Annotated in this window: 51 protein-coding genes (2 of these 51 only partly in view); 29 read left to right on the top strand and 22 right to left on the bottom strand. The window is 66.9% G+C overall.

All coding sequences use genetic code 11. From position 1 onward, the window contains the following. Positions 1-101: the 5' portion of an FAD-dependent monooxygenase gene (locus GWK18_RS08940; protein WP_348535909.1), read on the bottom strand. Its footprint begins 868 nt before the window's first position; only the first 101 of its 969 coding nucleotides appear in the window; its start codon is at positions 99-101; the stop codon falls past the left edge of the window. Beyond that, positions 1-256 carry the 5' portion of an NAD(P)-binding protein gene (locus tag GWK18_RS13465; RefSeq protein WP_348535908.1) on the bottom strand. The gene continues 11 nt to the left of window position 1, outside the view, so only the first 256 of its 267 coding nucleotides appear in the window; it begins with the start codon at positions 254-256; the stop codon falls past the left edge of the window. The genes GWK18_RS08940 and GWK18_RS13465 overlap by 112 nt, the downstream gene beginning before the upstream one ends. A gap of 37 nt (positions 257-293) precedes the next feature. Then, positions 294-1,265: a cyclase family protein gene (locus tag GWK18_RS08935; RefSeq protein WP_166834709.1), complete on the bottom strand. Its 972-nt coding sequence runs from the start codon at positions 1,263-1,265 to the stop codon at positions 294-296. A 387-nt stretch (positions 1,266-1,652) separates the two neighbouring features. Between GWK18_RS08935 and GWK18_RS08930 the strand changes: the two genes are divergently transcribed. Further along, entirely contained in the window at positions 1,653-2,759 is a 1,107-nt protein-coding gene (locus tag GWK18_RS08930) for an MFS transporter (RefSeq protein WP_233568654.1), read from the top strand. A 4-nt stretch (positions 2,760-2,763) separates the two neighbouring features. Here the strand turns inward: GWK18_RS08930 and GWK18_RS08925 are convergent, their stop codons facing one another. Together GWK18_RS08925 and GWK18_RS08920 are read right to left on the bottom strand one after the other, a co-directional pair. Further along, positions 2,764-3,156, bottom strand: coding sequence for a VOC family protein (locus GWK18_RS08925; protein WP_166834707.1), 393 nt, complete (start codon positions 3,154-3,156; stop codon positions 2,764-2,766). Between the two features lie 13 nt (positions 3,157-3,169). Beyond that, a complete protein-coding gene (locus GWK18_RS08920) occupies positions 3,170-3,967 on the bottom strand; it encodes an AraC family transcriptional regulator (RefSeq protein WP_123824435.1) in 798 nt (265 codons plus the stop codon). Between the two features lie 79 nt (positions 3,968-4,046). Here GWK18_RS08920 and GWK18_RS08915 point away from each other — a divergent pair, with 79 nt between their 5' ends. The 3 genes from GWK18_RS08915 (at position 4,047) to GWK18_RS08905 (ending at position 7,152) form a co-directional block, all read left to right on the top strand. Next, positions 4,047-4,679 (top strand): class I SAM-dependent methyltransferase, encoded by a 633-nt coding sequence (locus tag GWK18_RS08915; RefSeq protein ID WP_166834705.1) that lies wholly within the window; start codon positions 4,047-4,049, stop codon positions 4,677-4,679. 142 nt (positions 4,680-4,821) lie between these two features. Then, on the top strand, positions 4,822-5,916 hold the full coding sequence (locus tag GWK18_RS08910) for a type I restriction enzyme HsdR N-terminal domain-containing protein (protein WP_166834703.1): 1,095 nt from the start codon (positions 4,822-4,824) through the stop codon (positions 5,914-5,916). Between the two features lie 135 nt (positions 5,917-6,051). Next, positions 6,052-7,152 carry an alkene reductase gene (locus GWK18_RS08905; protein WP_166834701.1) on the top strand — a complete coding sequence of 367 codons (1,101 nt, stop codon included), beginning with the start codon at positions 6,052-6,054 and terminating at the stop codon, positions 7,150-7,152. A 13-nt stretch (positions 7,153-7,165) separates the two neighbouring features. Here GWK18_RS08905 and GWK18_RS08900 read toward each other — a convergent pair whose 3' ends face one another. The 3 genes from GWK18_RS08900 to GWK18_RS08890 form a co-directional block, all read right to left on the bottom strand. Further along, complete coding sequence (locus GWK18_RS08900; protein ID WP_166834699.1) at positions 7,166-9,127, bottom strand: penicillin-binding transpeptidase domain-containing protein; 1,962 nt, start codon at positions 9,125-9,127, stop codon at positions 7,166-7,168. Between the two features lie 119 nt (positions 9,128-9,246). Then, on the bottom strand, positions 9,247-11,217 hold the full coding sequence (locus GWK18_RS08895; RefSeq protein ID WP_166834697.1) for a VWA domain-containing protein: 1,971 nt from the start codon (positions 11,215-11,217) through the stop codon (positions 9,247-9,249). A gap of 56 nt (positions 11,218-11,273) precedes the next feature. Further along, positions 11,274-12,692, bottom strand: a complete 1,419-nt coding sequence (locus GWK18_RS08890; RefSeq protein ID WP_166834695.1) for a sigma 54-interacting transcriptional regulator — start codon at positions 12,690-12,692, stop codon at positions 11,274-11,276. Between the two features lie 218 nt (positions 12,693-12,910). On the opposite strand from GWK18_RS08890, the gene GWK18_RS08885 reads away from it, so the two are divergent. The 6 genes from GWK18_RS08885 to GWK18_RS08860 all read left to right on the top strand — a co-directional run bounded on the left by GWK18_RS08885 (position 12,911) and on the right by GWK18_RS08860 (position 19,877). Continuing rightward, positions 12,911-13,519: an MSMEG_4193 family putative phosphomutase gene (locus GWK18_RS08885; RefSeq protein WP_166834736.1), complete on the top strand. Its 609-nt coding sequence runs from the start codon at positions 12,911-12,913 to the stop codon at positions 13,517-13,519. Further along, positions 13,516-14,223 (top strand): SCO1664 family protein, encoded by a 708-nt coding sequence (locus GWK18_RS08880; RefSeq protein ID WP_166834693.1) that lies wholly within the window; start codon positions 13,516-13,518, stop codon positions 14,221-14,223. Before GWK18_RS08885 ends, GWK18_RS08880 begins: the two co-directional genes overlap by 4 nt. Positions 14,224-14,476: 253 nt before the next feature. Next, positions 14,477-16,510: a beta-glucoside-specific PTS transporter subunit IIABC gene (locus GWK18_RS08875; RefSeq protein WP_233568655.1), complete on the top strand. Its 2,034-nt coding sequence runs from the start codon at positions 14,477-14,479 to the stop codon at positions 16,508-16,510. Positions 16,511-16,574: 64 nt separating this feature from the next. Next, positions 16,575-17,984 carry a glycoside hydrolase family 1 protein gene (locus GWK18_RS08870; protein WP_166834691.1) on the top strand — a complete coding sequence of 470 codons (1,410 nt, stop codon included), beginning with the start codon at positions 16,575-16,577 and terminating at the stop codon, positions 17,982-17,984. Between the two features lie 100 nt (positions 17,985-18,084). After that, positions 18,085-18,933 (top strand): PRD domain-containing protein, encoded by an 849-nt coding sequence (locus tag GWK18_RS08865; protein ID WP_348535907.1) that lies wholly within the window; start codon positions 18,085-18,087, stop codon positions 18,931-18,933. Positions 18,934-19,058: 125 nt separating this feature from the next. After that, on the top strand, positions 19,059-19,877 hold the full coding sequence (locus GWK18_RS08860) for an HAD family hydrolase (protein WP_166834689.1): 819 nt from the start codon (positions 19,059-19,061) through the stop codon (positions 19,875-19,877). A 79-nt stretch (positions 19,878-19,956) separates the two neighbouring features. On the opposite strand, the gene GWK18_RS08855 is transcribed toward GWK18_RS08860, so the two are convergent. Genes GWK18_RS08855 through GWK18_RS08845 form a run of 3 tightly spaced genes read right to left on the bottom strand, consistent with a single transcriptional unit; the run spans position 19,957 to position 22,788 of the window. After that, positions 19,957-20,778 (bottom strand): AAA family ATPase, encoded by an 822-nt coding sequence (locus GWK18_RS08855; RefSeq protein ID WP_166834687.1) that lies wholly within the window; start codon positions 20,776-20,778, stop codon positions 19,957-19,959. Next, positions 20,775-22,175, bottom strand: a complete 1,401-nt coding sequence (locus tag GWK18_RS08850) for a Mu transposase C-terminal domain-containing protein (RefSeq protein WP_123824445.1) — start codon at positions 22,173-22,175, stop codon at positions 20,775-20,777. Before GWK18_RS08850 ends, GWK18_RS08855 begins: the two co-directional genes overlap by 4 nt. A gap of 1 nt (position 22,176) precedes the next feature. Beyond that, the gene (locus GWK18_RS08845; protein ID WP_199732530.1) at positions 22,177-22,788 is read right to left on the bottom strand and encodes a recombinase family protein; all 612 of its coding nucleotides are present in this window, start codon (positions 22,786-22,788) and stop codon (positions 22,177-22,179) included. 265 nt (positions 22,789-23,053) lie between these two features. On the opposite strand from GWK18_RS08845, the gene GWK18_RS08840 reads away from it, so the two are divergent. The 4 genes from GWK18_RS08840 (at position 23,054) to GWK18_RS08825 (ending at position 26,741) form a co-directional block, all read left to right on the top strand. Continuing rightward, entirely contained in the window at positions 23,054-23,413 is a 360-nt protein-coding gene (locus tag GWK18_RS08840) for a metalloregulator ArsR/SmtB family transcription factor (protein WP_123824446.1), read from the top strand. Then, positions 23,410-24,012, top strand: coding sequence for a cadmium resistance transporter (locus GWK18_RS08835; RefSeq protein WP_053547801.1), 603 nt, complete (start codon positions 23,410-23,412; stop codon positions 24,010-24,012). The genes GWK18_RS08840 and GWK18_RS08835 overlap by 4 nt, the downstream gene beginning before the upstream one ends. 249 nt (positions 24,013-24,261) lie before the next feature. Next, positions 24,262-25,617 (top strand): CoA transferase, encoded by a 1,356-nt coding sequence (locus GWK18_RS08830; RefSeq protein WP_166834685.1) that lies wholly within the window; start codon positions 24,262-24,264, stop codon positions 25,615-25,617. 95 nt (positions 25,618-25,712) lie between these two features. Further along, positions 25,713-26,741, top strand: a complete 1,029-nt coding sequence (locus tag GWK18_RS08825; RefSeq protein ID WP_123824447.1) for a beta-propeller fold lactonase family protein — start codon at positions 25,713-25,715, stop codon at positions 26,739-26,741. 20 nt (positions 26,742-26,761) lie between these two features. Here the strand turns inward: GWK18_RS08825 and GWK18_RS08820 are convergent, their stop codons facing one another. The 3 genes from GWK18_RS08820 to GWK18_RS08810 form a co-directional block, all read right to left on the bottom strand. Then, on the bottom strand, positions 26,762-28,804 hold the full coding sequence (locus GWK18_RS08820) for an NADPH-dependent 2,4-dienoyl-CoA reductase (protein ID WP_166834683.1): 2,043 nt from the start codon (positions 28,802-28,804) through the stop codon (positions 26,762-26,764). A 118-nt stretch (positions 28,805-28,922) separates the two neighbouring features. After that, positions 28,923-30,389 carry a NupC/NupG family nucleoside CNT transporter gene (locus GWK18_RS08815; RefSeq protein WP_166834681.1) on the bottom strand — a complete coding sequence of 489 codons (1,467 nt, stop codon included), beginning with the start codon at positions 30,387-30,389 and terminating at the stop codon, positions 28,923-28,925. A gap of 148 nt (positions 30,390-30,537) precedes the next feature. Then, positions 30,538-32,196, bottom strand: a complete 1,659-nt coding sequence (locus GWK18_RS08810) for a DASS family sodium-coupled anion symporter (protein WP_245193108.1) — start codon at positions 32,194-32,196, stop codon at positions 30,538-30,540. Between the two features lie 219 nt (positions 32,197-32,415). On the opposite strand from GWK18_RS08810, the gene GWK18_RS08805 reads away from it, so the two are divergent. The 5 genes from GWK18_RS08805 to GWK18_RS08785 all read left to right on the top strand — a co-directional run bounded on the left by GWK18_RS08805 (position 32,416) and on the right by GWK18_RS08785 (position 38,492). After that, complete coding sequence (locus tag GWK18_RS08805) at positions 32,416-34,230, top strand: AMP-dependent synthetase/ligase (RefSeq protein ID WP_166834679.1); 1,815 nt, start codon at positions 32,416-32,418, stop codon at positions 34,228-34,230. A 131-nt stretch (positions 34,231-34,361) separates the two neighbouring features. Beyond that, positions 34,362-35,342 carry an LLM class flavin-dependent oxidoreductase gene (locus GWK18_RS08800; protein WP_166834677.1) on the top strand — a complete coding sequence of 327 codons (981 nt, stop codon included), beginning with the start codon at positions 34,362-34,364 and terminating at the stop codon, positions 35,340-35,342. 31 nt (positions 35,343-35,373) lie between these two features. Then, positions 35,374-36,279 (top strand): SDR family NAD(P)-dependent oxidoreductase, encoded by a 906-nt coding sequence (locus tag GWK18_RS08795; protein WP_166834675.1) that lies wholly within the window; start codon positions 35,374-35,376, stop codon positions 36,277-36,279. Between the two features lie 138 nt (positions 36,280-36,417). Continuing rightward, positions 36,418-37,719 (top strand): histidine kinase, encoded by a 1,302-nt coding sequence (locus tag GWK18_RS08790; RefSeq protein WP_166834673.1) that lies wholly within the window; start codon positions 36,418-36,420, stop codon positions 37,717-37,719. Beyond that, entirely contained in the window at positions 37,707-38,492 is a 786-nt protein-coding gene (locus GWK18_RS08785) for a response regulator transcription factor (protein ID WP_123824455.1), read from the top strand. Before GWK18_RS08790 ends, GWK18_RS08785 begins: the two co-directional genes overlap by 13 nt. Positions 38,493-38,555: 63 nt before the next feature. Here GWK18_RS08785 and GWK18_RS08780 read toward each other — a convergent pair whose 3' ends face one another. Continuing rightward, the gene (locus GWK18_RS08780; RefSeq protein ID WP_123824456.1) at positions 38,556-39,662 is read right to left on the bottom strand and encodes a cytochrome P450; all 1,107 of its coding nucleotides are present in this window, start codon (positions 39,660-39,662) and stop codon (positions 38,556-38,558) included. 202 nt (positions 39,663-39,864) lie between these two features. Between GWK18_RS08780 and GWK18_RS08775 the strand changes: the two genes are divergently transcribed. The 3 genes from GWK18_RS08775 (at position 39,865) to GWK18_RS08765 (ending at position 43,046) form a co-directional block, all read left to right on the top strand. Further along, a complete protein-coding gene (locus GWK18_RS08775; RefSeq protein ID WP_166834671.1) occupies positions 39,865-40,527 on the top strand; it encodes a LysM domain-containing protein in 663 nt (220 codons plus the stop codon). Positions 40,528-40,870: 343 nt separating this feature from the next. Beyond that, on the top strand, positions 40,871-42,634 hold the full coding sequence (locus tag GWK18_RS08770) for a glycoside hydrolase family 13 protein (RefSeq protein ID WP_166834669.1): 1,764 nt from the start codon (positions 40,871-40,873) through the stop codon (positions 42,632-42,634). A 25-nt stretch (positions 42,635-42,659) separates the two neighbouring features. Continuing rightward, positions 42,660-43,046: a hypothetical protein gene (locus tag GWK18_RS08765; protein ID WP_123824459.1), complete on the top strand. Its 387-nt coding sequence runs from the start codon at positions 42,660-42,662 to the stop codon at positions 43,044-43,046. On the opposite strand, the gene GWK18_RS08760 is transcribed toward GWK18_RS08765, so the two are convergent. The 3 genes from GWK18_RS08760 to GWK18_RS08750 form a co-directional block, all read right to left on the bottom strand. After that, on the bottom strand, positions 43,047-43,604 hold the full coding sequence (locus GWK18_RS08760) for a hypothetical protein (protein ID WP_166834667.1): 558 nt from the start codon (positions 43,602-43,604) through the stop codon (positions 43,047-43,049). Continuing rightward, entirely contained in the window at positions 43,601-44,167 is a 567-nt protein-coding gene (locus tag GWK18_RS08755; protein ID WP_166834665.1) for an SRPBCC domain-containing protein, read from the bottom strand. Before GWK18_RS08755 ends, GWK18_RS08760 begins: the two co-directional genes overlap by 4 nt. 62 nt (positions 44,168-44,229) lie before the next feature. Next, complete coding sequence (locus GWK18_RS08750; protein WP_166834663.1) at positions 44,230-45,597, bottom strand: MFS transporter; 1,368 nt, start codon at positions 45,595-45,597, stop codon at positions 44,230-44,232. A 235-nt stretch (positions 45,598-45,832) separates the two neighbouring features. Between GWK18_RS08750 and GWK18_RS08745 the strand changes: the two genes are divergently transcribed. Together GWK18_RS08745 and GWK18_RS08740 are read left to right on the top strand one after the other, a co-directional pair. Beyond that, positions 45,833-46,588, top strand: coding sequence for an IclR family transcriptional regulator (locus GWK18_RS08745; RefSeq protein WP_348535906.1), 756 nt, complete (start codon positions 45,833-45,835; stop codon positions 46,586-46,588). Between the two features lie 236 nt (positions 46,589-46,824). Then, the gene (locus GWK18_RS08740; protein ID WP_166834659.1) at positions 46,825-47,868 is read left to right on the top strand and encodes a PRC and DUF2382 domain-containing protein; all 1,044 of its coding nucleotides are present in this window, start codon (positions 46,825-46,827) and stop codon (positions 47,866-47,868) included. Between the two features lie 189 nt (positions 47,869-48,057). Here GWK18_RS08740 and GWK18_RS08735 read toward each other — a convergent pair whose 3' ends face one another. The 3 genes from GWK18_RS08735 to GWK18_RS08725 all read right to left on the bottom strand — a co-directional run bounded on the left by GWK18_RS08735 (position 48,058) and on the right by GWK18_RS08725 (position 51,635). Then, a complete protein-coding gene (locus GWK18_RS08735) occupies positions 48,058-49,401 on the bottom strand; it encodes an ATP-binding cassette domain-containing protein (protein ID WP_348535905.1) in 1,344 nt (447 codons plus the stop codon). A 294-nt stretch (positions 49,402-49,695) separates the two neighbouring features. Next, positions 49,696-50,118, bottom strand: coding sequence for a YccF domain-containing protein (locus tag GWK18_RS08730; RefSeq protein ID WP_166834657.1), 423 nt, complete (start codon positions 50,116-50,118; stop codon positions 49,696-49,698). A 62-nt stretch (positions 50,119-50,180) separates the two neighbouring features. Continuing rightward, positions 50,181-51,635 (bottom strand): amino acid permease, encoded by a 1,455-nt coding sequence (locus GWK18_RS08725; protein WP_209280917.1) that lies wholly within the window; start codon positions 51,633-51,635, stop codon positions 50,181-50,183. Between the two features lie 106 nt (positions 51,636-51,741). Between GWK18_RS08725 and GWK18_RS12915 the strand changes: the two genes are divergently transcribed. Then, complete coding sequence (locus GWK18_RS12915; protein WP_209280916.1) at positions 51,742-52,530, top strand: FAD-dependent monooxygenase; 789 nt, start codon at positions 51,742-51,744, stop codon at positions 52,528-52,530. Beyond that, entirely contained in the window at positions 52,461-52,952 is a 492-nt protein-coding gene (locus GWK18_RS12910; protein WP_348535904.1) for an FAD-dependent monooxygenase, read from the top strand. The genes GWK18_RS12915 and GWK18_RS12910 overlap by 70 nt, the downstream gene beginning before the upstream one ends. A gap of 9 nt (positions 52,953-52,961) precedes the next feature. Here GWK18_RS12910 and GWK18_RS08715 read toward each other — a convergent pair whose 3' ends face one another. Next, a complete protein-coding gene (locus GWK18_RS08715) occupies positions 52,962-53,459 on the bottom strand; it encodes a DUF4442 domain-containing protein (RefSeq protein ID WP_233568662.1) in 498 nt (165 codons plus the stop codon). A gap of 61 nt (positions 53,460-53,520) precedes the next feature. Here GWK18_RS08715 and GWK18_RS08710 point away from each other — a divergent pair, with 61 nt between their 5' ends. The 3 genes from GWK18_RS08710 (at position 53,521) to GWK18_RS08700 (ending at position 57,530) form a co-directional block, all read left to right on the top strand. Continuing rightward, on the top strand, positions 53,521-54,228 hold the full coding sequence (locus GWK18_RS08710) for a helix-turn-helix domain-containing protein (protein ID WP_166834655.1): 708 nt from the start codon (positions 53,521-53,523) through the stop codon (positions 54,226-54,228). Between the two features lie 94 nt (positions 54,229-54,322). Further along, entirely contained in the window at positions 54,323-56,785 is a 2,463-nt protein-coding gene (locus GWK18_RS08705) for an MMPL family transporter (RefSeq protein WP_166834653.1), read from the top strand. 121 nt (positions 56,786-56,906) lie between these two features. Continuing rightward, complete coding sequence (locus tag GWK18_RS08700; RefSeq protein ID WP_123824468.1) at positions 56,907-57,530, top strand: DNA starvation/stationary phase protection protein; 624 nt, start codon at positions 56,907-56,909, stop codon at positions 57,528-57,530. Positions 57,531-57,671 lie beyond the last annotated feature (141 nt).

The raw sequence follows: 57,671 nt of genomic DNA, 5'->3' as shown, positions 1-57,671 counted from the left end.
ACCGTCGCGTCCGGCCCCGGTGCCCGCAGCGCGAGATCGTTGAACGCGTAGCCGTGTTCCAGCAGTTCGTCGAGCACATCGAGTTCGCGCAGCACGCGCACGGCATTGCCCGGAGGGTCAACCCGGAACCGAGTGCGGAGGGCCCTGAGGCCTGTTCCAGAATGTCGACGGCGATCCCGGCCCTGGCCAACATGGTGGCCAGGGTCAGGCCGCCCATGCCGGTTCCGACGATGCCAATTCGCTGAGCTGCTGGCATGGTGATCTCCTTGAGAATGTGACGAGTGAGTGCGTGGTCAGAGGATGGCCACGGGGTTGACGGGGGATCCCACGGCGCCGGTCACGGGCAGGGGAGGGGCGCTGAGCAGGAAGTCGTAGCGGTTGAGTTCCGCGCACCGCTGTCCGAGCGCCTCGAGGTTCCACATCTCTCCGATGTAGAGCCCCATGTTGGGAATGACGATCTGGTGCAGGGGCTGGAAGGCGTCGGCGAACTCGTTCGGGCGGACCTCGAAACCCCACGTGTCGGTGGCGACGGCGGCGATGTCGCGCTCGTGCAGCCACGGCGCGGTGGTGAAGGACAATCCGGGGGCGGGCCCGCCTGCGTAGTCCCCCCATCCGTCCCGGCGGGTGCGCCCGTACTGGCCGGTGCGCACCAGCAGTATGTCTCCGTCGCGGACCTCCACACCCTGGGCGGCAGCGACGGCGTCGAGGTGTTCGGGGGTGATGGCGAACCCGTCCGGCAACTCAGGGTGCTCCGCCCCGAGCTCGGGCTGGAAGTGACGGTCGACGTCTAGCAGGACCCCGCGGCCCACGATCTGGTCGGCAGCGGTCTCGATTCCCGTGACCTGGTCGCCCTCGCTGGTCACCACGGATCCGGCGCGCCGTCCGTTCCACGCGCGGCCGTGGTCGAAGATGTGCCCCAACCCGTCCCACTGGGTCGAGCACTGCAAGGGCATGGCAATGACGTCGTCGGCGCCGCCGAACCCGTGCGGGAAGCCCTGGTCACCGAACTCCGCCTCCGTGCCCGTGTCCGTCATGGTGTGCACGGGATTGGTGCGGCGCCGCCACCCGTTCTGTGGGCCGTTGGTGTCGAAGGCCTGGGCCAGGGAGATCACCTCGCCGGTGCTCACCAGCCCGGCCGCCTGGACGCGGTGGCCGGCGGTGATGAGGTTCAGCGTGCCGAGCACGTCGTCCTCGCCCCATCGGCCCCAGTTGCTGCATCGTGCGGCCATGTCCTTGATGCTGCCCAGGGCATCCGTGCGATCCATGTGGCCTCCTTGGTCATGACTGTGACTGCAGTCACTCTTCCGCCGTCGGTGGGGAATCGGAAGCGATGGCTGCGAATGACAGCTATCGGTCCCGTGAATAGTCCCTACGGGGAGGGGTCTCCGGTGGCCCGCTCGTGGGGGCATCAGCCCGGGCTATGGGAGGTATTCGGTCTAGTTGTTTCCCAGGCTGCACCGATGGCCTTCACTGTGAACCACATCACTCCAGCGCGGGGCTGTCCTCAAGCCCGCGTACGGACCCGGACCATCCGAGGGGATCCCATGGTGAACGCAGCACCTCAGACCAGCAGTTCCAGACCAACCGACCCGTCGGCGGGAGAGGCCGACGCCGGAAAACTCCCTGTGGTTCTCCTTCTGGCTGGAAGTTGCATGCCCGTCATGGGATCGGTGCTCCTGGCCCCGGTCCTGCCCACCATGTCGAAGGCCTTTGCAAGCACACCGGGCTCCGAGATCCTGGTGCCGGTGGTGCTGACCGCTCCGGCCCTGGTCATTGCGCTGCTCGCCCCGCTTGCGGGCGAGATCGCCGACCGGGTGGGACGGAAGACGCTCCTGGTGGTGAGCATGGTCCTGTACTCGATCTTCGGGACCGCGCCGTTGTGGCTGGACTCCCTGCACGCCATCGTGGCGTCACGCGTGGGTGTGGGCATCGCGGAGGCGGCGATCATGACCGTGTGCACCACGCTGATCACCGACTACTACTCGGGGAAGAAACGGGATCAATACCTGGGGATGCAGGTCATGATGGCCACCTTTGCGGCCACTGCGTTCTTTGCCCTGGGCGGGGCGCTCGGTGCACAGAGTTGGCGAGCCCCGTTCTGGTTGTACGTTTCCGCGGTGATCATCGCGGTCCCCATGGCGTTCGTCCTGTGGGAGCCGCAGAAGAACACTGACAAGGCCAAGGCGGTGGCCGTCCCGTGGGCGCAGATTCTGGTCCCGGCTTCCGTCACGTTGTTCGCCGGCGTGGTGTTCTACGCCCTGATCGTGCAACTGCCGTACGTTCTCACGGGACTGGGAGTCACCAGCGTGGGCATCGTGGGAGCGGGCTCCGCTCTCGCATCGTTGGCGACGGCGGTCGGCGCGGTCTCCTTCCGGTTCACCGCACACCATGGTCCCGGCAAGCTCCTGCCCGTGGCGTTCGGGCTCTCAGGCGTGGGGTTGGTTCTGATCTGGTTCTCGTCCTCGATCGTGATGGCCATGGTGGGGGCCGTGATCACCAGTGCCGGTACCGGCCTGCTGCTTCCCACGTTGCTGACTTGGGCGGTCTCCGGTCTGAAGCTGGAGCAGCGCGGACGCGGCACCGGGATCTGGACGGGGTGCCTCTACGTGGGACAGTTCCTCTCGCCGATTCTGCTCACCATCGGTGCAGGCGTCCTCGGTGGTCTGCCGGTGGCCTTGGGGGTCCTGGGTTGCCTGTCCCTGGTGGCCGCGGGCTTCACAGCACTGACGCGCCCGGACAAGCACTCCCCGCTGCACTGACGGTTCAGACGCCTGGATAGGAGTCCAGGTGCCAGAGGTTCCCGTCGAAGTCGACCACGGCCACACTTCGGCCGCCGTGATCCGGGGTGCGGATCGGTCCGTCCTGGGTGGCTCCGGCCGCAAGGGCTCGGGCCAGAACGGCATCGACGTCGTCGTCGCTCGGAAGCACCAGGTTGGTGGTGGCGTGGCCGTGGCCGACCGAATCGTCGTCGGGTCGTACGGACCCGAACATGATCCCGCCGTTGTCGCGCCACTGGAACTGGGCATGGACCACGCCGTCGGGGTCCTGGTCGTCACGAACCAGCAGGCGTTCCTGGAACCCGATGGCCGAGAAGAACGCAATCGCGCGGTTCGCGTCGGTGAAGCGGAGGCATTGGAAGAGCTGTGGAGTAGTCATGACGCCAGCATGGTCACTGTCCGGGTAAAGGTTCTTGAACATTTGGGAACTCCGCCAGTGACACCTTGGGAGGGACATCGGCGAATCCGGACCATTCGCGGGTCAGATGGGCCTGATCGGCGTAGCCCGCGGTGTGGGCCACCGTGGCCAGTGGAAGGCCGGATTCAGCCAGCCGGCGGGCCTCCTGGAACCGCGCCAGGCGCCGGAGCTCGGAAGGGGTCAGGCCGTATTCGGACCGGAACCGATTGAGCAGATGGCGCCGCGACCAACCGGTCTCACGGGCTGCCTGGTCAACGGTGGCCGACGAACCGTGGGTGAGCAGGTGCCACGCCCGTTGTAGTTCCGGGCTAGCCGGGGCGTCAATTGTGTGGCTGAGGCGCCCCATGAAGTACTCGGTCAGGAACCTGAACCGGGAGGGCCAGTCCAGGTCTGACATCCGCTCGTGAGTTTCGCGGAGGCACTGCCCAGCCTGCGCACCGGACACAATCTCCCCGGAAAGCGCACCGATGGGCATCTCCAGGAAGGCCCGTGATCCCAGCGGCGTCAGGCTCACCTGGATGCCGTGCTGCGATCCGTGGGTGGGTATCAGGGCCGGGCGGGTGTGCAAACCGGCCACCAGCACCCACATCTGGGTGGTTGCCGCCAGATCCCACCCCGCATCCACCGGGTGGTCGAACTGGAAGATCAAGGTCATGTTCGTGGACGGCAGGCCGTGGTGAATCAGCTGGTCGGGAAGGGTGTAGTCGTATCCCTCCCAGCGGGAGATGTACTGCCGTAACGGCCCCGGGACCTGCGGTCGGTAGGAGGGCATGTGACGATCATCGCCGCGCAGGGGCGATCCGCCAAGGGCTCATGGTTGAGCCGTCGGAGCGTTGCGCAATAGTGAGTCCATGGACCTCACCCCGGTACGCACCGTGTACGACGCCGCCGCCCCCACCTACGACGTACTTCTTCCCGATCTGCGCATCGAGCAGCCGGTGGACCGGACCATGATTCGAGCCTTCTGCGACGAGGTGTTGGACACGTCCGATCACACGGTCCTGGACGCGGGCTGCGGTGCGGGGCGGATGATTCCCGAGCTGAAGGATCGTGGCCTGCGGCCTCGGGGCGTGGACCTGTCGAGCGGAATGATCGAACGGGCACGTCGTCGGGAACCGGAGGTGGACTTCCGGGTGGCCGACCTCCGGGCGCTGCCGTACGCGGACGACTCCTTCGGCGGGGTGATCGCCTGGTACTCGCTGATCCACTTCGACTACCCGGCGCTCGCGGAGGCTCTGACCGAGCTGGCCCGGGTCACCAAGCCCGGCGGCGTACTGTTGACGGGCTTCCAGGTGGGGTCCGGACTTCGAGAGATCTCCAACGCCTACGGAACCCGGAGCGAGATGACCGCCTGGCTCTACTCGCCTGAGGAGATCGGCTCCGTGGCCACGGCCGCAGGGTGGACGACGACGGCGACCGCCCGCCGCGAACCTGTCATGGAACCCCACCCGCAGGGTTTCGTGCTGGCGCGCAAGGGTGAGTGACCGGGGGTTCCCGTCGCATTGCAGTTCATCTGGCGGAGCGACTGCTCGCGTTTGTCACATGAATTTCACTGAATCAGCATCCTGAACACTAGTGTTATGCACATCACACAAGGTGCGAATGCTCTGAGAACAGGAGACCCCTATGGAGGTTGCGGAGAGGCTGGCGGCTCTGGCCAAGAAGGTTGAGAGTCAGAGATCCACCATTGAGACCGAAGAAGCCACCAAGAACGCCTTCATCATGCCGTTCATTGCGACGGTGTTGGGGTACGACGTCTTCAATCCTCACGAAGTGACTCCCGAATTCACGGCCGACGTCGGCGTGAAGAAGGGCGAAAAGATCGACTACGCGATCATGCACGGTGGTGCCGTGCAGATGTTGATCGAGTGCAAGCACATCGGCGCTCCGCTCAAGCTCGAACATGCGTCGCAGCTGTTTCGATACTTCGCGGTCACCAACGCGAGAATCGCTGTCTTGACCAATGGCCAGATCTACGAGTTCTACACGGACCTGGATCAACCCAACCGGATGGATGAGAAGCCGTTCCTGGTCCTCGATGTGCTGGATGTTGACAGCGTGCTCATCCCCGAGCTGGAGAAGCTCACCAAGGACGTCTTCGACCTGGACTCCATCATCAATGCGGCTGGAGAACTGAAGTACATCGGCCAGCTCAAGCGCCTCATCGCAGCGGAGTTCAAGGAACCGAGTGTGGAGTACGTGCGCTATTTCGCCACAAAGGTGTACGACGGACAGTTCAATCAGAAGGCCCGCGAACAGTTCATTCCACTGGTGAAGAAGGCAGGCCGCCAGTTCCTCACCGATCAGGTCAACGCAAGGTTGAGCACCGCGCTCGGCGCGGGTTCCAGTGAAGACGTCACGGAGGCCAATCAGGCAGAACTGACCAGCCAGGCAGCTGCGGAGAACGAACTCAGCGATACCGCAGGTGAGGACATCGTCACCACAATGGAGGAGGTCGAGGGCTTCCAGATCGTGCGGGCCATCGTGTGTGAGCACCTGGCTCCGGTGCGGGTCGTGTACCGCGATGCAAAGTCCTATTGCGCCATCCTGGTGGACGACAACAACCGGAAGCCCCTGGCGCGTCTCCACTTCAATCGGAAGCAGAAATACATCGGTTTGTTCGACGAGAACAAGAAGGAAACCAGGGAGCCCATCGAGAATCTCGTCGACATCTACAACTATGCGGAGAGCCTGCGAGCCCTGGCGCGAAGCTATGTGTGAGCCGGGTGGGACGCCTCGTCGCCACGTTGACTCGTGAGTCACACGGGGAGAGGGCGCGGAATAGGGACCCGACCGGCGGTCGTTGGTGCCAGTGAACGCCACCGACCGAGTGCTTTTCACCTGGAGGTTCTGACCTTGCCCACCCTGTTCGATCCCCTGACTGTCGGAGACTTGGAACTGCGCAACCGCGTGGCCATGGCGCCGTTGACCCGTTCCCGTGCGGAAGAGGACGGCGTGCCCACGGATCTGCACGTCAAGTACTACGCACAACGCGCGGGGGCCGGTCTGGTCGTGACCGAAGGAGTCTTCCCGGCCTTCACCAACCGTGCGTTCGTGGGTCAGCCGGGCATCGTGACCGACGAGCAGCAAGCCGGTTGGAAGCGGGTCGCGGACGCAGTGCACCAGCACGGCGGAACCATCGTCATGCAGATCATGCACGCAGGCCACGTGACCCACCCGGGTCTGACCCGCGGTGCTCAGCCGGAAGCACCCGGTGCCACCAAGCCCCACAACGGGCAGATCCGCACCTACGACGGCAAGCAGGACGCCGTCGAGGCGCGAGCCCTGACCGGTGAGGACCTGGCCCGCGTCAAGGACGAGTTCGTCACCGCAGCCCGACGCGCCGTGGACGCCGGGATGGACGGCGTGGAACTGCACAACGCCAACGGGTACCTGCTGCACGAGTTCTTGAGCCCGGTCACCAATCAGCGCACCGACGAGTACGGAGGATCGCCTGAGGCCCGCGCGAAATTCGGCATCGAACTCGTGCACGCGGTGGCCGCGGAAATCGGGGCCGGACGCACGGCCCTGCGGATCTCGCCCGAGCACAACATCCAGGGTGTCCCGGAGACTGATCGGGCTGACGTGCTGGCCACCTACGGTGCGTTGATCGAGGGCATAAAGGACCTTGGCCTGGCGTACCTGTCCGTGCTCTACGCCGACATCGACGGCGACCTGGTCGCAGAGCTGCGTAACCGCTTCGGCGGCGCCTTCTTCCTCAACAGCGGGTTCGGCGTCACCACGGGACGTGCCGAGGCCGAGCACGTCGTGGAAGACGGGGTGGCCGACGCCGTCGTCGTGGGCCGTGCGCTGATTGCCAACCCGGACCTGGTCACGCGCTGGCGCGACGGTCTGCCGGAGAACGAACCCAACCCGAAGACCTTCTACACGCCCGGCCCCAGGGGCTACACGGACTACCCCTTTGCCACTGAGCCTGCGGAGGTGGCCTCCGTCTGAGGCGCGGAGACCCCTACTTCTGCGCCTTCTGCAGGAACTCGAGGGCCAGCGGACCGCCCGTGACGGCCCCGAGCTCGCCCTCCTCCACGAAGACGGAGATCGCCAGGTCTTCGTGCGCTGCGATGATCCAGGCGTGGGTCTTGGGCGGGTCGTCGTTGCCGTACTCGGCGGTGCCGGTCTTGCCGATGGCCGTGTCCGGTTCCAAGGCCTGCAGGTTGTCCATGTAGCCGGTGGCCACCACCTCGCGCATGCCCGTGCGTAGTTCCTTCGCTTCCTCCTCGGTCAGTGGCTCCGACGGGGAGGCGGTCGAGGACGGGTCGTCGTCGGTCACCAGGATCGGGGCCACGGTGTGCCCGGCCACCACGGAGGCCATGATCGTGGCCAGGGACAAGGGGGAGACAAGGGTGCGGCCTTGGCCGAACAACGCGGCCGCGTGCGCCGCACCGGTTTCCTCGTCCGGGATGGAGCCGCTGAAGGCATCGATCCCCAGGTTGTACTCCTGACCCAGCCCCAGCGAGTGTGCGGCGGTGGCCAAAGCGCCCTGATCCACGCGGTCGTGCTGGGAGATGAACGCCGTGTTGCACGAATGGGCCAGTGCGTCCTTGATGGGGATGTCCCCGATGAAGTCGGTCGAATACCCCGGGGCGTTGCCGAACTGGGCACCGTCCACCGTGATCGTGGTGCTGCAGTTGACATTGCTGTCCATCGTGTCGCCCAGGCGCACCATGGCAAGCGAGGTGACCACCTTGAACGTGGACCCGGGCGCGTACTGACCTTGGGCCGCGGTGGGATAGCCCTGGGACCCGCTGCCGTCCGCCAACGCCAGGATGTGCCCGTCGGAGGGCCTGATGGCCACGATGGCCGACGGCGATTCCACGTCCTCCAGGATCTTCTCCGCCGCTTCCTGCAGGTCGGGGTCCAACGTGATGTGCAGGTCTTCCCCGTTGGTGGGGTCGGACTCGAACACGGTGCGTGCCGTCGCACCCTTCGGGGTGCCGTCCGTGTTGAGCGGGGTGATGTTGATGTTCATCCCGTTGCGACCGGACATCTTGTCGTTGAAGGAAGCCTGCAGACCACCCTGGCCGATCTGGTCGCCCGCCGTGAGCTTCCCGTCCGACTTCTCGATGTCCTCCGCCGTGACATCCGCGACCCGGCCGAGCGTGCTGACGGCGAACGTGCTGGTGGGCGCCAACGCCATGGTGTCCGGGGCGGCCGTGAACCCCGGAATGGACTGCGTGGCGGAGGAGTCCAGCTCCCGGTAGGCGTCCTCCCGCAGCGTGATCGCCGGAACGGTCTGGTTCTCACCCGCACCGTTGACGGTGTCCACGTACGTGTCCACGTCGATGTCCACGACGGCGGCCAACTCCCGCGCCGCGGATTCCTTCTGGTCCTCGGGGATCTGGCTCAGATCCAGTCCCACCCGGTACACGGGGCGTTGGGCAACGATCACCTTGTCCTCGGCGCCGACAATGCTGCCGCGTTCCGCAGGGGTCCTGGTCAGGGCCAGGCCCTCGCCGTCTTCGAGCGACGGCTCGATGATCGTGGGGGACCAGACGGGCTGCCAGTTCTCGTCCCCGTCGGAGTGCATGGTCACCGTGGTGTCGTAGCTCCAGGTGTCTTCGACGTCGGGCAGCGTCCAGGTCCAGGTGAACGTGGCCTCGCGGTTGCCGTCGTCGGTTATCTCGCCCATCTCCCCGACCTCGACCGTCCACGTGGCATCGGGCACGTTGGCGACGATCCGATCGAAAGCCTCCTGCGCGTCCGATCCGGTGGCGCCGTCGAATTCGATCCCGGACACGTCCCGGTCGGTGAGTGCCTGGGCCAGCGCCTGAGCTTCGTCACTGCCGCGACCCCCGTTGACCAGGCCGCAACCGGCCGTCAGGAGCATGAAGGCTCCGGCCCCGACCCCACCCAGCAGCGTGCGACGGTTCAGGATTCCGAAGGTCACGGGACTCTGGGGGCGGGGGGAAGTCATCTGCGGCCTTCCTGTTCGACGGCGATGGGCGTTGACCGGCTGATGTGAATAGATGCTAGGTCAACCGGCTGGATTCACCCCGTGCCGTCCGCCGCCGTCGACTGTGAGTCATCCGCCCCTCACGGCCGGTGAGACAGGTACTCGCCCAGCACCGCCGACCCCAGGTCGTCGACCGCCGGTGCCACCACCCGTCCGTCTACGCGGCGGGCCATCGCGCCCAGGAACCGCTCCAGGCCCGAGTCATCGCCCAGCCGGAAGAACGTGGTCTGGGCGCCGAACCGGGCCACCTTGTCCAACTGCGCGACCGTCAGATTCAACGTGTGCTGACCCGTGGGCCAGTCGAAGTACGCGTCCCCGTCGGGCAGCAGGTGGGCGGTGGGCTCCCCGTCCGTCACAACCAACAGGACCGGTTGCATGGACGGGTGACGGCGGAAGAACTTGTCCGCCAGCAGTAGCCCGTGATGCAGGTTGGTGCCTTGCTCGTGGACCGGGGGCAGGGCGGTCAGTTCCTCGGCGTCCAGACTGTGCGCCCACCGCCCGAAGGAGATCAGCTCCAGCGCATCACCCCTGAACCGGGTGGACACCAGGTGGTGCAGCGCCAGGGCGGTCTGTTTCATGGGCAGCCAGCGGCCTTCGGCGGCCATCGAGAACGACGTGTCCACCAGCAGCGCCACGGCCGCCTGGGTGCGGGCCTCGGTCTCCTGGACCTCCACGTCGTCCACCCGCAACCTGAGGCCGTTGCCCGTGGAGCCCTCTTCGGCCACCGTCCGCTGGACGGCGTTGGTGATCGTGCGGGTGACGTCCCAGGGTTCGACGTCGCCGAACTCCCACTGCCGCGTGGCGCCCGTGGGCTCACCCGCGGCGCCCGCCATCCGGGTGTCTCGCGCCCCGGTGCGGCCGCTGAGTTGCCGTGCGGCGTCCTGCATCAGGGACTTCCCGAGCCGCCGAACTGCCTTGGGGGAGAGCTTGAGGGAACCGTCTGAGGCCCGCTGCAGCAGGCCCGAGTCCCGCAAGGCGCGTTCGAGTTCCGCGAGCGTTCGGGCATCCACCGCGGCGTCGTCACCGAGCTGGCGGGCCAGGGTCTCGACGTCGATGTCGTCCAGTCCCGCGCCCTGGTGGTTCTGGGCCAGCTGTTCGGCCAATGCGTCCAGATCGGCGATGTCCTGCAGCAGGCCCGTGCCGTCGCCGAGCCCCATGCCCTCCTGCCCGCCGAACTCCTCCGAACCGGACCAGTCCTCACCCGGGCGCAACGCCTGAAGATTGGCGTCCAGTTGGCCGAGCTGCGCCATGAGTTCGGGCGAGCCGAAGGCCTGGGCGGAGAGCTGCATCAGTTCCTGCCGCTGCTCCGCGGTCATGGAGTTCATCATGCGCTGGGCTGCCGCCGAGCGCTGTGCCATGGCGTCGATCAGCTCGTCCACGGACTGGGGATCCTCCGGGAAGAACTCCCCGTGCTTGTCCATGAAGTCCCGGAAGTCCTGGTCTGTGTCCTCACCCCGGGCGTGCTTGGCCAGCAGCTCGTTGAGGTCGGTGAGCATCTCCCCGATGCGCTCGCGGTCCTGGTCCGTGGCGTTCTCCAGGGCCTCTTTCATCCCGGCGAAGCGCTGGTCAAGGACCTCACGCCCCAGCAGGTCCTTGATCTGTTCGTAGGATTCCTTGGCGCTCTGGGAGGCCCAGTCGTAGTCGGCCAGTTCACTCACGGCCGCCGCCGTCGACGACGGCAACCCGTCCAACCGCATCTCCCGGAACTGCCGGTCCGTGGGATCCATCCGCGCGTCACGCAGGAACTGTTCGCGTTCCAGGCGCAGCGCGTTGTCCAGGAGCTTCTTGACCTCGTCCAACGTGCCGCCCAACTTGTGGCGGTTGAGCAGGTCCTGCCGACGTTGATTCACCCGCCGCGAGAGGTCGTCCAGCCCGCGCTGGTTCCGGCCCCCGCGGCGGAGGAACTCGCGCAGCGCCTCCCGCGGGGAGTAGCCCTCCATGACGTCGCGCCCGATCGCATCCAGCGCCTCCGTCAGGTCGACGGGTGGCGCCAACGGATCCGGGCCGCCCGTGTAGCGGCCGTACCGGCTGTAGTGGCGGTGCTTGGCCATGGCGACCCTTCTTCCTGGCTGGTGTACCTGGTGCTCTCCCGCGGGACAGGGGCAGGTCAGCCGTAAATCGTGCCGTCCGTGTCGGCGTCCTTGGAGATCTTCTGGGACAGGAACAGGGCTTCCAGGGCGAGTTCGATCGCGTTGGCCCGTTCACCGACCGAGATGGCGTTGACCGCCGCGGCCAGGTGGTCGTACAGGTCGCCGTCGTTACCTTCTTGCGTGCCGTCGTACTCGGGGTCCAGCGGCGGCAGCCCGTCCAGGAACTGTTGGGCGGGCACGTCCCCGCCGGTGCTGACCGTGACGGTGCCGTCCAGGGCTTCGATGAGCGGTCCCAGGTCGATTCCGCGGAAGCAGGACTGCACGGTTTCCATGGTGGCTCGGCGCAGGAGGTGTTCCAGGACGGCGATCTCGCGGCCTTCCTCCCCGGACTCGAACTCGATCTTGCCGGCCAGGACTTCCACGGCCGCCTCGACGTCGACCAGTCGGGCCACGGCCTGGTCCTCTCCGTGGACGGTGGCGCGGCGCAAGGCGGAGGCCGCCGTCGTTTCGGCACCGGCGATCGAAAAGCGTGCCGAAACCCCCGATCGCTGGTCAACGGCGGAGGACTCGCGCAGCAGGCGCGTGTACCGGGCCAGGATTTCCAGCAGCGTGTCCGGGACCTCGGCCACCAGGTCGGCTTCCTGGCGGATGACTGCGATTTCGTCGGCGAGTTCGATGGGGTAATGCGTTCGGATCTCGGCGCCGAAGCGGTCCTTGAGCGGGGTGATGATGCGGCCGCGGTTGGTGTAGTCCTCGGGGTTGGCGGAGGCGACCACCAGCACGTCCAGCGGCAGTCTCAGGACGTAGCCGCGGATCTGGACATCGCGCTCCTCCATGACGTTGAGCATGGACACCTGGATGCGTTCGGCCAGGTCAGGCAGTTCGTTGATGGCCACCACGCCGCGATGCGCACGGGGGATCAGACCGTAGTGGATGGTCTCCGGGTCACCCAGGCGTCGGCCCTCGGCCACGCGGATGGGGTCGATGTCACCGATCAGGTCGGCCACGGATGTGTCCGGGGTGGCCAGCTTCTCGACGTAGCGCTCGTCCCTGTGGCGCCACGTGATCGGGAGGCTGTCACCCTCCGTCTCGATACGGGTGCGGGTGGCCTCCGTGATCGGGTCGTCGGGGTGTTCGTGGAGTTCCGAGCCCTCGACCTCCGGAGACCATTCGTCCAGCAGGCCCACGAGTGTGCGCAGCAGGCGAGTCTTGCCTTGGCCGCGTTCGCCCAGCAGGACGACGTCGTGCCCGGCGATCAGCGCCCGCTCCACTTGAGGCAGAACGGTGTCACTCAGGCCGTGCAGGCCGGGCCACGGGTCCCGGCCCTCGGCCAGCGCGGACAGGAGGTTCTCGCGGATTTCTTGGCGAAGAGGGCGGTGGTTGTACCCCGCCGCGCGTAGTCCGCCAAGGGTGTTGATCTCAGGGCGCTCAGTCACGGTTTCAACGCTAGACCTGCTGCCCGTGCCCGACCAGCCCGGTCCCCTCTGAGCGAACCCCGCCCCCTCTCCCGCCGAGCCCTCCCGAAACTCGCCCATCACGCCCTGATGGGCGAGTTTCGGGAGGGTTCAGCGGGAGGAGGGGCAGGCAGGTGCAGCGGGCCGCGAGTAGCGTGGGCGGCGTGAGTGACAACCAGACCGACCGCCCGACCGTCGTGATGCTGGTGCGGCACGGGGTCACGCCCACCACGGGGCAGGTGCTGCCGGGGCGTGCCCCCGGATTGCACCTCTCCGACCGGGGACGCGAGCAAGCCCAGCACGTTGCGGACCGGCTCCAGGGGGTGCCGATCAGCGCGATCTACACCTCGCCCATGGAACGCACCCGTGAGACGGCGGAACCCACGGAACGGTTCACCGGCCTGCGGGCTCACGTCGAACAAGACCTCATCGAGTGCGACTTCGGCGACTGGACCGGCCGCAACCTCGCGGACCTCATGAAGCTGCCGGAATGGTCCACGGTGCAGCGGGCGCCGTCGTCGTTCCGGTTCCCGAACGGCGAGAGCTTCAGCCACATGCAGGCGCGCACTGTCGACGCCGTGGATCGGCTCCGTGAGGCGCACCCCGGTGGCGTGGTCGTGTGTTTCTCCCACGCCGACCCCCTCAAGGCCGTGATGGCGCACGCGTTGGGCACGCACCTGGACCTCTTCCAGCGCATCGTGATCGACCCGTGTTCCGTGTCCGTGATCGCCTACCACCCCGGCCAGGCGCCGCAGGTCCTGCGCACCAATTCCACGGACGGCCCCCTGTCCGGTTTGGTTCCGTCATGACGACGCACGACGACGAAGCGCTGCTGGCCACCGGGGAGATCGAGCCCGTCGGGCTGATCGAATCCAGCAGCAATTCCGCACTGTTGGCCCAGGTCAGCGCCGAGGGTGTCAGCAGCATGGCCATCTACAAACCCGAGGAGGGTGAGCGTCCGCTGCGCGACTTCCCGCCGCGGATCTACCGGCGCGAACGTGCCGCGTACGTGCTCTCCAACGCCCTCGGCTGGGGCATCGTGCCGCCCACGGTCCTGCGTGACGACGCCCCGTTCGGCCCCGGCTCCGTGCAGAAATTCGTCCCGCACGACCCCGCCCAGCACTACTTCACCCTCTACGACAGTCACCCCGAGACCCACGAGCAACTGCTGCGGATGGCGGTCTTCGACGTCGTCGCGAACAACACCGACCGCAAAGGTGGCCACGTCCTGCTGGACCCCGACGGTCACGTGTGGGGGATCGACCAGGGGCTGTGCTTCTCCGCGCCGTTCAAGCTGCGCACGGTGATCTGGGAGTTCGCGGGTGAAGAGATTCCCGCTGAGCTGATCAAGGATCTGGAACCGATGCACGAGGACCTTCCCGCGGAACTCGAGGACCTCCTGTTCCCGGTCGAGCAACTGGCCATCCAGATGCGGATCGCCGAGCTCCTGGACACGGGACGGCTCCCGTTCGACGAAACGGGCGGTTACCGCATCCCCTGGCCACCCTTGTGATTTCCCGCCGAGTGTCCGAGTTCGGTCGTCTTGGATCCCTGGAATCGACCGAACTCGGACATTCGGCGGTGGAGGTGGCGGTGAAGGCGCGGCAACCGCGCGGCAACCTCTTGCCCTCCCTGTGATCCGCGTCTACAGTCGCTCGTGAGTTAATGCTCACAGGATTGTTACTTGGAGCCCCCCGCGGGACGTGAACCGAGGCAAGACCTGAGATTGCACATCCGTGCGTCTCAGGTCTTTTTTATTGCCCGGAATGATCCATCGAGCGTTCACACCAGGCCCCGACGACGACGCCGGGGCGGAACCGGAATGGGAGAACACCATGGCGAAGGTGGATTACCCGGCACTTGCCGATGACATCCTCGAGAGGGTCGGCGGGCCGACGAACGTGAAGGACGCCACGCACTGCATCACGCGGTTGCGGCTGCGCCTCAAGGATCTGGACAAGGTCGACAAGGACGGCATCGGCAAGCTGCCCGGCGTGATCACCACGGTCGAGGCCGGTGGCCAATACCAGGTGGTCATCGGGGACAACGTGGGCACGGTCTACAACGCCTTTGCCAAGCGCCTACCGGATCAGGCCGTCGGCGGAGACGAAGACCCGCAGGAGTCCGGGGAGAAGCAGAACATCATCAACCGCTTCATCCAGCTGGTTTCCGCGATCTTCCTGCCGATCATCTGGACTCTGGCCGGTGCCGGCCTGTTCAAGGCCTTCGTGGCACTGGCCGTGACACTGGGTTGGTTGGACGAATCGACCACCACATACGTGATCCTGAACGCTGCTTCCGACGCAGTGATCAACTTCCTGCCCATGTTGCTGGCCATCACCGTGGCCAAGCGCTTCGGAGCCAACCAGTTCGTCCTGGTGGGCATTGCGGGTGCGTTGGTCTACCCCTCGATCATCGGGCTGTACGAAGCCGGTGAACCCGTCTCGTTCTTCGGCATTCCCGTGGTCATGATGAGCTATGTCTCCTCCGTGATCCCGATCATCGTTGCCGGCTGGTTGTTGAGCCACATGGAACGTGGGATGGACAAGATCCTTCCCGCTGCGATCCGTAACTTCACCAAGCCGTTCCTGTCCCTGCTGATCATGGTGCCCCTGATCCTCATTGTGATCGGCCCCATCACCACCTACGCGGCACAGGGTCTGGCCGCAGGTGTGACGTTCCTGTTCAACTTGGCGCCCTGGCTGGGCGGTGCCCTGATGGGCGGCCTGTGGCAGGTGCTGGTGATCTTCGGCCTGCACTGGGGCCTGGTCCCGATCGCGCTCAACGACCTCACGACGGTCGGCTACAGCATCCTCTTCGGCCCAGTCCTGGCCGGTGTGTTGGCGCAGGGCGCGGCCACGCTTGCCGTGTTCATCCGCACCCGCAACCCCAAGCGTCGTCAGGTTGCCGGCCCCGCAGCGGTGTCCGGGATTCTGGCGGGCGTCACGGAACCTGCGATCTACGGTGTGAACCTGCCCATGAAGCGGCCCTTCTACTTCGGCGTAGCCGGCGGCGCAGTTGGCGGTGCCATCATCGCCATGGGCGGGGGCGCCATGGATTCATTCGTCGTGCCGTCTCTCTTGGCGATCCCGGGCTACATGAACGTGGGCAACTTTGCGATGACCATGATCGGTACCGGTGTGGGCATGCTGGTGGCCTTCGTTCTCACGTTGCTGTTCATGGACCGCGAGTCTGCGGAGGGTGCTGCCGACGACGCCGCGGCTCCCGCGCCCGCTGACGACGTCGCGCCCGCGCCCCAGGACCCGACCGCGCCCACGGGTGCCCAGACCGCGGTGGCCGCGGGTGCCGCCGGCGGGGCGGCAACCGCAACGGCAACCCGCAACTCGGTGGTCGACGTGGTTGCCCCGGTCTCCGGGCGCATGGTGGCCTTGGAAGAGGTCCCGGACAAGGTTTTCGCCTCCGGCGCCTTGGGCAAGGGCGTGGGCATCGTGCCGGACGAAAACGTCGTTCGCGCGCCGATCACCGGCAAGGTCATCTCGGTGGCCAACTCCGGGCACGCCTTCGGCCTCAAGTCCGACGACGGCGTGGAGCTGCTGGTCCACATCGGCATCGACACCGTGGAACTCAAGGGTCAGCACTTCGACGTCGCCGTTGCCAAGGGCGATCAGGTCCAGGCCGGTGACACCCTCGCCACCGTGGACATGAACGCGGTCGCCGAAGCCGGCTACGACACCACCATCATCGTGACCGTGACCAACACCGCCAAGCTGCAAGAGGTCACCCCGGCAACGGCCGGACCGGTCGAGGTGGGCGCGCCCGCCGTCGTCGTGATTCCGTGACCTGACAACCGAGAAAAGCCATCCCAGACACGCAGACAGACGAACGAAACGTGAGGAGACAACCATGACGACGACGTTCCCCGAAGGCTTCCTGTGGGGCGGTGCCACCGCGGCCAACCAGTTCGAAGGTGCCTACGACCAGGACGGCAAGGGCCTGTCCATCCAGGACATCATGCCCAAGGGCATCGTGGCCCCGCCGACCGAGGAGCCGACCGAGGACAACCTCAAGCTGGTGGGCATCGACTTCTACAACCGGTATGCCGAGGACATCGCCCTGTTCGCGGAGATGGGCTTCAAGACCTTCCGGTTCTCCATCGGGTGGAGCCGTATCTTCCCTAACGGCGACGACGAGACGCCCAACGAGGAAGGGCTGGCGTTCTACGACCGCGTCCTGGACGAGTTGGAGAAGCACGGGATCGAACCCCTGGTCACGATCTCGCACTACGAGACCCCGCTGAACCTGGCACGTGAGTACGACGGTTGGACCGATCGCCGCCTGATCGACTTCTACGAGCGCTACGCCAAAACGCTGTTCGAGCGCTACGGCAAGCGGGTCAAGTACTGGCTGACGTTCAACGAGATCAATGCGATCATGCACGCCCCGCTCATGGCCGGCGGCATCCTCACGCCCAAGGAGCAGCTCAGCAAGCAGGATCTTTACCAGGCGATCCACCACGAGCTGGTGGCCTCTGCGCGTGTGACCCGCTTGGCTCACGAGCTGAACCCCGACCTACAGGTCGGCTGCATGCTCATCGCCATGCCGACCTACCCGCTCACGCCGGACCCGCAGGACGTGCTGGCCGCCAAGGACGCGGAGCACGTGAACTACGCGTTCGGTGACGTCCACTGCCGCGGCTGCTACCCGGGGTACTTCCTGCGCACGCTGCGGGAGAACGGTGTGGAACTGGAGATCACGGATCAGGACCGCGAGGACCTGAAGAACACCGTGGACTTCGTGTCCTTCAGCTACTACGTGAGCGTCTGCGAGTCGGCGGCCCCGGACAAGGCCAAGGGCGAGGGCAACATCATGGGCGGCGTCCCCAACCCCACCCTGAAGGCCTCCGAATGGGGCTGGCAGATCGACCCCGTGGGTTTGCGCATCGTTCTCAACGACTACTGGGACCGGTGGCAGAAGCCGTTGTTCATCGTGGAGAACGGTTTGGGCGCCAAGGACCAGCTGGTCGAGGTCGACGGGGTGAAGACCGTGGTGGACGACTACCGCATCGACTACCTCAACCAGCACCTCTACCAGGTGGGCGAGGCCATTGCCGATGGCGTGAACCTGCTGGGCTACACCACGTGGGGCTGCATCGACCTGGTCTCGGCCTCCACGGCGCAACTGTCCAAGCGTTACGGCTTCATCTACGTTGACCGTAACGACGACGGCACGGGCACGCTGGAGCGGTACAAGAAGAAGTCCTTCGACTGGTACAAGCACGTCATCGCGACCAACGGTGGTTCACTGACCGCCTGAGCCACCCAGGCCTACCTGCCGAGTGTCCGAGTTTGGTCGTTGTCTGACCGCAGACGCGACCGAACTCGGACACTCGGCAGGGGTGTGCCGAGGAAGGGGAGTGTTCGTGGAGATCCTGAGGGTCTTCAACAACAACGTCGTCCTGGCCAGATCCGCCCAGGGCGACGACGTCGTGCTGACCGGCCGCGGCCTGGGGTTCCAGGCCAAGCCCGGGCAGACGGTGGACGAGTCCAAGGTGGTCCGGACCTTTGCGCCGGTGGACGGGCGCGACGTCGATCACCTGGGCCAGCTGGTGGCGGCGGTCCCGCCTGAGCACGTCAAACTCGCCGTGGTGGCGTTGGAAGCGGCGGGGCTCTCGGAGGTCGTGGAGAACAGCCCGTCCCTGTTGGTCACGCTGTCAGATCACTTGAGCTTTGCCATCAAGCGCGTGCGCGAGAACATCCGCCTGGACTATCCCCTGGAGACCGAGGTGGGGCACCTGTTCCCCAGCGAACTCCAACAGGCCCGCCAGGTGTTGGCTGCCGTCAACGCCGAAAGCGAGGTGCAACTGCCGGACGGTGAGGCCGTGGCCATCGCGTTGCACCTGGTCAACGTGGGGTTCACCACGGGGGACCTGTCCTACACGTACAAGCTCACGGGCATCCTCCAGCAGCTCCTGGACGTGGTGGGTGAGGCCTACGGCCGGCGGCTGGACAACACCTCCATCAGCGTGGCCCGGTTCATCACCCACCTGCGCTATCTGTTCGTGCGCATCCAGTCCGGCAAGCAGCTGGAGGGTGAGCCCTCCGCCGTCGGGACCGCGATCCGTGAGTCCCAACCGGAGGCCTACCGCACGGCCAAATTGGTCGCGACGTTGCTGGACCTGCGCCTGGACACCACGGTCACCCCGGACGAGACGGCCTACCTGGCCCTGCACATTGCCCGAGTCGTGTCCGACCCCAGGGTCTGACAAGCTTGACGGAGCATCCGGTCGATCCCGGAGGCGCCGATCCCTCAATCACGCGCGACCCTGCGACAGAGGGGTCAAAGCGGCACCAAAGCGACATCAACGCGATACCAAGGAGACCCGACAGCATGACCGACTACCGCCTGGTGGCCTTCGACATGGATGGCACGCTGTTGGACTCGACGCGGAACCTCCAACCGGGCACCCGCAAGGCGTTCCATGCCATGCACGCCGCCGGGACCAGGATCATGTTGGCCTCCGGCCGGCCCGTTCCCGGGCTGCACCTGTTGGCCAAGAAGCACGGGCTGGGGGAGAACCTGGTGTTCGCCGCGATGAACGGTTCCGTGGTGGTGGATCAGGCAACGGACGAGATCATCGCCAGCCACGCTCTGCCCAAGGACGTGGCCAACAATCTGATCCGCGCCGCCAAGGCCGCGGGGATCCTGGTGATGATCCCCCACGGTGCGGACCTGTACGTGGAGGACGATTCGAGCGAACGCGTCCACTACGAGGCAGAGGGCAACGACCTGACGCTGCGCGTGGTCGAGGACCTCACGACCATCGAGCCCGACCCCACCAAGATCGTGTTCGTGGCGGACCGGGAGCTCTCCCAGTCGCTGCACGACGAACTGCTGCGTGAGTACGCGGGGCGGATCGAACTGGCCTACTCGTCGCCGATCTACCTCGAGGCCACGGCCGCGGGCATCGACAAGGGCTCCGCCGTCGAGGACTTCTGCACCGCCAACGGGCTCACGCTGGACCAGGTGATCGCCTTCGGGGACAACGGCAACGACGTCGGAATGCTGCGCAAGGCCGGGCTGGGGGTGGCCATGGGCAACGGCATCCCGGAGGCCAAGGGCGCCGCCGACCTGGTCACCACCTCGAACGACGACGAAGGCATCGCCCGCGTCCTCGCCGAGCACTTCGAGTTCGACACCGACTTCTGAGAAGAGAGTTCTGAGGACGATTCCCTGTGACTTTCGGCGATAAGTGGCGGTGTTCTGCGGGCGCTTCGTGGCGGTCGTCTCAGTTGGTGGTGCCGATGACGAGGGTGCTCTGGGCGGCTTCGATGACGTCGTTGGTGATGGTGTCGAGTTCGTTGATCTTCATGACGCGCTCGATCTGAGGGAAGAGGCGTTCGAGCAGCCGGAAGTTGCCGCGGGTGATGCGGGTGATGCTGGCGATGGCCTGGGCGTCGGTGAAGTCCTCGGGATCGAGGGTCTTGCCGAGGGAGCGCCAGTGGCGCTGGAGGACGAAGAGCAACTCGTCGGTGCCCAGGGGACGGTATTGGTGGGCGAAGCCGACTCGGCTGTAGAACTGGGGGTAGTGGCTGAACTGCTTTTCCAGGCCTGGCATGCCGATCAGGATCAGGGCGATGTTGTCGCGGTCGTACAGGTCGCGCAGCAGTTCCAGAGAGGCGGGGCGGAGCCGTTCGGACTCATCGACGATGATCAACTGCACGTGGTTCCTGCCGTGCCGCCGTGCCCAGGTCGGCGTGGTGTCCTGTCCGACTGGTTCGAGGTGCTGCTCGATGCAGATGTTGGTGCGGGTGATGGCCTGGTCGAGTTCGTCCTTCAGCGCCCGGGGCGTGGTCAGCACGCTGGGGGTGTAGAGCACGGTGCGGCTGCGAGCGAGGGTGGCGTAGATTTTGACGTCGCTGTCGTCGCGTGGTCCCCAGTAGGTCAGCAGGTCGTAGGCCTTCTCCCAGTGGGCGTAGCGGCGCGCGGAGAGCGTCTTGCCCACCCCGGCCGGGCCGAAGCAGAGGCCGATGGTGTGGCCCCGCCGGACGGCGTCGGCGAACTCGGTGAATCGGCGGTGCTCTTTGGTGACGATGAAGCGCTGGCTCACCTCAGGTCCTCCTTGTAGACCTTCAACTTCCGCCGCGGCGCCGGTGCCGGCTCCTCGGTCGCCGGTGGCGATTCGATGGTGTGTGCGGCGACGACGGCGATGCGTTCGTTGATGCCCTGCCGCAAGGCCCGGCGGCGGGCGTTGCGAGCGGCCTGGATTTCCTTGAGACCGATCTTCTGGTCGTGATGCTCCTGGTTGACGGCCTTGCAGAGGAACTCGTCGTGGTCGAACACGCGGATCTCGGTGATGTCGCGCGGGTCGTAGCGGACCACGACCGATCGTCCGACATAGCCAGCCAGCGTCGGAGAGACGTAGCGCAGCCCCTGGAAGCGGATGCCATCACGGCGCACCACCCGTGACTGGGCGACCGTCAGCAGTAGCCCGTCGAGGCCTTCCAGGCTCTCGGGCATGCGCGGCAGCCAACCCTCGGCGATCCACGCGCTGCGCGGCGAGACGCCGAGCTCGCTGTGGGTCCGGTCGTTGTAGGTGGCCACGAACCCCTCCAGTGCGCTGTCCAGCTCGGCCAGGGACAGCGTCGGTGTCGGGGCGGGGTGGCCCTCGGCGATGTATCCGGGCAGGCCGGCGAGAAGCTCGGTGTTGACGGTGCCGAAGAACCTCTCGATCTTGCCGCGGCCCTGGGGCCGGGCAACGATGGAGTGGATCAGCCGGATGTGCAGGTCGACGGCGGTGCCGGTGAGATGGTGGCTGATGAAGTCGCTGCCGTGGTCAACGTAGAGCACGTCGGGGATGCCGCACATCGGCCAGGCCGGGTCGGCCTTGTGCCAGATCGCCTGCCGCAGCGCCAGCGCGGTGTTCATCGCCGAAGGAGCACCGAGGAAGACCGTGTAGCCGCAGATCGCCCGGGAGCAGTCATCGATGATGGACGTCAGCCATGGCCGGGCGGGCTTCCCGTCGGTGCCCGCGACGAGGATGTCGAGCAGGGTGTGGTCGGCCTGCCACATCGCATTGGGCCGCTCGGCCTGCCGCCGCAGCACCAGTTCGTGCTTGTCCCGGTAGGACGCCGCACCCTCCAGGGCGAGGGTGACCATGCCCGGATCCATGCCGCCCACGATCGACCGGACCACCCCATAGGAGGGCACCGGCCAGCCCTCCTGAGCGCAGATCTCAGTCGCCTTGCGGTGGATCGTGGCGATCGCGGGTCCGGGCTTGCTCAGCGCCAAACCCTCGATCAGCCGGACGAGCTCGGCAGGCAGATGGCGGGTGCCCGCATCCGCACGCGGCCTCGCATCCAGGCCCGCGTACCCGTCGGCGCGGTAGCGGGCGTGCCAGCGCTCCAGGGTGCGCAGACCGATCCCAGTCTGACGGGCCAGGGTCGTCAGCGCGATGCCGTCCTCGACATGCAGCCGCAAGATGCGCCACCGCGCCGCCCCGTCCACCTCACACCTGCTCGGACACAGCGTCACGGGCACGGGCGGCCTGCTGGTGGCGATACAGCGTCGCACGCGACCACCCGACCAGACGGGCGGCATCTTCGGCGGTCCGGCCCTTGGCACGAGCATCCTGGGCGATGGTCAGCTTCTCCGCGATCACGGCCGGGTCAACCGGGGGCCGACCGAAACGGGTGCCGTTCGCCTTCGCCGCGGCGATCCCGGCATTGACACGTTCGGTGATCAGCTCGCGCTCGTACTCGGCCAGCATGCCCAGCATCATCCGGCCCGAGGTCGTCTCTGGGTCGATCCCGTCCGAGACCGATTGGATCTTCACCCCCTGGCCGCGTAGCAGGTTGACGGTGCTCAGGACATCGAGCAGGGAGCGGCCGAGCCGGTCGATGCGCCAGACCACGACGGTGTCACCGGCCTCGGCGTAGTCGAGCAGGCGCTTCATCCCCGGGCGCTCGATAGCGGTTCGGCTGCCCGAGGTCACATCGGAGAACACGTCCCGCTTCTGCACCCCGGCACCCACCAGCGCATCGACTTGCAGCTGCGCGTCCTGCGCAGCCGTACTCACCCGCGTGTACCCCAGATGCCTCTTACCCCAAGCATGATGCAGAAACCCCTGGAACGCACCCCCTTGAGGCACTTTCCGTCAAGACGACTTCGCAAGACACCTCCGAAAGCCTGTGCGCGCAGGGAGCGAGTCCGAGGCCGAGTGCCCGAGGTGTGTCTCATCAAACTGTCCATTAATAAGACACGCGGAGCGACGTTTGACCCATGGGAGGAGGGGATCAAGGATTTCCGTTCACTTGCACGGCGTCGCGCAGGTCAACTGCGGTGGACTTCCAGATCAGTTCAGTCATTGCTGTATAGTTCAGCGGGTGCTGACTATAGATTCTCGTTTGGATGTGATGAACCGGCTGGGGCGGGCGATGGCCGACCCGACCCGGTCGCGGATACTGCTGACCCTGCTTCAGCGCCCGGCCTACCCGGCCGAGCTGGCCCGAGACCTGGAGCTGACGCGGCCGAACGTGTCGAACCACCTGGCGTGCCTGCGGGACTGTGGGCTCGCGGTCGCCGTGCCCCAGGGCCGCCAGACCCGGTATGAGATCGCGGATCCGCATCTGAGCCGGGTGCTGACCGCCCTGGTCGACGTGACCCTCGCGGTCAACGAGAACGCACCGTGCCTGGACCCGGCCTGCTCGGCGCCGGGATGCCGCAGCACGGGGGTGGAGGCATGATCCTGTCCTCGATCTTGCAGGCAATTGGCCTGTTCATCGCCACCAATATCGACGACATCATCGTGCTCTCGCTGTTCTTCGCCCGCGGCGCGGGCCAGCGCGAGACCACCGCCCGCATCCTGGTCGGCCAGTATCTGGGCTTCGTGGGCATCCTGGGCGCGGCCGTGCTGGTCTCCCTGGGGGCCGGGGCGTTCCTGCCCCCGGAGGTCATCCCGTACTTCGGACTCATCCCCCTGGGCCTGGGCCTGTGGGCCGCCTGGCAGGCCTGGCGTGGGGACGGCGACGACGATGACGACGAGGCCAAGGTCGAAGGCAAGAACGTGGCGGTGTGGACCGTGGCCGGGGTGACCTTCGCCAACGGCGGAGACAACATCGGGGTCTACGTCCCGGTCTTCCTCAGCGTGGGCCCGGGCGCCGTGGTGGCTTACTGCATCGTGTTCCTGGCGCTGGTGGCGGTGCTGGTCGCCCTGGCCAAGTTCGTCGCCACCCGCCGGCCGATCGCCGAGGTCCTGGAGCGCTGGGAACACATCCTGTTCCCCATCGTGCTGATCGGTCTGGGTGCCTTCATTCTGGTCAGCGGCGGGGCCTTCGGCTTCTAACTGCGTCACCGGCCCCGCACGCGGCGCCGGTGACGCAGATCGGCAGCCTCGACCACAAGGAGGTCTCCGACCATGGCCGATGCCGACGTCCTGGTGATCGGCACCGGCCCCAAGTTGCGGACAGCTTCACTTCTGGGCGGACGCCCTGTGCCGCCATTTATCTCATCAAGAATGCCGCCACATACCTGCAAAAGTCACAATTCCCGACAACCACGGCGCGGGGCGGTTCGCCCTCGCTACCGTGGTGGGATGACACGCGTGACCGGACCGCGGACCTGGTGGGACGGGCCCCTCGATGTGGAGGGACTGGCTCTCCAGGCGGTTGCTGCCGTCGCGGACGCGCTGGGTGCCCTCACCGGGAAACCGGATCGGTACGCCGTGTCCGCGCTGGCGACCTTCGCAGCCTTCAACTCGCTGGGGCACTTGCGGGTGGACGGCCGCTCGCCACGCGGCTTCGCGCCGCTCTCCGGGTTCTGGCCCACGCGCGATGGCTGGATCCGCACGCACGGCAATTACCCGCATCACCGCCAACGTCTCCTGTCTGCGCTGCGGCTCGACCCGGGACTGAGCGACGACGACGCCGTCGGGCAGCTTTCCGCGGTGCTGCATGAGCTTCCCGGTGATGAGGCGGAACGGGCGATCCAGGCCGTCGGTGGAATCGCCGCACGTGTCCGGACACCCGACGAATGGGCGGGAACGGCCATGGCCCATGCTGTGGCCGACGAACCGTGGATCCGTGTCGAACCGTCTTCTGGCGCAGGCCGATCCTGGCAGACACGGTCATCTGCGTGGGCGCCTGACGGGGACGTGTTTCGTCCGCTGACGGGGTTGCGCGTCCTCGACTTCACCCGCGTGATTGCCGGGCCCGTGGCCACGCGGGTGCTCGGGGCACTGGGCGCGGAGGTCCTCCGGATCGACCCGCCGTCCCTGCCGGAGTTGATGGACCAGCACATTGACGCCGGGTTCGACAAGCGTTCGGCCCTCGCGGACCTTTCGGAGCCCGCGGTGCTGGCAAGGGTCCGGGAGCTGATGGCCGAGGCCGACGTCGTCGTCTCCGGGTACCGACCCGGAGCAATGGCGAGGTTCGGCCTGGACGCCGCCACCCTGGTGGCTGAGCATCCGCACCTGGCCGTGGCCGAACTCGACGCCTGGGGGCCGGCCGGGCCGTGGGGCGGAATGCGCGGATTCGATTCGATCGTCCAGGCAGCCTCGGGCATCGCGACGATTTACGGATCGGGCGCGGGCGAACGCTGGCGACCCGGAGCGTTGCCGTGTCAGGCCCTCGACCACGCGACCGGTTACGGGATCGCTGCCGGATTGATCCGGCTCCTGGCCGAGCGCCGGGAGTCCGGATGCGGTGGCCGCGTCCACATGTCGTTGGCCCGGACGGCAGTCGAACTCATGGGGTTACCGGTACCGGAAGTCACGGGCGGACCCGCGGCCAAGTCCGGGGCAACCTCGTCACCTGAACCCGCGTTGCGGAGCAAGACCAGCGACTTCGGCGTGCTGGAGTACGTGCCCCTCCCGCTGACGATCGACGGTGAGTTGCTCGATTACCGTCGGCCACCCATGCTGCCGGGATCCGCAGAGTTGGCCTGGCGCTGAGCGTGATGAAATGGCTGTGATCGCCAACCGCCGGAGCAGGCGGACGGTTCCGGTTCCGGGGTCTGGTGTGCCGCGATGATGATGGGAGTTGCCTGATGACTGTTGAATCCTTGGTCCTGGTCGCCAATGCCGGTGACGGGAGCATTTCCGTGTTCCGATGTGACGGGACCTCCCTGGAGCGACTATCCGTGACCGAAGGGCTCACCGGCTGTTCCAACTTCGCGGTGGATACCGAACGGAACCTGGTGCACGCCGCCGTGAAGGGTGATCCCGCGGGGATCGTGACCCTGAGCCTCGATCGTGAAACCGGGCAACTGGGCCAGCTGGGTCGGGTGGACCTTCCGCAAGGTGGGATGAACTACCTCTGGCTCACCCGGGGCGGAACGGTTCTGCTGGGCGCCTCCTACGGCGGGGGCTACGGCATCACCGCACCGGTCGACGGCACCACGGTGGGCGCCCCCGTCGCCACTGTCGAACACCCCAATCTGCACAGTGTGGCGGCCAGCTCCGACGGGCGTTTCGTCTACTTCGTGTCCCTGGGGGCGGACCTGGTGGCGCAGTACGCGCTCGACGACGACCTGGGGCTCACCCCGCTGGCAGCAGAATCGGCGGCGGCCCCGGAGGGTTCCGGCCCGCGCCACCTGATCTTCAACGACGCCGAAGACACCCTGTACGTGATGACCGAGTTCTCCGGTGAAGTGCTGCGTTTCAGCAGGGACAAGAGCACCGGTGAGCTGACCGCGGTCGACGCCACGAACACCGTCGACCCGGATGCACAGCTGCAGCAAGGTGTTCTGGGCGGGAGTCCGCTGGACGAGCACGCCATTTGGGGTGCCGACATCCACTGGGGCGCGGATGAACAGACCCTGTGGGTCTCCGAGCGGACGGAGAGCACCTTGGCCGCCGTGGAGGTGGCCGCGGACGGCTCGCTCACCCCGCCGGAGAACTACACGGTCACGGAGACCCAGCCGCGCGGTTTCGCCACCAGCCCGGACGGCCGCCTGCTCGTGGCGGCCGGTGAACGGTCCACGCAGGTCTCGCTGTACGCGGTCGACGGCACAGAGCTCAAGCTGCTGGACCAGGCCGAAACGGGCAAGGGCGCCAACTGGGTGCGTTTCGTCTGACCGGTCGCGGGGCGCCCGCCCTACAGCTCCGCCGCCAGGCGGGTACCCTGCCCGATGGCGCGTTTGGCGTCCAGCTCGGCGGCAACGTCGGCCCCACCGATCACGTGCACGGCCAACCCCCGCTCGCGCAGGGGCGCGGCCAGGTCGTTGCGGGAGACCTGCCCCGCGCACACCACCACGGTGTCCACGGGCAGCGTGATCTCGGCCCGTCCGGCGTCGGCGTCCTTCGGGTCGACGGGAACGGTGAGGTGCAGGCCGTCGTCGTCGATGCGTTCGTACGTGGCGGCCGGAATCATCCGCACGCCCTTGTGCTTGAGCGACGCGCGGTGCACCCACCCGGAGGTCAGCCCCAGGTCCTTGCCGATCGGCGTCGCCCGCCGTTGCACCAGGACCACCTCCCGCGGTGACGGCGCCGGGGAAGCCGGCCCCAGACCGCCCGGGGTGTCGCTACCGGCAACCCCCCACTCGGCGCGCCAGGCGGCCAGGTCCAACGACGGCGATTCGGGGTGTGTCAGGAATTCGGAGACGTCCACCCCGATGCCGCCCGCCCCGATGACCGCCACGCTCTGGCCGGCCACACGTCGGCCGCTCAGCAGCTCCGGGTAGGTCATCACCGACGAGTGGTCCAAACCGTCGATCGCGGGGACCCGCGGTGCGACGCCGGTGGCCAAGACGACCTCGTCGAAGTCCTGCTGGGCCAGGGAATTGGCATCCACGGTGGTCGACAGATGCACGCTGACCCCGGTCAACTCCAGCTGGCGGGTGAAGTACCGGATGGTCTCCGAGAACTCCTCCTTGCCGGGAATCCGTTGCGCCAGGGCGAACTGACCACCCAGGTGGTCCTGGGCCTCGAACAGATCGACCCTGTGCCCGCGCCGTGCCAGGGAAACCGCGCAGGACAGCCCAGCCGGGCCCGCGCCGATCACGGCGATGTGCTTGACCCGCCGGGCCGGACTCAGGATCAGGCTGGTCTCGTTCCCGGCGCGTGGATTCACCAGACAGGTGGCCCGCTTGTGCGCAAAGGTGTGGTCCAGACAGGCCTGGTTGCATGCGATGCACGTGTTGATTTGGTCTGCTCGCCCCGACCCGGCCTTGTCCACCCATTCCGGATCCGCCAGGAACGGGCGGGCCATGGAGATCAGGTCCGCCTGCCCTGCGGCCAGGATCTCTTCGGCCGTCTCCGGAATGTTGATCCGGTTGGAGGCCACCACGGGCACGGAAACGGCCGCCTTCAACTCACCGGTGACTTGGGCGAACGCTGCTCGGGGCACCGAGGTCACGATGGTGGGAACCCGCGCCTCGTGCCACCCGATCCCGGTGTTGAACACGTCCACCCCGGCGCGCTCGAGGTCCCGGGCCAGTGCCACGACATCGGGCCAGCTCTGCCCGCCCTCCACCAGGTCCTGCAGGGAGATCCGGTACATCACCAGGAACTCCGCCGGGACAGCCGTCTTCACGGCCTCCGCAACTGCCACCGGGAATCGGCGACGCCGCTCGGGATCACCGCCCCACTCGTCCACCCGATGGTTGGTCCGCTCCGCCAGGAACTGGTTGAGCAGGTAGCCCTCCGATCCCATGATCTCCACGCCGTCGTACCCGGCCTGGTGCGCCAGTTCGGCCGCCCGGCCGAAGTCGCGAACCGTCCGGTCGATCTGCCCGGGCGTCATTTCCGCGGCGTGATACCGATTGATCGGCGCCTGCGACGACGACGGTGCGACGGCCCCCTCGTGCGCCGCGTACCGGCCGGCGTGCAGAAGTTGCAGCAGAATCTTGCCCCCGGCCTGGTGCACGGCCGAGGTGATGACGTGATGCTCGGCGGCCTCCGCCGTCGTCGTGATGCGTCCGCCACCGGGGTAGAGCACTCCGGCCTCGTCGGGGCTGAAACCGCCCGTGACCATGAGAACGGCACCGCCGCGGACCCGTTCGGCGAAGTAGGCGGCCAGCTCCGGGAACTGGGCGGGGTCGTCCTCCATCCCGGTGTGCATCGAGCCCATGATCACGCGATTTGGGAGGGTGACCGACCCCAGGGTGACCGGTTCGAACAGGTGGGGGTATGCGTTCATGGGGCAGTTCCGGGCCTTCCGTGTGGGCTGCATCACTACTATACGCAAAGACCGGAGAATAGTGGGACTCACGGTTCCGGAAACTTTTGCCGCACTCGGCCGGGTGAAGTCGGTCGGATCAGGCGATCAGGACCCCCGCGATCGCCGCACTCATGAGGTTGGCCAAGGTCCCGGACAGCACGGCCAACAGGCCCAGCCGGGCGATTCGGCTGCGCTGGGTGGGGGCCAGGCCGCCCAGCGCGCCGATCTGAATGGCGAGCGTGGCGAAGTTGGCGAACCCGGTCAGCGCGAACGTGACGATGACCTGCGTCTTGGTCGAGTAGTTGTCGATCTCCGGGCCGAAGGCGCTGAATGCCACGAACTCGTTGAGCACCAGCTTCTGGCCGAGGAAACTGCCCGCCGGAACGGCCTCGTTCCACGGGACGCCCACCACGAACATGACGGGCGCGAAGATCCATCCCAGGATCTGTTCCAGGGTCAGGGCTTCCAGGCCGAACAGCCCACCCGCGGCTCCTAACAAGGTGTTGACCAGCGCAATCAGTGCAATGAAGGCCAGCAGCATGGCGCCGACGTTGAGGGCCAGTCCCAGGCCCTCGCTGGCACCACGTGCGGCGGCGTCGATCACGTTGGCGGGTTCGTCGTCGTCCTCGGCCTGGTGGGCGATGTCCTCCGCGTCCCGGACCTCTCGAGGTGCCTCCGTGACGCTCGCAGTGTGAGCTTCTGCGGACGTGACCGTGGAACTCCCGGCCGCCTCCGTCGCCTCGTGCTCCGGGTCCGTCTGTGATTGCTGCCGTCGCTTGAGTTCCTGCGCGGATTCCGTGGCGGCACCGCGTTTGCCTCCGCGTTTGAAGAGCCCCACCAGGCCCTGACGACGACGCGGTGGGGCGGTCGTCGGTTCACCAGTGCCGGCGTCGGTCCATTCCGGCCCTTCCAGGGCTCCCGCCGGGACGATCAACTTGGCGATGAACAGGGCGCCTGGGGCGGCCATGAAGCTGGCGGCGATCAAGTACCGCAGTTCCGCGCCGAGCAGTGAATACCCCACCATCACGGACCCGGCCACGGTCGCCATCCCGCCGACCATCACGGCGAACAGTTCGGAGGTCTTCAATCGGGGGAGGTGCTGCTTGATGAGCAGCGGGGCTTCCGACTGGCCCAGGAAGATGTTGGCGGCCGCGTTCATGGACTCCGCGGTGGTGGTGCCGAAGAGCTTTGCCATCCCGCCGCCGATGATCTTGACCACCCACTGCAGGATCCCCACGTAGTGCAGGACCGCGGTCAAGGACGCGAAGTAGACGATGACCGGCAGGACCTGGAACGCGAACACCGAGCCCTCCTCCGGGAGGATCGGGCCGAAGAGGAAGTCGATCCCGGCATTGGCCGAGTTGATGACCGACTGCACACCACCGGTGATCGCCTCGAGGGCCGCGCGCCCGGCCGGAACGTACAGGACCAGGACCCCGAACAGCACCTGCGTGAGCAGAGCCAGGCTGACGGTCCTGATGCGAATCTTGCGACGGTCGACGGAGAAGAGCACCGCTATGGCGATGATGAACACCATTCCGCCCAGGCCCCACAGCACGTTCATCCCGGTCTCCACCATTCGGGTCGGGTGCAGGTCGTGTGTGTTCCACGGTACAGAAGACCCTGCGCCGTCCTGGTTGCCGAGTGCGCAGTTTGATCGCCCCTGAGCGGTTCAGGGGCGATCAAACTGCTACTTCGGCGAGGTGAAGGGACTAGAACACCATGCCGAAGGCGAGCGGTCCCAGGATCAACGTGAACAGCGTGATCAACAGGACGCCGACCACGTTGAGGATGGCGCCGCCGCGGACCATTTCCGTGATCTTCACGTGGCCGGAGGCGTACACGATCGCGTTCGGTGGGGTGCCCACCGGCAGCATGAACGCACACGTGGCAGCCAGGGCGGCTGGAATCAGCAGCGAGATCGGATCAATGCCGAGCCCGATGGCCACGCCGCCCAGGATGGGGATGAACGCTGCCGCTGTGGCCGTGTTGCTGGTGACTTCCGTGAGCAGCAGAACCACCGCGACGACGACCGCCAGCAACAGCACGATGGGCAGCGCCCCCAAGCCGCCGACCTGATCTCCGAACCACACGTCCAGGCCGGTGCTGGCCACGGCTGCTGCCAGGGACAGACCGCCACCGAACAACAGGAGCACACCCCACGGCAGTCCTTCTTCGGCGTCCCTCCAGTGCAACGTCATGTTGCCGCGGTTGTCACCGGGGATGATGAACAACAGGACGCCGGCGGCGATGGCGATCACCGTGTCGTCGAAGACCTCGAGCCAGGGCCAGGCTTCCGCAAGGGACGGGAATCCGGAAAGGATGCCCGGGACGATCCAGAAGAACGCTGCCGCCACGAAGACGGCCAGCACGACCCATTCGCCTCGAGACATTCGCCCCAGGTCATTGATCTCCTTCTGAATCAACTGTTTTCCGCCGGGGATCTCTTTCAGGTTGAACCGGAAGATCACGAAGGTCATCAGGAGCCACGAGACGCCGATGAACACGATCACGATCGGGACACCCAGGAGCATCCACTGGGCGAACCCGATGGTTTCCCCGAGTTCTTCGCTGATGTAACCGGCCACGATGGCGTTGGGGGGGCTTCCCAGCAGGGTTCCCAGGCCGCCGATCGTTGCGGCCCAGGCGATCGACAAAACCAGCGCCACACCGAACTTGCGGACGTCGGGATTTTCAATGATCTCGCTGAGGGTTTCGGTGGCCGTCAGATCTGTACGAATCGAGGACGTGTCGACGTTCTCGGCATGTCCGTGCTTCTGACTGTTCTCCACCACCAGGGTGAGCACACTCAGTCCGATGGGCAGCATCATGAGCGTGGTCGCGGTGTTCGACACCCACATGGAGAGGAAAGCGGTGGCGATCATCATTCCCAGAATGATCTGCCTCGGCTGTGTTCCTACAGCCCGCAGCGTCAAGAGCGCAATGCGCCGGTGGAGATTCCATTTCTGCATCGCAATGGCGATCAGGAACCCGCCGAGGAAGAGGAACACGATCGGGTTGGCATACGGAGCCGTGGCCTCTTCCGGTGTCAGTTGCGTCAGGACAGGAAAAAGCACGATGGGCAGGAGTGATGTCACGGGGAGGGGAACGGCTTCGGTCATCCACCACACGGCCATCAAGGACCCGATGGCTGCCACCGTCCGCGCGTCCTGCGAAACGTCAGCGGATCCGAGCAATAGCCAGACCGCGAAAAAGGCCACCACTCCCAATAGGCGGTACAGCCAAAGCCGACCGGTCTTGACGTGTGGGGGATGATCATCATCCGTCACCGCCGCCTGGTGGTGCACCGGGTGGACATCCACGGTGTCCTCGTCAGCGGGGGGAGAAGAATCAAAATTCATGTCAGACATCTGATGCACCTCATAACCAGGGGCGGTTGAACGAAATTAACAGTCACCTGAGTGCAAGGGCAATGGTGGGGTCACCGATAGCGCTTTGTGACCGTGCTCACAATGATCTACCGTTGTCGGACACCCCTCCGCGGCCTGTTCCTCACGGGCCGCGGCCCCCGGCGGTGGTGGTCCGGAGACCTACCGCAGCCATCCCACGTTCTGACCCAAGGAGCACCCTTGTCCGAGATCGCCCTCCCCCGACTGGTGGAGACCCCGGCCACGTCAAACACCACCGATCTGTTGGTGCGTAACGCCCGGAAGGCCAGCGATCCGGCGTTGTTCTCCCGGCGGGAAGGGGATCAGTGGGTCGGAATCCCCGCGAGCAGGGTTTTGGCCGATGTGATCGCCCTGGCCAAGGGCTTCGTGGCCGCCGGTGTCCAGCCTGGTGACCGGGTGGCGCTCATGTCCCGCAACCGCCTCGAATGGTCCCTTCTGGACTTCGCGGTCTGGTTCGCCGGTGGCGTCGTCGTTCCCGTGTACGAATCCTCGGCCCCGACCCAACTGGCCTGGAACCTCTCCGACTCCGGAGCCGTCGGACTGGTGGTGGAGACCGCCGAGCACAAGGGCGTGTGGGAGCGGGCCGCCCACAACGAGGACCTGTCCGCCGTGCACAGCGTCTGGTGCCTGGACGAAGGTGCCGTGGGGCACCTGACCGAGGGTGGCAAGGACGTCCCGGACGAGGAGGTCGAACGACGACGCCGCATCGCGGGCCTGGACGACCTGGCCACCGTCATCTACACCTCGGGAACCACCGGTCGACCGAAGGGCTGCGAACTCACCCACGGGAACTTCGTGGAACTCTCCGAGAACGCGGCGGCCTCGATTCCCGAAGCTGTCCACGAGGGCGCCCGGACGGTCATGTTCCTGCCGTTGGCGCACGTGTTTGCGCGTTTCATCCAGGTCATGGCGGTGGGTGCCGGTGTGAACATCGCCCACACCTCGGACATCAAGAGTCTGCTGGATGACCTGAAGAGCTTTGAGCCGACCTTCCTGCTGGTGGTTCCGCGAGTGTTCGAGAAGGTCTACAACTCGGCGCAGCAGAAGGCGGAGGCCGGCGGGAAGGGAAAGATCTTCGACAGGGCGGCGGCGGTGGCCATCGAGTGGTCCCGTGCCGAGGAGCAGGGCAAGGTCCCCCTGACGCTCAAGGTGCAGCACGCACTGTTCGACAAGCTCGTCTACGGCAAACTGCGCGAAGCCATGGGCGGGAAGGTCAAGTACGCGGTCTCCGGCGGCGGGCCACTGGGGGAGCGCCTGGGGCACTTCTTCCACGGCATCGGGCTGCGCGTGCTGGAGGGCTACGGGTTGACCGAAACCACGGCCCCGATCACGGTCAACACCGCCAAGAAGATCAAGATCGGCACCGTCGGCACCGTGTTGCCGGGCAACTCCGTCAAGATCTCCGACGACGGCGAGGTCCTGGCCAAGGGGATCTGCGTGATGCGCGGTTACTGGAACAACCCCGAGAAGACCGCGGAGGCCTTCGACGACGACGGGTGGTTCCGCACCGGCGACCTGGGATCCCTGGACCAGGACGGGTATCTGAAGATCACCGGGCGCATCAAGGAACTGATCGTGACCGCCGGGGGCAAGAACGTGAGCCCCGTTGTGCTGGAGGACCAGGTCAGGGCGCACCCGTTGGTGTCCCAGTGCATTGCGGTGGGGGAGAAGCGGCCCTTCATCGCCGCCCTGGTGACCTTGGACGAGGAGGCTCTGCCGGGGTGGCTGGACGCCCACGGGTTCGACGCGTCCATGACGGTCGCCCAGGCCAGGGAGGACGAGCACGTTAAGAAGGCCGTCGAGGAAGCGATCGAGCACGCCAATCAGGCGGTCTCCCGTGCGGAACAGATCCGAGAGTTCCGGATTCTGGAGCACGACTTCTCCGAGGCGGACGGCACGCTGACTCCGTCCCTCAAGCTGCGGCGTCGTCATGTCCTGGTCAACAACGAGGAACTCATCGACGAGATCTACGGTGGGGCGCTCCAGCACGAGTGAGGCCCTGGATTCGCTGACAGCGAGATCGGGTGTGAGCTTGGGCGACGTCGGGAATCACGGACGGAGTCCGATGGCTGTTCACGGTGAGACCGCGGGAGTTCCCGCACAGCATTCGTGAAAGGTGTTCCGCCGTGGCTTTGCCGCTGTCAGTTCTGGATTTCGCAACCGTCCGTGAAGGTCACACCGTGGGGGAGGCCTTCGCTGAGTCCGTGGCTCTGGCCCAAGTGGCGGAGGGCCTGGGGTACGAGCGTGTCTGGTACACCGAACACCACAACATGGGCTCCATCGCTTCCGCCGCTCCGGCAGTCCTGATTGCCCACGTGGCGACCCAGACGGAGAAGATCCGGCTGGGCTCAGGCGGCGTGATGCTGCCCAACCACTCTCCGCTGACCATTGCGGAGCAGTTCGGCACCCTGGCCGAACTGCACCCCGGGCGGATTGATCTGGGCCTGGGCCGGGCTCCGGGAACTGACCAGGTAGCAGTGCGCGCCATGCGCCGGGATCCGCGCGCCGCTGAGGAGTTCCCGCAGGACGTCAAGGAACTGCAGGGGTACCTGCGTGACGAGTCCAAACTCCCCGGTCTTCGTGCCGTGCCGGGTGCCGGTACGAACGTCCCTCTGTACATCCTCGGTTCGTCGCTGTTCGGTGCCCGTCTGGCGGCGGCCTACGGGTTGCCGTACGCCTTCGCCTCCCACTTCGCCCCGGACGCCCTGGAGCAGGCGGCCGCCGTCTACCGGTCGGAGTTCGAGCCCTCCGAACAACTCGAGCAGCCGTACATGATGGCCGCCGTGAACGTGGTGGCCAATGACGACCCCAACGTGGCCGTTGCCGAGAACGAGTGGTACCGGCGCACCCGGGTCAAGATGATGGCCGGCCGTGGGCGCACCCTGACGGACGAAGAACTGGACCTGGTCATGCACTCGGCGGCCGGGCAACAGATTCTGCACATGATCAAGTACACGGCCGTGGGCAACGGTGAACAGGTCGCTTCCTACGTGAAGGATTTCGCCGAGCGGGCGCAGGCGGACGAATTGATCATTGCCCCCGTGGGCTCATCGGCGGAAATGACGCAGAATTCATTGAAAGTCCTTCGTGACGCCTGGGGTCGCTGAGGAACAGGCGGTTACCGCATAATTGGTACTCGTGCGTAACATTCTTCAGCCGTTCTCTCTGCCGGATCAGACGGGACGGACATGGTTGGTCACGGGTGCCACGAACGGCCTGGGGAAAGAGGTTGCGGCTGCCGCAGCCGGCGCCGGTGCCCACGTGATCGTCGCCGCGCGTGACACGCAGCGGGCCCAGAGGGTCCAACGTGACCTCGGAAATGCCAGCGTGCTGCCCCTGGATCTCGCCAACCTTTCCTCGATCCGGGCGGCCGCCGATTCCCTGGACCGTCCCGTGGACGTTCTGGTCAACAATGCCGGGACCGTCTCCGGGGATCGCACGGAAACCGCGGACGGTTTCGAACTCATGCTCGGAACCAATGCGTTGGGCCCGTTCGCCCTCACCAACCTGGTGTTGCCCCGGGTCCGTGAGCGTGTGGTCATCGTCGGCTCGGGTGCCCACCGGTGGCGCTCCATGGATTTCGAGGACCCGCATTTCCGACGACGGCGATTCTCGTTCGTCGCCGGCTACGGACAGTCCAAGTTGGCGGACATGCTGTGGGGGCTGGGCCTGTCCCGGCGGCTTGCTGAGGGCGCGCGGGAAACGGGTACCCAGCGCATCGCAGTCCAACTGGCCCACCCGGGGTGGGCGCAGACCAACCTGCAGAATCACAGCCCGTGGCCGCTGATCAACAAATGGGTGGGATTCGCTGCACATTTCGGTGGCCAGTCCGCATCGGATGGGGCCCAGAACATTCTGGTCGCTGCCACCCGGGACCTCCCGGAATGCAGTTACGTCGGTCCCTCGGGGCGTGGGGAACTCAAAGGGGCTCCGGTCCTGGTGGGGCGCTCGCAGGCGGCCTCCGATCCGGAGCTGGCGGAGCGGTTCTGGGCCTTTGCCAGTGCTGCGACCGGCACGGATCTTCCCCGCGTTCGTCAATCGTGAGGCAGGTCCGCATACGTGAGGCGGTGCACGCGCGTGCCTCGATCCTCCGTGCGGGGTCTGACAAATCATGCTCAGGAGGCAGCGGCCTCCTGCTTGCGGAGGACGTGCACGGGCCGGGCACGCCCCTAGTCTGAACGCATGATCGAAAGATTCCTCGGACCCGGGAGCAGACGGGGTTGGCTGATCGCGGGGCTGACCCTCACCGCGCTGGTCCTCGGGCCGCTCATCTCCCTGGGCACATATGGGGTCATGGGCTCCTTGGTCGCCGACGGGACCGTGAGCCCCGAGGAGTACCCGTATTCCGAGGAATTCATTTTCGCGTGGATGCTGGTCGACACGGCCGTGGGGCTCGTGGCGGTGGCGCTCTTGCCGATCGCCTTGCGTCGCGCCCCGGAACCGAAGGTCTTGGACGAGGGCCCGGAAGTTGCGAATCTCAGCCTCAAGGAACCGCGGTCCGCCCTGGTCGCGGCCCTGGTGATCGGTGTGCTGGTCGGTGTGTCCGGGGCAGCCTTTCCCGCCTGGTTCATCGCCGTCGTCTCGGTCTGTTCCCGGGGTATCCGGAAGTGGGTGTTCTTCATCCCACCCGTGGCCGTCCTGTCTGCGGTGGGCAGTGTCTTCGTCGTCCCCATGCCGGAGTCCGACATCTGGGTGATCCTCATGGGGATTGCCCTGTCCCTGGCCATGACGGCCGTGCCGGTGCTGATCGGGCTGAACCGGTGGAGTCGGCGTCGTCAGATCAGGGCCCTGCGGTCGGAAGCGGCAACGGCCCGACGTGAGACCGAGGCCGTGGTGCGCGAGGAGCAGGCACGCGCCGCCAAGACCCGTGCCGAGGAACGGACCCGGATCGCCCGCGAAATGCACGACACCCTCTCGCACCGTCTTGCGCTCATCAGCACGTACGCGGGGGCGCTGGACTACCGCGAGGACCTGGACCGGGACACGGTGCGGTCCACGGCGCGGCTGGTCCAGCAGACCGCGGCCACCGCATCCGCCGAACTGCGCACCGTCCTGGACGTGTTGCGCGACGACCCCACGGACACCCGTCCCGAGCCGGACCTCACCCAGGTCGATTCCCTGCTGGAAGAAGTCCGGGCCACTGGTGCCCAGGTTGAATCCCTCGTTCAGCGGCCCGACCTCGGTCAGATCCCGGGCACCGCCTCCAGGACCCTCTACCGCATGCTCCAGGAGGGTCTGACGAATGCCGTCAAGCACGCACCGGGTGCGCCCGTGACCGTGCGATGGCAGGGTGACGACGACGAAGTGCGGCTGACGGTCACCAACCCGTTGACGCCTTCAGATCACGCCGATTCGGTCCATCCCGCCTCCGGCTTCGGCCTGATCGGGTTGGACGAACGCGCCCGTGCCCTGGGCGGTAGCGTCAGGGCCACCCAGACCCAGAGTGAATTCCGACTGGAGGCCAAGGTCCCATGCCGCAGCTGAACCACCCCGCTGATTTCGATGAGGGTTCCGACGGGGATTCCGAGGTGAGCGGATCCAGCCCGGATCCGGTCCGTGTCCTGCTGGTCGACGACGAGGTGCTCATGCGGGCCGGGCTGCGACTGATCCTGGACGGGGCCGAGAACCTGGTGGTGGTGGGCGAGGCGGGCAACGGGGCCCAGGCGGTGGAGAAGGTCCAGGAACTGAACCCGGACGTTGTCCTGATGGACATCCGGATGCCCGGCACGGACGGTATCGAGGGCTGCCGGAGGGTCCGGGCACTCAGCGACCCGCCTGAGGTTCTGATGCTCACGGCCTTTGACACCGACGCCTTCATCCTGGAGGCGTTGGAGGGTGGGGCCATCGGCTTCCTCCTCAAGGACACGCCCCCGCGGCAGCTCGTGCGCGCCGTCCAGGAAGCTGCCGCCGGAAACGCCACCGTGTCGCCGTCGGTGCTCACACGCCTGATTGTGGTGGCCGCGGAACACGGCCGCCGGTCACCGGCGGGGACGACGACGCCGGTCGCGGCCCAGCCAGGTTTGGAGGAACAGGCATCCGAGGCGGCCGCCGTCCCGAGTCCGCTCAACGTCCTGAGCGATCGGGAGCGGGAGATCGCGGACGCCGTGGCCCGGGGGTTGACCAACACCGAGATCGCCGAGGAGATGTTCCTGTCCATCACCACCGTCAAGACACACGTGGCGCGCATCTTCACCAAGCTGGACGTGACCAACCGGGTCCAGGTGGCGATCCTGGTGCTTGAACACGGTCACCGCTGAGCCCCGGGGCGTCCGCCGACCGGGCCGACTGAGGGGCCGACAGACGCCGAGGAGGCGGTCCTGTCAGCCGCGAGGCTTGAGAACCACGGGCACGACGCGGAAGCCACCCATGGGGGCCGCTTCACGTTCGGAATCACGGGCCGGTTCCGGAATGCCCACGGCCAGGATCGCCCTGGTCACCTCGCGCAGTTCCAGCCGTGCGAGGGGGCGACCCGGGCAGACGTGCGGACCGATTCCGTAGACCAAGTTGTCCTGCGCATTGCCGTCCGGGTCGAAAGCGTCGGGATCGCCGAAGACCGCGGGGTCCCGGTTGGCGTCCGCCCAGTTCAGAATCACCTTCTGGCCACCTGCCACGGGGCAACCGCCGATTTCCGTGTCCGCGGTGGCGACCCGCCGGTTGGACACGAAGGGGTCGTCGATCCGCAGGAACTCCTCCAAGATGGCATCCACCTCGGCATCGGAGGCGCCCTGGGCGATCCGCTCGGCAACCTCGGGGCGGCGGGCCAGGTGATGCAGGATCACGCCCGTGCACTGCGCGATCGAGGCGAGGTCTCCACCGGTCCAGTTGCGCAGGATCGACACGATCTCCTGGTCGGTGAGTTCACCGGCGGCGTCGTCGTGGATGAGCTGATCCGTGACGTCGGCGGTGCCGTCGGAACCGCGCCGCGGCTCGATGATCGAGTGAATGATGCGGTCGAAGTGCTCGGCCACCGCGGCGGTCCGGGCCAATTCTCCGGAGCGGGTGGCCTCCTGGTTCGCGCGGACCCAGTCGACCAGTTCCTCGGCCAGGTCGGCCGGCCAGCCCAACCAGGCCGACTGAGCGGCCACGGCGAACGGCATGCCGATCTGCTCCACCGCCTTGAGGGGGACTCCCAAGGGCAGGTTGCGGGCGATGTCGGTCGCGACGGCGCGGCAGGCGGGTTCGAAGTCCGCCATGGCTTCCGGCGTGAAATAGCGGTCGATCAGGGACCGAAACTTCGCGTGTTCCTGACCGTCCAAGCCGTTGGGGATCTGCAGGAACCGGGAAACGGCGCTGGAGAAGGTCCGCGGGTCCGTGGCTGCTTCCCGAACCGCCTCGTGCGAGTGGATTTCGACGATGCCGTCGGCCGTCAATGTCACGGGGGCGGAGGTACGGGAAGTGGTTTCGGGTCCGGGGTTCGGAGACTTCATGCCCCCGAATCTATGCCCGCCCGAGCGGTGATCCCCAACGGGTTCCGGGCGATGACACACCGTTGCAACGGAAACAGTTATGCGTGTCACATTCTGAGTTCGGTCCTAGGGTGTGACAAGGACGCTTGGTCCGCACTCGCGGCGTCGGCAGCCGAACTGGGTTGACGCAACCGGGTGAAGAAGACGACGAAAGGTCGACATCATGGAACTCAAGAACCTTCGACTTGCACCTTTGGCCGTGGCGACTGCTGCCGCATTGGCCCTGGTCGGTTGCGGTGGCGGCGGGGGTGAGTCCGGCGGTGACTCCTCTGCTTCGGAAAGCGCGTCCGGCTCGAGCTCGGAATCCGCAGGTGCGAGCGAGGGCGCTTCGGGCGGCGCCAGCGAGGGCGCGTCCGAGGGGGCTTCGGGTGGTGCGTCCGACGGTGCCAGCGGCGGCGCCTCTGAGGGTGCCAGCGGTGGGGCTTCCGACGGCCCAAGTGACGGTTCCGGCGACGCTGCTGCGGGCGGTGCGGCCGGTGGCAGCGAAGGCTCCGGCTCGAGCGGCAACGAGGAGATCACCGGCGGTTCGGAATCCGGCTCGGACAGTGGTTCCGGTTCCGGCTCCGGTTCGGGCGAGAGCGGTGGCGCCGCCGCTGGTGGCGACGCGGCCGCGGGCGGCAGCGATGCCGCGGCCGGTGGCGATGCAGCCGCCGGTGCGGGTGCCGGTTCGATCCCCGCGGGCGAGTACGCACTGCAGCCGGGCGACACGCTGGGCTCGATCGCCGAGCGTTCGGGCGTCCCGGTGGCCGACATCGTGGCTGCGAACGGTCTGCCCTCGAGCGACCTGGTCTACGCCGGTGAAACCATCACCATTCCTTCGCTGTGAACGGTGCGGTGACCCGGAACCCATGACTCCCGGGAACCTGCGACCCCCACGGGTCGGCAGCTGAACCGGCCAGTCGGACGGGAACCGGGTCACCGATGCGGCGACCTGACGGAACCGCCGGATTCACGATGCACGACGTCGTGAACCCGGCGGTTCCGTCGTGTTTGCGCTCGAGCGGGTCAAGTGGGGCTTGGCCCGGTCGCGCTCTGAGTCGCATGTCTCCTAGCCTGGGGCGGTGGCCTCTCCGCCCCGAAACGGGCGCGACCCGTGGCAGCGGTCCGTCAGGACTCCGTCACACGCCAGTACTCAGTGATCCCCGAACCAACCGTCAAGGAGTCTCCGCATGACCCAGACCGGTGTCGACCACGTCCCGAACCCGAACACCCGACCCGAGGCCGGTGGATTCGACAGCGCCGACTGGTGGCGGCAGGCCGTCGTGTACCAGATCTACCCCCGCAGTTTCCACGACGCGGACGGGGACGGCCTGGGCGACCTCCGCGGGGTCACGGAGAAGGCCGACTACCTGAAGGACCTGGGCATCGATGCGGTGTGGCTCAGCCCGTTCTACCCCTCACAGTTGGCCGACGGTGGGTACGACGTCGACGACTACCGCGACGTCGACCCTCGCCTCGGGTCCCTGGACGACTTCGATGCCATGGTCCACGCACTGCACGGTCGACGTATCAAGGTCGTGGTGGACATCGTGCCCAACCACAGTTCCAACCTGCACCGTTGGTTCCGGGAGGCCGTGGCTGCCGGCCCGGGTTCACTCGAGCGTGACCGCTACATCTTCCGAGACGGGCGGGGTGAAAGCGGTGAGCTCCCGCCGTCGGACTGGCAGTCCGTGTTCGGCGGCCCCGCCTGGACCCGGGTCACCGAACCCGACGGGGCACCCGGCCAGTGGTACATGCACATCTTCGCCAGCGAACAGCCCGACTGGAACTGGGACAACCCGGACGTCCATCAGGAGTTCCTGGACACCATCCGGTTCTGGGCGGACCGCGGGGTGGACGGCTTCCGGATCGACGTCGCCCACGCCCTGGCCAAGGATCTGGGCGAGGAACTGGTGGACAGCCACGCCCTGCCCAACGAATTCGAGGAGTTCGGCACCCACCCGTTCTGGGACCGGGACGAAGTCCACGACATCTACGCCGAATGGCGCCGCGCCTTCAACGAGTACGACCCTCCCCGGACCGCTGTGGCCGAAGCATGGGTGCACCCGGACCGGTTGGCGCGCTACGCAAGCCCCGACGGGCTCGGGCAGGCGTTCAGTTTCGACCTGCTGGAGGTCCCGTTCACCGCGGAGAACTTCCGGCGCGCGATCACCAAGAATCTCGACGAGGCTCGGCGCAGCGGTGCTTCCAGCACCTGGGTGTTGTCCAACCACGACGTCGTCCGCCACCCCACGCGCTACGGACTGGACCTGGACACGTTGCTCGAGCGCCTTGAAGAGCGCCCCCTGACACCATCGGGTGGAACGGACCTGAGCGTGGCCGCAAAGCAGTGGCTGCTCCTGGGCTCCCCGGAGGACCTGCTGGACCGCGACCGCGGACTGCGCCGGGCCCGCGCGGCCGAACTGTTGGTCCTGGCGCTGCCCGGGTCGGCGTACATCTACCAAGGGTCGGAACTTGGCCTGTACGAGGTCGTTGAGATCGACGACGATCAGCGCCAGGACCCGTCGTTCTTCCGCGACCCCGGCAAGGACCAGGGCAGGGACGGGTGCCGTGTTCCCCTTCCGTGGGAGCGCACCGCGCAGGACTTCGGGTTCGGCGGGCCCGCGCATCTGCCGCAACCCGAGTGGTTCGCCGGTCACGCTGCCGACGCCGAACTCTCCGATCCTGGATCCACGCTCAACCTGTACCGGAGTGCCCTGGCCGCGCGTCGTGAGATGCAGGCCGCCGAGGAACTCGAGTGGGGGCCGCTGAACGGTGGCGACGTCGTGCACATCGTGCGGCCCGACGGCTGGGAGTCGATCACCAACTTCGGGTCGGATCCGCTGCAGCTTCCGGAAGGCGGTGTCGTCGTCGTGAGCAGCCAGCCACTGCAGAGCAGCCTGCTTCCGCCGGAAACCACGGTCTGGTTGCGGCACCGAACCGGCGGACGGTGATGCCTGGACGTGACATGCTCGGCACATGCCGCACCTGATCATCGAGTACACGGCCGACCTCGACCTGCACCCCGACTTCGACGCCCGTGCCCTGTTGGGGGCCGGGTTGCAGGCGGTGAGAGACGCCGGTGTCTACGACATGCCCACTGCTAAGGGCCGGATCCGGCCTCTCGACGTCTTCAGCCTGGACCACCCCCACAGCGGAAAGGCGTTCGTGTCAGTGGTCCTGCGGATTCTTCCGGGTCGGACGGTCGAGCAGCGGCGTGACACGTCCCGGGCGATCACCGATGCCGTCGTGGCGACGCTGCCCGCCGCTGCCGCCGTGACCGTCAGTACAGAAGTGGTAGAGATGGAACGGGAGTCGTACACGAAAGTGGCCGTGGGCGTTCGCCCGGGCACGGAAAGCCGTTGATCAGAGTTCCTTGATCCGGCCCTTCCAGAACGCCCGCCACCGCTCGACGTCGTCGGGGTTCGTCAGGTTCACCTGGGAGGCGGCGACCAGAGTCTTGTCCGCGCTCTTAGGTGAGACGTCCACGTTCCCCCGGCTGCCGTCTGCGAGCGTCACGCCCCAGTGCAGGCGTTTGTCCGTGCCGGAGGTCCTGGGTCCGTCCGTCACGGTCAGTCCGTCGAGTTCGGTCAGGTCCCCGGTCAGCTCACACCATCGGTCGAAGACCTCCCGCATGGTTCCGGGCATGGTCCTGGTGGCCGAGACCTGGAACGTGCCGTCATGCGCCTGGCCGGGGATGCGGCGCCCGATCCACTGCTCATAGGCCACCGCCACGGATTGCGCCCACCACCCCGCGTTCTCCACAGCGGCTGGCATGGCGGCGTGGGCGGCCTGTGCCAGTTCCTTGTGCGGCAGGTCCGCCCCACCCGCGCCGTCGAGAATCTCTGCCCAGCGGCCCCACTCGACACCCGTGGCCTGAGTGATCGCGGGGGCCCGTCCGGGGTCGGCACCGCGCGCGCTCATGCCGAGTGTCCCAACGCCGTTGCGTAGGCGGCCTTCATGTTTTCCCAGCCGTAGGCGAAGGCGTCGTAGCCGACCACGCGCTCTGCGTTCTCGCCGCGGGCCAGCACTTCCAGGACGGCGAGGCACACGTGCCAGCCGGCGCCGCAAGCCGCCGCCATCTCCTCCGAGGTGCAGCGCATGACCAGATCCAGCTGCGTGCCCTGGTCCACCCTGGTCAACCGCCAGTCCAGCTGCTCCGGACCCCAGTGATGGATCAATCGAGTCGGTGACTCGGCGACCTCGACGGTTCCGTCCACGGGGTCGTCCTCGGGGTTCTCCTGCAGCGACGCCGGGCCCGGGGAGTCCAGTGCGCGGTCCGGTACGCACGGGGACCACTGCGCGAGTCCCTCCGGGGTGGTCAACAGTTCCCAGGCCCGTTCGGGGATGCACTCCAGCACCCGGGACAGTACGACGACGGTCGACGGCTCGCCGCTCTGAAGGTGGGTGGCCGGCCGGGGTTCATGCGCCTGCACTGCGGCCAACACGTGTGGCTGAACGGGTGCCGGGCTCTGATCTGCGTTCATGTGCGCAAGCATAGATGTGGGGCGCAAGCACGAACGGTCGTGATTGCGCCCCACAGCTCGCCTCAACGCTTGGCGGTGCTCAGATCCCCCAGAACCAGAGCCTCCGTGCGAGAGGTGTGCAGGTTGTCGATGTCGTTGAGCGTGCGGTTCTTGGTCTCCGTCGCGGTGAGCGCGGCGACGCCGGAAATCACGCAGGCACAGGACACCATGATCGCCACGGCCACCCAGTTGGTGCCGTCTTCACCGGCGAAGAACGAGGCCAGCGGCGGGGCGAAACCCCCAGAGAGGGCGAAGCCGATCTGGGTACCGAGCGCCAGCCCCGTGACGCGAACCCGCGTGGGGAACATCTCCGCGTAGAAGGACGGCCAGATGCCGTTGGCCATCGAGTAGAAGAACCCGGCCATAGTCGCGCCGAGCCCGAAGATCAGAGTCCAGTTCCCGGAGGACACGGCCGCCAGGTACGGGTAGGTCATGATCGCGGACCCCACTGCACCGGCGATGAACACGGGGCGTCGGCCGATGCGGTCGGCCACCATGGCGGCCAAGGGGATCGCACCCAGTGCCACGCCGTTGGCCAGAACCGCAACGAGCAACATGGTGGAACGGTCCAGGCCCACCACGGAAGTCCCGTAGGACAGCGCCCAGACCTGGAACACGATCAGGACGGTGTTGATCATGGCCGCGCAGGCGATGCGGATGACGGCGGCCTTGTGGAAGCGCAGAAGGTGGCTCAGAGGAGTGGCCTGGTCCTTGTGCTCCACGGCCTCCTTGAACTGGGGAGGTTCCTCCAGGGTCCGCCGAATGATGTAGGCGGCCACCACCACCAGCGCGGACATCCAGAACGGGATGCGCCAGCCCCAGGAGAACAGCTGCTCCTCCGTGAGGATGGAGGTGAAGGGGATGAAGACAGCGGTGGCCAACAGAGTGCCGAACTGGGTGCCCTGCAGCGTCCAGCTGGTGGTCAGCGCCCGGTGCCGTTCGGTCGAGTGCTCTAGGGACACCGAGATCGCGGAGGCCTGTTCCCCGGACGCGGACAGACCCTGGATGACGCGACACAGGACCAACAGGGCGGGTGCCACGAGGCCTACCTGGTCATAGGTTGGCAAGCAGCCCACCAGGAATGTTGCCCCGCCCATCAAGAACAGGGTCAGCATCATCACGAAGCGTCGACCGTACCGGTCTCCCAACGGCCCCATGATCAAGGCGCCCAAGGGGCGTACGACATACGCGATGCCCACCGTCGACATGGACAGCAAGATCGCCACCCCGGCGGATGCGTCCTCGGGGAAGAAGAGGTGATTGATCACCAGCGCGGCCGCGGTGCCGTAGACCGCGAAGTCGTAGTACTCGAGTGCCGATCCGACCCAGGCAGCCAGAGCGGCCTTCTTGGGTGTCTTGCGTGGTCCGGCCTGGGCCGTGGTTTCGGACATTGATCTTCCTTCAGGTCAGGGTGCGGGCCGTGTCACTCGACCGGCCGTTGAGCCTGCAGCCACCGATGCCGTCGTAGTTTTCACTATGTGGCAACTGTTGCCGAATAACTGTCGGACAAGCATGATGTGTGTCACACATGTACGTCAAGTGGCAACGTGTGCGGTCACCGCACATCCATTGGGAGCCCGAGAGACCGGAGCGCATTGGACGGGAAAACCTGGGAAGGGAGGGGCCGTGGTCGGAACGTCGGGGACCGTTCGGAAGGGTCTTGAAGTCCTGCGGGTCCTCGGCGATGCCCCGCAGGGTGCCACGGCGGCGGAAGTCACAGAATCCACGGGGTTCCCTTTCAGTACGGCCTACCGTCTGCTGGCCACCCTCGTGAGTTCGGATTTCGTCGAGTACGACGACGCCACGAAGCGCTACCACCTCGGACTGCGAGTCTTCGAGCTCGGCCACCGGGTGGCAAGCGCCAGGGGGTACGACGGCGTCGCCCTCACCGTGCTCAAAGAGGTCACGGAGCGTACGGGAGAGAGCACTCTCCTGGCGGTGCTGGACGGTGACCATTTCCTCACCGTGCACACGGTGGACGGGCCCCAGTTCAGAACGACGACGGACCCGGGCGATCGCGGTGAGTTGCACACCTCGGCGCTGGGCAAGGCGCTGCTTGCCTTCATGCCCGGCGCTGATCGGGAGCGGCTGGTGGAGTCCCTGGATCTGTCACCGCGCACCGAGGAATCACTGACCGATCGCGAAACATTGCGCAAAGAAATCGCGCAGACCCGTGAAAGAGGCTGGGCGGCTCAGCAAGGTGAGCACGACGACGGGATGGGAGCTGTGGCGGTTCCGGTGGTGACTCCGAATGGTCACCTCCTGGCGTCACTGGCGCTGGCGGCCCCTGTGTTCCGCTGCGATCCGGCGGAACTGGAGGCGCAGGTGCCCGTTCTGAAAGAGGCTGCAGCTCGGCTTGCAGTCCAGCTTCCCGTGCGGTGAGTGCCACGGGGTGGCCGCAGTATGAACTACGGCTCCGTGAGGAGTGGGAACTTTCCGTAAGAACTAAGGAATCTTAGGTTTCGGCGTGACCTGGCTCGCTTTAGAAGCTACGTTTACTTGTGGATTGCACAGCAGTCTGAGCGTTTGCAGTCACAGCCCTACTCCGGCGGTGACGTGCGGGCGCTCTCCTGCTCTCATGGGCTGAGGGCGGGTACGAGCAACGAACAGGAGTCATCATGGCCACCTTCAACATCGAAGAGCTCGAAAACGGCACCGTCTACGACCAGGACGGGAGCAAGGTGGGCAAGGTTGCCCAGCTCTACCTGGACGATGCCTCCGGCGAGCCCAACTGGGTCACCGTCAACACCGGATTGTTCGGCTCCAACGAGACCTTTGTCCCGCTGGACCGTGCTCGTGTGAACAACGGCGAGATCCACGTGCCGTACACCAAGGACTTCATCAAGGACGCCCCGAACCTGGACGCCGATGCGCACATCGACGAGCGCCAAGAGGACGACCTGTACCGCTACTACGGTATGGGTGGCGGTTCCGGTGACCGCGACGACCTCCTCGACCGCGACAACGATCGCAACGACGGCCGCGGCCGCAACGCCGCTGCAGCCGGCACTGCAGGCGCCGCAGGTGCTGCCGGCGGCATCGCGGGTTCGCGTCAGGACCGTGACGTCGAGGACGATCGTGCCCGTCTCGGCCACGACACCGGCGTCGGCGGAACCGGCCAGTACCCCGACGAGCGCGGCGACCACACGCGTGAGGGCAACCGCGGCCAGTACGGCCTGGATGCCGATTCCCGCGCCAACGCCGAAGGCGATGTGCGTGGCGACCGCGACGGCCGTGGTGCCCGCGACGGCTCCGGCGAGTCCGTGGTGCGTCACGAAGAAGAGCTGAACGTGGGCACCGAGCGAGTGCAGACCGGGCGTGCCCGTCTGCGCAAGCGCGTGGTCACCGAGCAGGAAACCGTGACCGTGCCGGTCGAGCGCGAAGAGGTCGAGGTCGTTCGTGAGCCGATCTCGGGCGGCGAAGCTCGCGGCGGCACTCTGGGCGAAGAGGACGTCGAGGTGACGCTCTCCGAGGAACGCCCCGTGGTGGACAAGAACGTTGTTGCCAAGGAGCGCGTCGGCCTGGACAAGAACGTCGTCCAGGACCAGGAGCGCATCCAGGCCGAGGTCGGCCGCGAAGAGGTCGAGGTGGTCGAGGGTGACGAGGGCCGCGACGGCCGCGACGATGACGGCCGCGGCCTGGGAGGTCGCAACCGTCGTTGATCGCAGGCGCCCGCGTGGCACTGCGGCAACGGCCTTTTCCCCGGTGACGTCCGTGGTCGGGGAGCGTGCCCTGGGCTGAGGAACCAGCCCCTCACCTGTGGGGTGTCCGGTGGTGGACCGGACACCCCACGGTCATGCCCGGAGCACTCACCCGCTCCTGCGGGTGAGTGCTCGTGAGCCGACCGACCGTCAATCCACGGCAGGCTCAAGGTGCAGCCGCAGGCCCTTCCAGCGGTGGCGGACCCAGCGATCGTGGGTACAGAGGATCACCGTCCCGGGCCAGTCCTCGAGGGCGATCTCCAGGTCCTCGACCAGGCCCAGGGCCAGGTGGTTGGTGGGTTCGTCCAGCAGCAGCAGGTCCGGCGGATCGGCCAGGATCGCCTGGAGCTGGTCGCGTCGTCGTTGCCCGGGGGTCAAGGGTTGGCAGGTGGCGGACGTGCGGCCGGCGTCGGTGGCGAGTTCGACCTCCTCCTGCGTCAGGGTGGCGACTCGGAGTTCCGGGTCCACCCACAGGTGCCCCGTGTCCAGTGCGAGGTCCCCGCTGAGCATGTTCAGCAGTGTCGATTTCCCCGCCCCGTTCGGTCCCGTCAGCAGCAGGTGATCGCCCGGTTTCAGGGTGAACGTCGTCGGAGCAAGACGGTTCGCGAGGCCGAGATTCGTGGCTCGCACGGCCACGGGACGATCCGCCGTGGCCTCGCCCGCTTCCGTCCCTGTCCCGGCCAAGGCGAACGGCCCGAAGTGCAACGGTCGGGGTGGGGGCAGGATGGCGTTGCGTTCCAACTCCTCCAACCTGCGCCGGGCGTTGCGGGAACGGCGCGTGAGCGTGGCCGCGGCCCGATCCGAATAGAACTTCTGGGCGATTCGTGCCTCCGACTTCGCGGTGGTCCGGTGGAAGACGTCGGAGGACTCCAGCGCGGCTTCGGTGCGCCAGCGCTGCAGCTGCTCTTCCTGGTCCGCGAACTGTTGCTCCCAGGTGCTCCGGAGCGCCTGGCGTTGTCGCAGGTAAACGCTGAAGTTGCCTGAATACACGGTCCCTTGGGTCCCGCCGCCGCGGCCGTGGGGGTCCAGGGACGGGTCCAGATCCACCAGTTGATCTGCCGCATGATCCAGGAACCAGCGATCGTGGCTGGCCACCAGAACGGGCCCGGCCCATCGCCGGAGTTCACCGGTCAGGAAGTCCGCCGCGTCGTCGTCCAGGTCCCACAGGCCGCGGGCATCAGCAGCGGCCAGCGTGCGATCCCAGGCTTCGGCCACCGTCGGGTCGTCGGGCTGGGCGGCCATGCCTTCTGCCAGTTCCTGAAGCTGCGTCTCGAGTGCGCGCACCGGGGCGACGGCGCGTTCGATCGCCGTCGTGACCGTGCCCCGGGATCCGCCCGCGGGGCGTTGGGACAGGTACCGCAACGACGGCGGTGCGGTGACCATACCTGCCGTCGGAACCAGGCCTCCGGCCACCAGGGTCAGCACCGTGGATTTCCCGGCGCCGTTCTCGCCGATCAGGCCCGTGACCTGGCCGGCCGCGGCCGTGAAGGACACATCGGTGAGGGTCGCCGCCGGGGCGGTGGCATAGGTGAACGAGACACCATCGAGGTGAATGTGGTCTCCACGGCGGCGGTTCGTCAGAGGTGAAGGAGGAGGTGAAATCTGCTCGGGCACGTTGCTCCCGGGTGAAGTGTGGGAGCCCCGCCGGGCATGGGTTCCGTCAACCGATTTGACCCCACCGCGTGGGGGAGCCTCGGAACGGAACGCCGCGGACGCGGGGCGTGGTCACCTTCACAGCTTCATGCCCATCACCCTAGACCAGGGTGTGGAGCCGTGCCAGGGACTTGGTCACACGCGCGCGACCGGCACCATCCGGGCGCGTGCGTTCGAGGAGGAGACCACCTGCTTGCCGAATGGGAAACAGGTCACCGGGATGAGCTTGAGGTTCGCCCAGGCCAACGGGAGGCCGATGATCGTCGCGGCCTGCGCCAGGGCCGTCACCACGTGACCCACGGCCAGCCACAGTCCGGCGACCAGGAACCAGATGACGTTGCCGATCGTGCTCAGGCCGGTGGGCGGGCCGACGTCGACGACCTCGCGCCCGAACGGCCACAGCACGAAATTCGCAATGCGGAACGAGGCCAGGCCGAAGGGAATCGTGACGATCAGCAGGCAGGCGACGACGCCGGCCAGGACGTACCCGAGGAACAGGACCCACCCCGCGGTCACCAGCCAGACGATGTTCAGGATCAGCGAGATCAGTGAGCGCATGTGTCAACCATACGCAGACCCGGCGGGTGCGGTCAGGGGCTGGTGACGGTTGCCTCGCGCTGTCAGCGAACGCGGTGCTTCTGGCGGTGCTTCTGGTGGCGGGAGACCAGCGCGCCCGTGATCACCAGGACCACGACCAACAGCGAGGTGGCCACGATCTGGAACCGTACGTCGGGGACGGTCAGACCGAGCCCGATGATGGCAACCACGACCACCAGGGCCACGATGTTGGTCCACGGGAACAACGGTGCGGCGTACGGCCACGGCGTTGACTCCCGGTGCGCACGACGGCGCAGGATCAGGTGGGAGACCAGGGTGGCCAGCCAGGTCACGATCAGCGTGGAGCCCACGATGTTCAGGAGGATGCCCAAGATCTCCTCCGCCCACAGGTAGTTCAGTCCCACGCAGATGAAACCGAAGGCCGTGGAGGCCAGGACGGCCGGAACCGGTACGCGACTGGAGTTGGTGCGTCTCATGACTCCTGGGGCCAGCCCGCGCTCGGCCAGGGAGAAGATCATGCGTGATGCGCCGTAGAGGTTGGCGTTGAGGGAGGACAGCAGGGCGATCACGATCACGATGCCCAGCACCGCCCCGAGCCCGGGGAGCCCCGCGGCATCCAGCGTGGCCACGAACGGCGAGGAAGCCAGGGCCTCGGAATCCCAGGGCAGGGCGATGACCATGATGGCCACGGAGCCCATGTAGAACAGCAGGATGCGCCACACGATGGTGCGCACCGCCCGCGAAACGTTCCGAGCGGGGTCGGCCGTCTCGGCTGCGGCCACCGCCACGATCTCGATGCCGCCGAAGGCGAAGGCCACCACCAGCAGCCCCGCAGCCACACCGCCCAGACCCATGGGGAGGAATCCGCCGTGTTCGGTGAGGTTGCTCAGGCCGGGGGAGTCCGCCGGGGTCCCGCCGAACAGGAACACGAGTCCCACGATCAGGAACGCGACCACCGCGCCGACCTTGAGCAGGGAGAACCAGAACTCGAACTCGCCGAACTTCCCCACCCCCAGCAGATTGATGCCCGTGAACACGATCATGAAGACCAGGGCCAACAACCACTGCGGGAAGACCGGCCACAGGCCCACGAGCAACTGCGCGGAGGCGGTGGCCTCGGCGGCAATGACCAGACACAGCTGGATCCACCACAACCAGCCCACGGTGAACCCCACCGCCGGACCCATGGCGCGCTCGGCATACACGGAGAACGCGCCTGAGGCGGGTGCTGCGGCGACCATCTCGCCCAGGGAACGCATGACCAGGATGACCACCAGGCCGGCGATGGCGTACGAGAGCAGAACGGCCGGTCCCGCCGCGGCGATCCCGCCTCCCGACCCGATGAACAGTCCCGCGCCGATGGCCGAGCCCAGACTCATCATCACCAGGTGCCGCGCCTTCATGGACGTGCCCAGGTGGTGGCTGATCTGGGGGGACTGTGCTCCGGAGGGCTCGGTGGTCTCCGGTCCGGAACTGCGCGTGGTGGTGTTGCGCGGATCGCTGGCGGGGGAACTCATTGGGTGAACTTAGCACTGCCCTTGAGCCGCACCCGCACCGCCTGTGACTATAGGTGTTCTGGATCACAGTCAGAGTGAGTCTTCAGCTCGGCGATATGAGTGGGGAGTGGGCACGAAGGATCGGAAAGTTGCAGTCGTCGGCGCCGGTATCGGGGGTCTGACACTCGGGATCGAGCTGCGCCGCCGCGGCGTCGACGTCGAGATCTGGGAAGCCACGCACGAGCTGCGTGAGGTCGGGGCCGCCGTCGCGCTCTCGGCCAACGCAACCCGTTTCTACCTGGAGCGCTTCCGGCTCGAGCGCGAACTGAGCGCCGACGCCGCGGAGGTCGACGGCCTGATCCACCGTGACGGGCGCACGGGTGAGGTGGTCGGGCGACATCACACCAAGGAGAGCTACCGCGAACGCTTCGGCGCCCCGTACTACGGGATCCACCGGGCGGATCTGCAGCGCATCCTCTCGGGAGCCTTCGGCCGGGACGGCCTCCACCTGGGCAAGCGCGTGGTGGGTGTCGACGACGGTGCGGACCGTGCCAGGCTGCGTTTCGAGGACGGTGACACGGCCGAGGCCGACCTTGTGATCGGGGCCGACGGCGCCCGGTCGGGCATCCGCAGGCAGCTTCTGGGCTACGACGACGCCCTGTTCTCCGGGACTGTTGCCTCCCGTGGCATCGTCAGCCCGGAATCCCTGGACCTGCTGCCGGATCCGGAGGCTATTCAGTTCTGGATGGGTCCCGGGGCGCACCTGCTGCACTACCCGATCGGCTCGGGGAACAGAACTTCTTCCTGGTCCAGCGGGTGCCCTCGCCATGGCCCCATACGGGCTGGGTGGCCCCGGTGGAGGACGGCACGCACCTGGCCGGTTTCGAGGACTGGCACCCGGCGGTCCGACAGATGATCTCCGCCGTACCCGTCACGCAACGCTGGGCCCTGTTCCATCGACCGCCGCTGTCCTGCTGGTCCCGGGGGCGTGTGACGCTGTTGGGGGACGCGGCACACGCACTGGTCCCGCACCACGGCCAGGGGGCCAATCAATCTATCGAGGACGCGATCGTGCTCGCGGACCAACTCACCGGGACCGCGGACTGGGACGCCGCGCGTCGTCGGTACGAACAACTCCGCCGCGGACGGACCCGCAAGGTCCAGTCCGCCTCCATCATCACCGCGGACGTCCTGCATCTGCCGGACGGGCCGCGGGCCGATGAACGGAACGTGCGGCTGGCCTCGCCGGGCATGTTCGACCGTCACCTGAGCTGGATCCACGGGTTCCGCGCCGATGTGGACACCCCCGACGACGCCGGCGGCGGGACCCGGCTGTGAAAGCGGGCTTCATTCCCGGCGCTTGAGATAGATCTCGCGGCGGACGGTGGCCACTGTCTGCCCGTCGTCATCGATCAGGTCCGTGCTGAACCAGCGCAGGACGCGCTCGCCGGTGTCCGCGGCGGCAAGCAGCTCCTCCAAGGTGCCCTGGTCCAGCGCGAATTCGGCGTGGAGGTGTCCGTGCCCGGGGCGACGGAAACGAGCCACCACCTGGCGGTCCCAGACGATGTACTCCGACCCCAGGTTCTTCATCAGGATCAGCATCCAGAACGGATCCGTGGCCGAGAGCATGGTCCCGCCGAAGACCGTGCCCACGTAGTTCGACGTCCACGGGCGTGCACGGATCGTCACCCGGACGCGGCGCCAGTCCGGGGCGATCTCCCGGACCTGCACGCCGGCCCCCAGGAAGGGTGGCCAGAGTGACATCCCCATCGCCAAGGCCTTGGGGGATTTGAGTGCCCGCTTGACCGGGCCGACAGATTGCTGGGTGGCGCTGCTACGGGCCATGACCTACCTCACGTCGTCGTGATGTTGCACGCTGTGCAAATACTTGGCACGATCTTATCCCGTGGACCTCACCCCCACCACTCCGCCGAGCGACAAGCGCGAAGCCCTCAAGTGGTACAACCGCCGGGCGATCGTGGTGGCTGCCGCTGCCCTGGCGCGCGAGCGGGGACTGAGCGGGTTCACCGTCAATGACCTGGCCAAGGAGGCCGGGGTCTCCCGTCGGACGATCTTCAATCACTTCTCCGGGACTGAGGATGCGGTGCTTGGGTCCTTCACGGACAGCGTTTCCGGGCTCTACGGGGACTTCAACGACCTGATCGGTGCCCGGCGATTCCCCGACCTGTCCGCGGCCCTGGATGCCTTTGCCGATGCGGCAGCGCAGCTGGACGTGATCGGCACCGTCTGCCAGGCCGTCTTCCCGTTCCTGCCGAACACCTTGACGGAAGCTTCTGCCCCGGACTCTCCGACCTGTGTGCCCCGTCGCCCCCGGAAGCTTCCGGCCGAGGGCTCCGATGAACTCGGGCTGGTGGCGCTGCGGGCAACGGACTCCGTGAACCGGGAAATCGTGGGGCTGCTCAACAACCGCGTCGACGACGCCGACCCCTTCGAGGCCCACCTCCTGGGCGAGTACCTGATCACCACCATGACCGTGTGCGTGGACCGTTGGTTCGCGGCCACCGGTGGCGACCTGACGGACCAGACCCGCAAGCTCTGGCAGGACCTTCTCAGCCATGCCATGGACTCCCTCCGAAGGGGCTTCGGCCCCTGAATCGTCCTGGCCACCCAGGACCACTCGGCGGCCTGCACCGCCTCCCGATCCAAGAACCTGATTCACCGCAAGACACACACGAAAGGTCTTCCCCGTGGCAAAACTCCTCTACCGCCTGGGGCGCGCAGCCGCCCATCGCGCCTGGTTGGTGATCACCGCCTGGCTCGCGATCCTGGCGCTGTCCGTGGGCGCGTTCCTGACCTTCGGCGGCACCTTGAGCTCGCAGTTCGAGATCCCCGGGACCGAAACGCAGCGCCTGGCCGACCAGCTCTCCGACGAGCTGCCATCGGCCAACGAGGGCGTGGGTACCATCGTGTTCAGCACGGAGGACGGCTCCGAGTTCACGGACGCGCAGAAGAAGGAGATCGGCGATGCCCTGAACCAGGCCGGTGAGGTCTCCGGGGTGTCCGCCGTGAGCAACCCGTTCCAGGCGCAGGACGACCTGGAATCCCAGCAACAGCAGATCGACGACGGCGCCGGACAGCTCGATCAGCTCATCCAGCTGCGGGATTCGGGGCAGCTGGAGGCGGCCGTGGCCTCCGGTGCGGTGCCGGAGGGCGTGACGCCGGAGTCCGTGGACCAGCAGGAGGCCCAGCTGGAAGTGGGCCAGCGCAGCATGGACCTCATGGGGGACTACGGCTTCGTGTCTCCTGACGGATCCACCGCCATCTCCGCCGTGAACTTCCACGCGGCACAGCCGGAGATCGAACCCGAAGACCAGAAGGGCGTCATGTCGGCTATCGACGACGCCGACATCGACGGGGTCCAGGTCAACTACTCGACCGAACTCGCGCAGAGCATGGAGATCTTCGGTGCCGGGGAGGTCGTCGGACTGATCGTGGCCGCGATCGTCCTGTTCATCATGCTGCGCACCTTCGTGGGGGCCGCGCTGCCGGTCCTGACCGCGCTGGTGGGGGTGGGTGTGGCCGCAACCGCGGCGCTCTCCCTGTCCGGAGTGGTCCAGATGGCCTCGGTGACCCCGGTGCTGGGGCTCATGCTGGGTCTGGCCGTGGGCATCGACTACAGCCTCTTCGTGCTCAACCGGCACCGACAGAACCTTCGTAGCGGCGTCGAGATCCACGAGTCCATCGGGCTGGCCACCGGAACCGCCGGCGCCGCCGTCGTCTTTGCGGGCACGACCGTGGTCATCGCCCTGGTTGCCCTGGGGATTTCCGGGATCCCGTTCCTGGGTCTCATGGGTGGGGTGGCTGCGTTCTCGGTCCTGGTGGCCGTCCTTATCACGATCACCCTGACCCCTGCCTTGTTGAGCGTCGTGGGACTGCGCATCCTGCCCAAGAGGCACCGGGAGCAGATCCGAGCGGGCCACGTGGTGGAAGAGGTGGCCCACGTCAAGACCCCGCGGGCCGTGCGGCACCCCCTGCTGACCGTGATTGCGGGTTCCGCCGTGCTGATCCTGCTGGCCATCCCGGTGCTGTCCATGCGCCTGGGCCTTCCGGACGGCTCGTCGGAACCTGCCGACTCGACGCAGTACCAGGCCTACCAGATCGTCGACGAGACCTTCGGTGCAGGGCGCAACGGCCCCATGACCGTCGTGGTCGAATACCCCGAGGAGCTCTCCGAATCGGAGGCCAATGACCTCCAGCTGAAGGTCGGTGAGGAGATCGCCGGGCTCGACGACGTCAAGAACGTTGTCCCCGCCCCGCTGGAGGACGGCACCAACCTGGCTCTGCTCCAGGTGGTCCCCGAATCCGGACCGGCGGATCCCGCCACCGAGACCCTGGTCGACGAGATCCGTGCCCTGTCCCCGGACTACCAGTCCTCCGACGACGCGAGCGTGGGCGTTGCCGGTACCACGGCCGCCAACATCGACATCAGCCAGGTGCTGGCCGACGCTCTGCCCCTGTACCTGGGGGTGGTCATCGCGATCTCCCTGCTGCTGTTGATCCTGGTCTTCCGCTCCATCGTGGTCCCCGTCATCGCCTCCCTCGGCTTCCTGCTCTCGCTGGCGGCCGGTATGGGCGCCCTGGTGGCGGTCTACCAGTGGGGCTGGCTGGGCGGTCTGTTCGGGGTCTCCGACCCGGGGCCGATCCTCAGCTTCCTGCCCACGTTGATGGTCGGCATCCTGTTCGGCCTGGCGATGGACTATCAGCTGTTCATCGCCACCGGGATGCGGGAGGCCTACGTGTACGGTCACCCGTCGCGGGTCGCCGTCGTGCGAGGTCTGGTGGGGGCGCGGGCCGTGGTCACGGCCGCGGCGATCATCATGACCTCCGTGTTCTCCGGCTTCATCTTCAGCCACCTGGCCATGATCCGGCCCATGGGCTTCGGCTTGGCCGTCGGGGTGCTCCTGGATGCCTTCGTGGTGCGCTTGACGATCATGCCGGCGCTCATGACCCTGCTGGGGGACAAGGCGTGGTGGCTGCCCAAGTGGCTGGACCGCATCCTGCCCAACGTGGACGTGGAGGGCGACTCCTTGCGCAAGGACAGCGCTCCGGTGGAATCCCCGGACGCCAAGCGGGAACGCGAGGCCCGGGAGAGCGTGGACACGGAGGTCGCCGCGGCCCTGGCTGGGAAGCGGTCCCGGTCGGCGCGCTGAGGGCTCGGGGCCACCTGTCGGCGAACACCGTTTACTTCGGGTCACGCGGTGGAGATGATGGGGGTATCCAAGCCATCAGCACGCTGAGCATGTGTGCTTCGGTTCGACGGAAGGGGTCATCATGGCCGGCAAGAACACGAACAAGACCGCCAGCAAGAACACCACCAAGAACACCGGCAAGAGTGCGGCGGCGGTTGCCCACTACACCGTCCCGGGTCTGAGCGATCAGCAGGGCCTGGAACTGGCATCGGTCCTCCAGGGTCGCCTGCATGCCCTCAACGACCTGCAGCTGACCCTCAAGCACGCGCACTGGAACGTCACGGGCCGCGGCTTCATCAGCGTCCACGAGATGCTGGATCCCCAGGTGGAGCTGGTCCGCGGGTTCGTCGACGAGGTCGCCGAGCGCATCGCCACCCTCGGCTATTCGCCCAACGGCCTGTCCGGGGCGATCGTGGCCGAGCGGACCTGGGACGACTACTCGATCGGTCGCGCGGGTGTCTACGAGCACCTTGCGGCTCTGGACCTGGTCTACACGGGGCTGCTCGAGGACCACCGTGCGGCCCTGGAGACCGCGGGGCGGATCGATCCCGTCACGGAGGACATGCTGATCGGCCAGGTGCGGGAACTCGAACTGTTCCAGTGGTTCGTCCGCGCGCACCTGGAGAACAACAGCGGTGAACTCGAGACCGCCGGCGCCCGCACGGAGAAGGGCGCCGCCGGAAAGGTCCGCGGCCGCAAGCGCTGATGCGGTACCGGCGACCCCCGCTCTGACGGGCAGGGTTTCGTCACCCGAGTCGACGAGGAGGGGGGGGGGGGGCCCCCCCTCCGCCGGGGGGGCCGGGGCCTGGCCGCGCGGCCTCCCCGGCCCCACTGCCACCCGCTCTGG

The organism is Kocuria sp. JC486 (genome assembly GCF_011602805.1).
GTDB classification, from domain to species: domain Bacteria; phylum Actinomycetota; class Actinomycetes; order Actinomycetales; family Micrococcaceae; genus Kocuria; species Kocuria soli.
Note: the sequence above shows the minus strand (reverse complement) of the source record. Positions and strands in the feature narration are given on the sequence as shown.

Bases quoted from the DNA above. Each gene is read 5' to 3' on its own strand.
- GWK18_RS08935 (WP_166834709.1), bottom strand. From the start codon at position 1,265: ATGGATCGCACGGATGCCCTGGGCAGCATCAAGGACATGGCCGCACGA.
- GWK18_RS08930 (WP_233568654.1), top strand. From the start codon at position 1,653: ATGCCCGTCATGGGATCGGTGCTCCTGGCCCCGGTCCTGCCCACCATG.
- GWK18_RS08925 (WP_166834707.1), bottom strand. From the start codon at position 3,156: ATGACTACTCCACAGCTCTTCCAATGCCTCCGCTTCACCGACGCGAAC.
- GWK18_RS08920 (WP_123824435.1), bottom strand. From the start codon at position 3,967: ATGCCCTCCTACCGACCGCAGGTCCCGGGGCCGTTACGGCAGTACATC.
- GWK18_RS08915 (WP_166834705.1), top strand. From the start codon at position 4,047: ATGGACCTCACCCCGGTACGCACCGTGTACGACGCCGCCGCCCCCACC.
- GWK18_RS08910 (WP_166834703.1), top strand. From the start codon at position 4,822: ATGGAGGTTGCGGAGAGGCTGGCGGCTCTGGCCAAGAAGGTTGAGAGT.
- GWK18_RS08900 (WP_166834699.1), bottom strand. From the start codon at position 9,127: ATGACTTCCCCCCGCCCCCAGAGTCCCGTGACCTTCGGAATCCTGAAC.
- GWK18_RS08895 (WP_166834697.1), bottom strand. From the start codon at position 11,217: ATGGCCAAGCACCGCCACTACAGCCGGTACGGCCGCTACACGGGCGGC.
- GWK18_RS08885 (WP_166834736.1), top strand. From the start codon at position 12,911: ATGCTGGTGCGGCACGGGGTCACGCCCACCACGGGGCAGGTGCTGCCG.
- GWK18_RS08880 (WP_166834693.1), top strand. From the start codon at position 13,516: ATGACGACGCACGACGACGAAGCGCTGCTGGCCACCGGGGAGATCGAG.
- GWK18_RS08875 (WP_233568655.1), top strand. From the start codon at position 14,477: ATGATCCATCGAGCGTTCACACCAGGCCCCGACGACGACGCCGGGGCG.
- GWK18_RS08870 (WP_166834691.1), top strand. From the start codon at position 16,575: ATGACGACGACGTTCCCCGAAGGCTTCCTGTGGGGCGGTGCCACCGCG.
- GWK18_RS08860 (WP_166834689.1), top strand. From the start codon at position 19,059: ATGACCGACTACCGCCTGGTGGCCTTCGACATGGATGGCACGCTGTTG.
- GWK18_RS08835 (WP_053547801.1), top strand. From the start codon at position 23,410: ATGATCCTGTCCTCGATCTTGCAGGCAATTGGCCTGTTCATCGCCACC.
- GWK18_RS08830 (WP_166834685.1), top strand. From the start codon at position 24,262: ATGACACGCGTGACCGGACCGCGGACCTGGTGGGACGGGCCCCTCGAT.
- GWK18_RS08825 (WP_123824447.1), top strand. From the start codon at position 25,713: ATGACTGTTGAATCCTTGGTCCTGGTCGCCAATGCCGGTGACGGGAGC.
- GWK18_RS08820 (WP_166834683.1), bottom strand. From the start codon at position 28,804: ATGAACGCATACCCCCACCTGTTCGAACCGGTCACCCTGGGGTCGGTC.
- GWK18_RS08815 (WP_166834681.1), bottom strand. From the start codon at position 30,389: ATGAACGTGCTGTGGGGCCTGGGCGGAATGGTGTTCATCATCGCCATA.
- GWK18_RS08810 (WP_245193108.1), bottom strand. From the start codon at position 32,196: ATGTCTGACATGAATTTTGATTCTTCTCCCCCCGCTGACGAGGACACC.
- GWK18_RS08790 (WP_166834673.1), top strand. From the start codon at position 36,418: ATGATCGAAAGATTCCTCGGACCCGGGAGCAGACGGGGTTGGCTGATC.
- GWK18_RS08785 (WP_123824455.1), top strand. From the start codon at position 37,707: ATGCCGCAGCTGAACCACCCCGCTGATTTCGATGAGGGTTCCGACGGG.
- GWK18_RS08780 (WP_123824456.1), bottom strand. From the start codon at position 39,662: ATGAAGTCTCCGAACCCCGGACCCGAAACCACTTCCCGTACCTCCGCC.
- GWK18_RS08775 (WP_166834671.1), top strand. From the start codon at position 39,865: ATGGAACTCAAGAACCTTCGACTTGCACCTTTGGCCGTGGCGACTGCT.
- GWK18_RS08770 (WP_166834669.1), top strand. From the start codon at position 40,871: ATGACCCAGACCGGTGTCGACCACGTCCCGAACCCGAACACCCGACCC.
- GWK18_RS08765 (WP_123824459.1), top strand. From the start codon at position 42,660: ATGCCGCACCTGATCATCGAGTACACGGCCGACCTCGACCTGCACCCC.
- GWK18_RS08760 (WP_166834667.1), bottom strand. From the start codon at position 43,604: ATGAGCGCGCGCGGTGCCGACCCCGGACGGGCCCCCGCGATCACTCAG.
- GWK18_RS08755 (WP_166834665.1), bottom strand. From the start codon at position 44,167: ATGAACGCAGATCAGAGCCCGGCACCCGTTCAGCCACACGTGTTGGCC.
- GWK18_RS08750 (WP_166834663.1), bottom strand. From the start codon at position 45,597: ATGTCCGAAACCACGGCCCAGGCCGGACCACGCAAGACACCCAAGAAG.
- GWK18_RS08740 (WP_166834659.1), top strand. From the start codon at position 46,825: ATGGCCACCTTCAACATCGAAGAGCTCGAAAACGGCACCGTCTACGAC.
- GWK18_RS08730 (WP_166834657.1), bottom strand. From the start codon at position 50,118: ATGCGCTCACTGATCTCGCTGATCCTGAACATCGTCTGGCTGGTGACC.
- GWK18_RS08725 (WP_209280917.1), bottom strand. From the start codon at position 51,635: ATGAGTTCCCCCGCCAGCGATCCGCGCAACACCACCACGCGCAGTTCC.
- GWK18_RS08715 (WP_233568662.1), bottom strand. From the start codon at position 53,459: ATGGCCCGTAGCAGCGCCACCCAGCAATCTGTCGGCCCGGTCAAGCGG.
- GWK18_RS08700 (WP_123824468.1), top strand. From the start codon at position 56,907: ATGGCCGGCAAGAACACGAACAAGACCGCCAGCAAGAACACCACCAAG.